The organism is Pseudomonas sp. LLC-1, from assembly GCF_002992185.1.
Lineage (GTDB): Bacteria > Pseudomonadota > Gammaproteobacteria > Pseudomonadales > Pseudomonadaceae > Aquipseudomonas > Aquipseudomonas monteilii.
Genome location: NZ_LUVY01000018.1, coordinates 54,242 through 111,912, shown reverse-complemented (window position 1 = coordinate 111,912; position 57,671 = coordinate 54,242). Strand labels below are relative to the sequence as shown.

The 57,671-nt window shown below is 61.4% G+C and carries 47 protein-coding genes (2 of these 47 running past the window's edge); 21 read left to right on the top strand and 26 right to left on the bottom strand.

All coding sequences use genetic code 11. The annotated features are described in order from the left end of the window. The 22 genes from A0O30_RS20465 to A0O30_RS20360 all read right to left on the bottom strand — a co-directional run. A protein-coding gene (locus A0O30_RS20465; RefSeq protein WP_105947759.1) for a FliH/SctL family protein crosses the window boundary here: on the bottom strand, nucleotides 1-448 show its 5' portion. Its footprint begins 269 nt before the window's first position; only the first 448 of its 717 coding nucleotides appear in the window; it begins with the start codon at nucleotides 446-448; the stop codon falls past the left edge of the window. Beyond that, the gene (locus A0O30_RS20460) at nucleotides 441-890 is read right to left on the bottom strand and encodes a hypothetical protein (protein ID WP_105947758.1); all 450 of its coding nucleotides are present in this window, start codon (nucleotides 888-890) and stop codon (nucleotides 441-443) included. Before A0O30_RS20460 ends, A0O30_RS20465 begins: the two co-directional genes overlap by 8 nt. A 4-nt stretch (nucleotides 891-894) precedes the next feature. Next, nucleotides 895-2,280: a flagellar basal-body MS-ring/collar protein FliF gene (gene fliF / locus A0O30_RS20455; RefSeq protein WP_105947757.1), complete on the bottom strand. Its 1,386-nt coding sequence runs from the start codon at nucleotides 2,278-2,280 to the stop codon at nucleotides 895-897. A 3-nt stretch (nucleotides 2,281-2,283) separates the two neighbouring features. Next, nucleotides 2,284-2,589, bottom strand: a complete 306-nt coding sequence (gene fliE / locus A0O30_RS20450; protein ID WP_105947756.1) for a flagellar hook-basal body complex protein FliE — start codon at nucleotides 2,587-2,589, stop codon at nucleotides 2,284-2,286. A 1-nt stretch (nucleotide 2,590) separates the two neighbouring features. After that, the gene (locus A0O30_RS20445) at nucleotides 2,591-2,986 is read right to left on the bottom strand and encodes a flagellar basal body rod protein FlgC (RefSeq protein ID WP_105947755.1); all 396 of its coding nucleotides are present in this window, start codon (nucleotides 2,984-2,986) and stop codon (nucleotides 2,591-2,593) included. 2 nt (nucleotides 2,987-2,988) lie between these two features. After that, nucleotides 2,989-3,366, bottom strand: coding sequence for a flagellar biosynthesis protein FlgB (locus A0O30_RS20440; RefSeq protein WP_105947754.1), 378 nt, complete (start codon nucleotides 3,364-3,366; stop codon nucleotides 2,989-2,991). A gap of 9 nt (nucleotides 3,367-3,375) precedes the next feature. After that, nucleotides 3,376-4,485: a flagellar basal body P-ring protein FlgI gene (locus A0O30_RS20435; RefSeq protein WP_105947753.1), complete on the bottom strand. Its 1,110-nt coding sequence runs from the start codon at nucleotides 4,483-4,485 to the stop codon at nucleotides 3,376-3,378. Beyond that, nucleotides 4,482-5,060: a flagellar basal body L-ring protein FlgH gene (locus A0O30_RS20430; RefSeq protein WP_105947752.1), complete on the bottom strand. Its 579-nt coding sequence runs from the start codon at nucleotides 5,058-5,060 to the stop codon at nucleotides 4,482-4,484. The genes A0O30_RS20435 and A0O30_RS20430 overlap by 4 nt, the downstream gene beginning before the upstream one ends. Next, nucleotides 5,047-5,697, bottom strand: coding sequence for a flagellar basal body P-ring formation chaperone FlgA (flgA, locus tag A0O30_RS20425; RefSeq protein WP_256589733.1), 651 nt, complete (start codon nucleotides 5,695-5,697; stop codon nucleotides 5,047-5,049). The genes A0O30_RS20430 and flgA overlap by 14 nt, the downstream gene beginning before the upstream one ends. A 33-nt stretch (nucleotides 5,698-5,730) precedes the next feature. Beyond that, nucleotides 5,731-6,504, bottom strand: a complete 774-nt coding sequence (locus A0O30_RS20420; protein WP_105947751.1) for a flagellar hook-basal body protein — start codon at nucleotides 6,502-6,504, stop codon at nucleotides 5,731-5,733. Between the two features lie 10 nt (nucleotides 6,505-6,514). Continuing rightward, the gene (locus A0O30_RS20415) at nucleotides 6,515-7,225 is read right to left on the bottom strand and encodes a flagellar hook-basal body protein (RefSeq protein WP_105947750.1); all 711 of its coding nucleotides are present in this window, start codon (nucleotides 7,223-7,225) and stop codon (nucleotides 6,515-6,517) included. Beyond that, nucleotides 7,222-9,309: a flagellar biosynthesis protein FlhA gene (locus A0O30_RS20410; RefSeq protein ID WP_105947749.1), complete on the bottom strand. Its 2,088-nt coding sequence runs from the start codon at nucleotides 9,307-9,309 to the stop codon at nucleotides 7,222-7,224. Before A0O30_RS20410 ends, A0O30_RS20415 begins: the two co-directional genes overlap by 4 nt. Continuing rightward, nucleotides 9,306-10,385: a flagellar biosynthesis protein FlhB gene (locus A0O30_RS20405; protein WP_105947748.1), complete on the bottom strand. Its 1,080-nt coding sequence runs from the start codon at nucleotides 10,383-10,385 to the stop codon at nucleotides 9,306-9,308. Before A0O30_RS20405 ends, A0O30_RS20410 begins: the two co-directional genes overlap by 4 nt. Then, entirely contained in the window at nucleotides 10,382-11,125 is a 744-nt protein-coding gene (locus tag A0O30_RS20400; RefSeq protein ID WP_105947747.1) for a flagellar biosynthetic protein FliR, read from the bottom strand. Before A0O30_RS20400 ends, A0O30_RS20405 begins: the two co-directional genes overlap by 4 nt. A gap of 37 nt (nucleotides 11,126-11,162) precedes the next feature. Then, complete coding sequence (locus A0O30_RS20395; RefSeq protein WP_105947746.1) at nucleotides 11,163-11,426, bottom strand: flagellar biosynthetic protein FliQ; 264 nt, start codon at nucleotides 11,424-11,426, stop codon at nucleotides 11,163-11,165. Nucleotides 11,427-12,043: 617 nt separating this feature from the next. Then, nucleotides 12,044-14,260: a S8 family serine peptidase gene (locus A0O30_RS20390; RefSeq protein ID WP_158261458.1), complete on the bottom strand. Its 2,217-nt coding sequence runs from the start codon at nucleotides 14,258-14,260 to the stop codon at nucleotides 12,044-12,046. Nucleotides 14,261-14,289: 29 nt separating this feature from the next. Continuing rightward, nucleotides 14,290-17,103, bottom strand: coding sequence for an amidohydrolase family protein (locus tag A0O30_RS20385; RefSeq protein ID WP_105947744.1), 2,814 nt, complete (start codon nucleotides 17,101-17,103; stop codon nucleotides 14,290-14,292). A 1-nt stretch (nucleotide 17,104) separates the two neighbouring features. After that, entirely contained in the window at nucleotides 17,105-18,322 is a 1,218-nt protein-coding gene (locus tag A0O30_RS20380; RefSeq protein ID WP_105947743.1) for a hypothetical protein, read from the bottom strand. A gap of 16 nt (nucleotides 18,323-18,338) precedes the next feature. Next, complete coding sequence (locus A0O30_RS20375) at nucleotides 18,339-19,928, bottom strand: glycerophosphodiester phosphodiesterase family protein (RefSeq protein WP_105947742.1); 1,590 nt, start codon at nucleotides 19,926-19,928, stop codon at nucleotides 18,339-18,341. Continuing rightward, on the bottom strand, nucleotides 19,925-21,580 hold the full coding sequence (locus A0O30_RS20370; RefSeq protein WP_105947741.1) for a GMC oxidoreductase: 1,656 nt from the start codon (nucleotides 21,578-21,580) through the stop codon (nucleotides 19,925-19,927). Before A0O30_RS20370 ends, A0O30_RS20375 begins: the two co-directional genes overlap by 4 nt. Beyond that, nucleotides 21,577-22,059, bottom strand: a complete 483-nt coding sequence (locus A0O30_RS20365) for a gluconate 2-dehydrogenase subunit 3 family protein (protein WP_105947740.1) — start codon at nucleotides 22,057-22,059, stop codon at nucleotides 21,577-21,579. Before A0O30_RS20365 ends, A0O30_RS20370 begins: the two co-directional genes overlap by 4 nt. Next, nucleotides 22,056-23,063 (bottom strand): HAD-IA family hydrolase, encoded by a 1,008-nt coding sequence (locus A0O30_RS20360; protein ID WP_105947739.1) that lies wholly within the window; start codon nucleotides 23,061-23,063, stop codon nucleotides 22,056-22,058. The genes A0O30_RS20365 and A0O30_RS20360 overlap by 4 nt, the downstream gene beginning before the upstream one ends. A gap of 1,268 nt (nucleotides 23,064-24,331) precedes the next feature. Between A0O30_RS20360 and A0O30_RS20345 the strand changes: the two genes are divergently transcribed. Genes A0O30_RS20345 through A0O30_RS27725 form a run of 4 tightly spaced genes read left to right on the top strand, consistent with a single transcriptional unit; the run spans nucleotide 24,332 to nucleotide 31,668 of the window. Beyond that, nucleotides 24,332-26,362: a M28 family metallopeptidase gene (locus tag A0O30_RS20345; RefSeq protein WP_218274923.1), complete on the top strand. Its 2,031-nt coding sequence runs from the start codon at nucleotides 24,332-24,334 to the stop codon at nucleotides 26,360-26,362. A gap of 25 nt (nucleotides 26,363-26,387) precedes the next feature. Continuing rightward, nucleotides 26,388-28,433, top strand: coding sequence for a M36 family metallopeptidase (locus A0O30_RS20340; RefSeq protein WP_105947735.1), 2,046 nt, complete (start codon nucleotides 26,388-26,390; stop codon nucleotides 28,431-28,433). A 3-nt stretch (nucleotides 28,434-28,436) separates the two neighbouring features. Then, nucleotides 28,437-30,653, top strand: a complete 2,217-nt coding sequence (locus tag A0O30_RS20335; protein WP_105947734.1) for a pyridoxal-dependent decarboxylase — start codon at nucleotides 28,437-28,439, stop codon at nucleotides 30,651-30,653. A 13-nt stretch (nucleotides 30,654-30,666) separates the two neighbouring features. Further along, nucleotides 30,667-31,668: a hypothetical protein gene (locus A0O30_RS27725; protein ID WP_146256320.1), complete on the top strand. Its 1,002-nt coding sequence runs from the start codon at nucleotides 30,667-30,669 to the stop codon at nucleotides 31,666-31,668. 177 nt (nucleotides 31,669-31,845) lie between these two features. Here A0O30_RS27725 and A0O30_RS20320 read toward each other — a convergent pair whose 3' ends face one another. Continuing rightward, entirely contained in the window at nucleotides 31,846-32,682 is an 837-nt protein-coding gene (locus A0O30_RS20320) for a hypothetical protein (protein ID WP_105947731.1), read from the bottom strand. A 668-nt stretch (nucleotides 32,683-33,350) separates the two neighbouring features. Next, nucleotides 33,351-34,292 (bottom strand): LysR family transcriptional regulator, encoded by a 942-nt coding sequence (locus A0O30_RS20310; protein WP_105947729.1) that lies wholly within the window; start codon nucleotides 34,290-34,292, stop codon nucleotides 33,351-33,353. Between the two features lie 206 nt (nucleotides 34,293-34,498). Between A0O30_RS20310 and A0O30_RS20305 the strand changes: the two genes are divergently transcribed. From A0O30_RS20305 to A0O30_RS20290, 3 genes are all read left to right on the top strand, one after another. Then, nucleotides 34,499-35,521, top strand: a complete 1,023-nt coding sequence (locus A0O30_RS20305; RefSeq protein WP_105947728.1) for a zinc-dependent alcohol dehydrogenase family protein — start codon at nucleotides 34,499-34,501, stop codon at nucleotides 35,519-35,521. Nucleotides 35,522-36,037: 516 nt separating this feature from the next. Beyond that, entirely contained in the window at nucleotides 36,038-37,417 is a 1,380-nt protein-coding gene (locus tag A0O30_RS20295; protein WP_105947727.1) for a hypothetical protein, read from the top strand. Then, on the top strand, nucleotides 37,417-38,769 hold the full coding sequence (locus A0O30_RS20290) for a GntR family transcriptional regulator (RefSeq protein WP_105947726.1): 1,353 nt from the start codon (nucleotides 37,417-37,419) through the stop codon (nucleotides 38,767-38,769). Before A0O30_RS20295 ends, A0O30_RS20290 begins: the two co-directional genes overlap by 1 nt. Nucleotides 38,770-38,833: 64 nt before the next feature. Here A0O30_RS20290 and A0O30_RS20285 read toward each other — a convergent pair whose 3' ends face one another. Both A0O30_RS20285 and A0O30_RS20280 read right to left on the bottom strand, forming a co-directional pair. Next, the gene (locus A0O30_RS20285) at nucleotides 38,834-40,135 is read right to left on the bottom strand and encodes an MFS transporter (RefSeq protein WP_105947725.1); all 1,302 of its coding nucleotides are present in this window, start codon (nucleotides 40,133-40,135) and stop codon (nucleotides 38,834-38,836) included. Nucleotides 40,136-40,201: 66 nt separating this feature from the next. Beyond that, nucleotides 40,202-41,515 carry an L-fuconate dehydratase gene (locus A0O30_RS20280; RefSeq protein ID WP_105947724.1) on the bottom strand — a complete coding sequence of 438 codons (1,314 nt, stop codon included), beginning with the start codon at nucleotides 41,513-41,515 and terminating at the stop codon, nucleotides 40,202-40,204. Nucleotides 41,516-41,616: 101 nt separating this feature from the next. Between A0O30_RS20280 and A0O30_RS20275 the strand changes: the two genes are divergently transcribed. The 14 genes from A0O30_RS20275 to ureE all read left to right on the top strand — a co-directional run. Further along, nucleotides 41,617-42,564, top strand: coding sequence for a LysR family transcriptional regulator (locus tag A0O30_RS20275; protein WP_105947723.1), 948 nt, complete (start codon nucleotides 41,617-41,619; stop codon nucleotides 42,562-42,564). Between the two features lie 28 nt (nucleotides 42,565-42,592). After that, complete coding sequence (locus A0O30_RS20270) at nucleotides 42,593-43,546, top strand: LysR family transcriptional regulator (protein WP_105947722.1); 954 nt, start codon at nucleotides 42,593-42,595, stop codon at nucleotides 43,544-43,546. A gap of 185 nt (nucleotides 43,547-43,731) precedes the next feature. Continuing rightward, nucleotides 43,732-45,273, top strand: a complete 1,542-nt coding sequence (locus A0O30_RS20265; protein ID WP_105947721.1) for a UxaA family hydrolase — start codon at nucleotides 43,732-43,734, stop codon at nucleotides 45,271-45,273. A gap of 35 nt (nucleotides 45,274-45,308) precedes the next feature. Further along, on the top strand, nucleotides 45,309-46,367 hold the full coding sequence (locus tag A0O30_RS20260) for an Ldh family oxidoreductase (RefSeq protein WP_105947720.1): 1,059 nt from the start codon (nucleotides 45,309-45,311) through the stop codon (nucleotides 46,365-46,367). Then, on the top strand, nucleotides 46,364-47,608 hold the full coding sequence (locus A0O30_RS20255; protein ID WP_371921632.1) for a fumarylacetoacetate hydrolase family protein: 1,245 nt from the start codon (nucleotides 46,364-46,366) through the stop codon (nucleotides 47,606-47,608). The genes A0O30_RS20260 and A0O30_RS20255 overlap by 4 nt, the downstream gene beginning before the upstream one ends. A gap of 99 nt (nucleotides 47,609-47,707) precedes the next feature. Continuing rightward, nucleotides 47,708-49,009: an MFS transporter gene (locus A0O30_RS20250; protein ID WP_233444377.1), complete on the top strand. Its 1,302-nt coding sequence runs from the start codon at nucleotides 47,708-47,710 to the stop codon at nucleotides 49,007-49,009. 73 nt (nucleotides 49,010-49,082) lie between these two features. Next, nucleotides 49,083-50,732: a VRR-NUC domain-containing protein gene (locus A0O30_RS20245; RefSeq protein ID WP_105947877.1), complete on the top strand. Its 1,650-nt coding sequence runs from the start codon at nucleotides 49,083-49,085 to the stop codon at nucleotides 50,730-50,732. After that, the gene (locus A0O30_RS20240; RefSeq protein ID WP_105947718.1) at nucleotides 50,729-52,987 is read left to right on the top strand and encodes an ATP-dependent DNA helicase; all 2,259 of its coding nucleotides are present in this window, start codon (nucleotides 50,729-50,731) and stop codon (nucleotides 52,985-52,987) included. Before A0O30_RS20245 ends, A0O30_RS20240 begins: the two co-directional genes overlap by 4 nt. 226 nt (nucleotides 52,988-53,213) lie before the next feature. After that, nucleotides 53,214-54,128, top strand: a complete 915-nt coding sequence (gene xerC, locus A0O30_RS20235) for a tyrosine recombinase XerC (protein ID WP_016714157.1) — start codon at nucleotides 53,214-53,216, stop codon at nucleotides 54,126-54,128. A gap of 279 nt (nucleotides 54,129-54,407) precedes the next feature. Next, nucleotides 54,408-55,241: an urease accessory protein UreD gene (locus A0O30_RS20230; RefSeq protein ID WP_105947717.1), complete on the top strand. Its 834-nt coding sequence runs from the start codon at nucleotides 54,408-54,410 to the stop codon at nucleotides 55,239-55,241. Between the two features lie 9 nt (nucleotides 55,242-55,250). Beyond that, entirely contained in the window at nucleotides 55,251-55,553 is a 303-nt protein-coding gene (locus A0O30_RS20225; RefSeq protein WP_003253929.1) for an urease subunit gamma, read from the top strand. 19 nt (nucleotides 55,554-55,572) lie between these two features. Then, the gene (locus tag A0O30_RS20220) at nucleotides 55,573-55,890 is read left to right on the top strand and encodes an urease subunit beta (protein ID WP_014591286.1); all 318 of its coding nucleotides are present in this window, start codon (nucleotides 55,573-55,575) and stop codon (nucleotides 55,888-55,890) included. Next, nucleotides 55,887-57,590: an urease subunit alpha gene (gene ureC / locus A0O30_RS20215; RefSeq protein WP_060498966.1), complete on the top strand. Its 1,704-nt coding sequence runs from the start codon at nucleotides 55,887-55,889 to the stop codon at nucleotides 57,588-57,590. The genes A0O30_RS20220 and ureC overlap by 4 nt, the downstream gene beginning before the upstream one ends. A gap of 10 nt (nucleotides 57,591-57,600) precedes the next feature. Further along, a protein-coding gene (gene ureE / locus A0O30_RS20210) for an urease accessory protein UreE (protein ID WP_016714153.1) crosses the window boundary here: on the top strand, nucleotides 57,601-57,671 show its beginning. It continues 427 nt past the right edge of the window; only the first 71 of its 498 coding nucleotides appear in the window; it begins with the start codon at nucleotides 57,601-57,603; its stop codon lies off the right edge, out of view.

The window sequence follows — 57,671 nt, the reverse complement described above, 5'->3', positions numbered from 1 at the left end:
ACCCGTTGTCAGCCTGCTGGCCGAGCAGGCGTGTCGCCACGGCCAGGCCCAGGCGCGCGACCACTGGCTCCATGGCCTGGAGCAAGGTTTCCCGTTGATGCTGCAGGGCGTGGGTCAGGTCGGCCAGTTGCCGGCTCTGCTGAGCCAGCGATGAGTCGAGGGTAGCTTGCTTTTCCAACCACTCCCGGCTCTGGCGTTGCTGGCTCTGTGCAAGGGCCTTGGCACCTTCCTCACGGGCTGCTGCCAGGCCCCGCTGACGGGCCTGCTCCTCCAGCTGCGCCAGTTCGGCGGCAAAGGCTTGGCGCAGGCCGGCGAGGGTCTGCCCAGGGTTTTCCTCTACCTGCGCTTGGAGCAACTCCGTTGTATGTGGTCCGGGCAGGCGACGGCCGGCGCCGCGCTGGCCAGGTTGGCGCAGGATGGTGCCGACCCGAGGTTCATGCTCAGTCATGGGTGGGCCCCTTGGCTTGCAGATACTGGCTGACGCAACGGGCCAGCGCCGGCGGCACCGGTTGGGTGGCGAAGGCCGTGTCCCAGCGGCGCACGGCCGCAACGTCGGGCAGGGTCTCGATCAGCTTGCGGCGCTTATCCTTGCTGTGCAGTTGCAGGACCAGCGCGGCCCACAGCGGATGTTCGGCGCGGGTCAGCAGCGTCAGCCAGGCCTGGTTGTCACTGTCGAGCACAGGTCGCATGGCGCCCTGGCTGGCGACCTCACTCATCACTGCATTGACCACCGATGGATCGCTGGCCAGGCCCAAGGTTTCGATTTCCTGCAACAGCTCGTTGACCCGACGGGCCTCATCGCCAGCGAGCTGGGCGAGGATCCAGTCGCGGTCCTCGGCATGGATGCAGGCCAGGCGGATTGCCAATTTACGCAAGGGAGACGGATTCATGGGCTTAACGGACCTCTGCCAGCCAGCGGCGCAGGTCGACCAGTAATTGCTCTCGCTCCACCGAAGACAGGCGCGGCTGAGCCACTGCCAGAGAACGACGAGCGCGCTTGCGTGCACTCAGCCACAGGCTCAGCAACAGCACGGAAAGCATGCCGGTACCGGCCGAGACGGCCCAACGCAGCCAGGGCGTTTCCGCCTGGGTGACGATGGCAGGCTCGCTGTCCACTACGACGGCAGGGGTAGTCTGTACCGCAGGCGTGACGGCGGCAGGCGGTGCAGTGGCGGCCGGCGAACGCGGCAGATAGGCGATTGCCAACTGATCACCGCGCGTCATGTCCAGGCCCAGGGTGGCCTCCAGTAGATTGCGCATTTGCTTCAAGCCGGCTTCGCTCTGCGGCGCGGCCAATACCACACCGGCGCTGATCCGCTCGATGCGCCCAGCGGCATGCTCGATCTCCGCGCGCTCCTTACCCACCATGAAGTCGCTTTCCCGGGTGCTCTGGCGGCGCTTGCTGTCGCTGCTACCACTGCTGCTTTCACTGGAGGTGACTTCCCGCGAGCGTTGCAGCGTATCCTCGCCGCCGCCCATGGGCAGCTCGCGTACCGACTTGACCCGGTCGAAGTTCAATTGCACGCGCACCGAGACCTCGGCGGCGTTATATCCCAGGGAGCGGGTAAGCAGGGTTTCCGCCTTGTGCTGCAGGTCCTGTTCGAGCTGGACGGTGATGCGCAAGTGCTCCGGTTGCACAGCGCTGCCGTCGTCGTTGCTGAGCAACTGGCCGTTTTCGTTCAGCACGACCACGCGCTCGGCACTCATGCCTTCCACCGCCGAGGCTACCAATTGCTGAATGCCGCGCACGCGTTGGCTATCGAGCACGGCGTCGGGGCGCAGCCGCACAACCACCGAGGCCTTGGCCGGCTCTTCGGCCTGGCGGTACAGGCCGCCTTTCTTGAAGGTCAGGTGGACCCGGGCGTGCTGCACTTCGGCGGTGCCCATCATGGTTCGCGCAAGTTCGCCTTCCAGGGCACGCTGGTAATTGATCTTCTGGCTGAACTCGGACATGCCGTAGTCGGCCTGGTCGAACAGCTCGAAGCCGACGCTGCCACGGCCCGGCACACCAGCGTCGGCCAGGTGCATGCGGGCAGCCGCTACGGTTTCATCGGGCACTTCAATCACGCCTTCGCGGATCCGGTAGGGCAATTGCCATTGGCCAAGGGTGGCAAGGATAGCTGCCTGATTGGCTTCACCGGCATCCTTGTACAGAGCCTCCCAGGTCGACCGGGTCAGCCACCAGAGCGCTGCACCGAAGAGCAGGACGATGACCGCCAGGCCGGCGAAGAACAGCCCGGAACGGCCGGCGAATGGAGAAGACGGGGTGGTATTTTCCATGATTCAGATCTGCAACCGGGTCAGTTCCTGGTAGGCATCTACCAGACGGTTTCGTACTTCCACGGCCAATTGCAGGGACAACTTCGCCTGCTCCATGGCCATGACCAGTTCATGGGGCGAGACATTCTCGCCCACGGCATAGGCCGAGAGCAGCTCGCTGGCCTGGCCGGCCTGTTCACTCAGGGCGGTGGCTCCGGACTTGAGCAGGCCGGTGAAATCGCTGGCGGCGCTCTGGGCACTGGCGCCCAAAGGCGCAACGGGAGCGCCGGCTTCTGGTAGCCACTCGATGGGGTTGATCGCGCTGGTCATGTCACTTTCCGATTTCGAAGGCTTTCAGGTTCATCGCCCGCAGGGTGTTGTAGGCGCGGATATTGGCTTCATAGGCACGGGTCGCCGAGACCAGCGTGGCCATCTCCATGGCCGGCTCCAGGCGCGGGTAATGGACCATGCCGTCGCGGTCGGCCAGGGGGTGGTCGGGGTCCTGTTCGACCCGCGTGTCGTTGCCCGCCTGGGCCTGCACCGCGGGTGCGCCGAGGCCAATCTGCTCGGCGAACAGTGTCGGTGGTGTGACCCGCAGCAACGGCGAGGCCTCGCCGGGACGGATGGCCACGTTGGCGATCGCCAGGTTATAGCCGGCCACTTCGGCGCGGGTGCGCTCGTAGGCCAGGCTGCCGCGAATCACTTCATTGATATTGTCCAGAGGCATGCTCAACGTCCCCCCTTGATCGCCAGCTGCATCAGGCCGAACTGGCGCGACACACCTTCGGCCAGGGCCTGGTAGCGGCCGCTGGCGGCGGACATTTCAGCCACTTCGCTGTCCAGCGCCAGCGGGGTGCTGGTGGGGATGTCGCGCAAATAGACGTCGAGGTCCTGGCGGGCCAGGGCTTCGAGGTTCTGTGCAAACAGATTGTCGTCATGCCGGCTGCCGCGCGCGGCGGCAAGGGCCCCGGCGACATCGACGCGCATGGCCGGTGCGCCGGGCACGTTGACCATGGCAATGTTTCGCGCCGCCGTCCGGGCGCGCAGTTGTTCGAGATTCATGGCAAGACGCACGGCGTCCACTGCCAGGCCCATATCCGCTGACATCTGGATTCCTTATTGAATGATCAGCTCGGCATGCAACGCGCCGGCCTGCTTGATGGCTTGCAATACAGTGATGATCTCGCGGGTGCTCAGCTTGATCCGGTTCAGCGCCTGGACCAGGTCGCCGACCTTGGCGCCCTCGGCCAGTTGCACCGGCGGGTACTGTGCTTCGTGTACATCGATTTCGGTATCCGGGACCACCACGCTGCTGACGTTGGCTCCCGGACGGATCAGCGCCACCGGCTGCGAGACCTGGTATTTGGTGCTGATCACCACGTTCAGGTTGCCCTGGGAAATGTTGACTTCTCCGATGCGGACATTGGCCCCGGCGACTACCGTGCCGGTGCGCTCGTTGACCACGACCCGTGCTGCATAGTCCGGGTTGACCGAAAGGTTTTCGATGCGAGAAATCAGGCGCGGCAGGGTGGTTCCGGGCAGCACCGGGATCTCAACCCTGGCTGCATGGGCCACACGCACGCCGGACAGCCTACCCTGAGTGGTGAGGGTGTCGGCGATGCGTTGGGCGGTGGTGTAGTCCGGGTCGTTGAGGACCAGCACCAGGTTGCTCGGCGTGCCGTCTTGCTCGCTGAAGGCCGAGCGCTCGATGCTTGCGCCACGGGGAATGCGACCCACCGTAGGGTGGTTCTTCTGCACCGAGTTGGCATTCGCCTCGAAGGCAAAGCCGCCCACCGACACCGGGCCCTGGGCCAGGGCGTAGAGCTTTTCATCCGGGCCGTACAGCGGCGTCATCAGCAGGGTGCCACCGAGCAGGCTGCGCGAGTCGCCCAGGGACGATACCTCGACATCGATCTTGTCCCCGGTCTCGGCGAACGAGCGGAGGGTACCGGTGATCATTACCGCCGCGGTGTTGCGGGCGTTCAGGTCACTGTCGGCGACGTTGACGTTGAAGTTTTTCAGTGTGTTGACCAGCGCCTGGCGGGTCGCCCGGTTGCGCTCGCTGTCGCCGCTGCCGGCCAGGCCTACCACCAGGCCATAGCCGATCACCGAGTAGTCGCGCACCCCCTGGATCCTCGTGAGTTCCTTGATGCGCACTTCGGCCTGGGCCTGACTGGCAGTCACGCCCAGGAGCAAGGCAGCGACCAGCGCCGTTATCGATTTCATAGGATGCGCAACCATTTCAGGACCCGAAATACGATGTTCTGCTTCTGCGAATCGGCCACCACACCGTCGCCGAGGATGTCGATCTGCGCATCCGCCAGGCGATAGGAAAAGACCGTGTTGTTGTAATTGATGTCATCCGGACGGACCAGGCCGCTGATGCGGATCTGCTGCTTCTCGTCGTTGACCGTGACCATCTGCTCGCCGCTGACCCGCAACAGGCCTTCGGGCAGCTTGTCGATGATGCGCACCGAGACATTGGTGCGCACCTGGCCGCTGCGGCGGGTCTGGCCGGCGCCGCTGGTATCGCCCTGCAGGCCGAGGGAGGCCTTGCTCGAATGGCTGTTTACCCCGGTAGTGCCGGAGATGCTGGTCGAGCTATCGGCGCCGGTACCGGCGGCGCTTTGCGCATTGGTCGACTCGACCACCAGCACGGTGAGCATTTCACCGATATGGTAGCCACGGCGGTCGCCGGTCAGTGCTCGGTAGCCGTCCGGATCAATCAGGCTCTGGGCGTCGGCCAGCAGCGGCAGGCACAGCCATGCCAGGCCGCAGGTTACGGCTTTAATGTTCCACATGTACCTCTCCTTTTCCGCTGACCACCGCCATCAGGCTCGACTCGGCCCCGTCCACCAACACCGGTACCCGGTCGCCCAGCAGGCCTTGGCGCATGACCTTGCCCTGTGTCTGCAAACGCAGGCCCGGAGCCTGTACCACCACATCGACCACGGCATTGCGCTGCACCAGCGGCTCGGGCTGGACCTGGCGCTTGAGCACCGGCGCGCCGGCGCGGGTGGCCTGGTTCAGCCAGAGACCGTCGATCTGCTGCGCCAGGTCGTCGGGACGCAACTGCAGGGCAGCGACGTCGATGCGCTCGCGACGCGGCTCGGCGTCGGCCAGGGCCTGTTCGGCGCGCCCGGCGCGGCCGTACACCCAGGCGTCGTGCCAGGCTCGGGCTTTGAACCAGAGGGTTTGAGTCTGGGCCGGACCGCCGTCGCAGGGCACACCTTTGAGCTCCACGGCCAGGCGGCTTCGCAGGCTCTGCCCGAGTAGTCGTACGCTGGGTGCAACCAATGCCGGCAGTGCACCGATCGGCGTCAGTTCCAGTTGTACGCCGTCGAGCGCCAAGCCTTCGCGGGCCTGGATATCAATGCGTTCCAGCAGGCGTTGTTCGCCGTCTGTGTCGCAGGCCCAGGTGGGCGGGCTCAAAAGCATTGCAAGCAGGACCAATTGCCGCGGTGTCATGGTTCAGCGCCGCAGATTGTTGATGGTTTCCAGGATCTGGTCGCTGGCCTGCAGCAACCGTGCGTTCATCTGGTAGGCACGCTGGGCCAGGACCAGGCTGGACATCTCGTCGATCAGGTTGACGTTGGACATCTCTACATAGCCTTGCAGCAGTGAGCCCAGCCCATCGCGGCCGGGCTCGGCATACAGTGCCTCCCCGCTGGCAGCGGTAGGGCGGTACAGGCCGTCGCTGAGTCTGGCCAGGCTGCCGGCACTGGCGAAGCGTGCCAGTTGTACCTGGCCGATGGTGATGACTTCGCCGGTCTCGGTGAGGGTCGCCTGGACTTGGCCGGCCTGGTCGATCACCAGCTTGCTGGCATCCGGTGGCACGCGCAGGTCGGATGTCAGCACTTGGCCGCTGCTCAGGGCAAGCTGGCCGTTGCTGTCGAGGTGGAAGCGCCCGGCGCGGGTGTAGGCCACTTCACCGGTGGGCAGGGCCACTTCGAAGAAGCCATCGCCCTGGATCGCCAGGTCCAGCTCGTTGCCACTCTGACGCAGGGTGCCGAGGCTGAACACCTGCATTGGCTGGGCTGCCTGGATACCCGCGCCGGTGGTAAGGATCTCGCCGTTCGCGCCCGTTTCGTCGCGCACCACAACTTCCCGCACCCGGTCGTGGAACTCGACCTGGCTGCGTTTGTAGCCTAGGGTCTGCATATTGGCGACGTTACTGGAGATGGTGTCGATCCAGTTCTGGTTCGCGGTGAGACCGGAGCTGGCGATGCTCAATGCGTCGATCATGTCTTGCTTCTCAATCCTTGCCCAATTGGTTGATGCCGGTATCGAGCAGGCTGTCGTACGCCGAGAGGGCGCGCTGCATGCTTTCCACATGGCGGGAGATTTCCATGATTTTCACCATGTCATTGCCCAGGTCGACGTTGGAGCGCTCCTGCACCCCTTGGTGAACCACGTAATCTTGTGCCGGGGTCAGGCGCCCGACGTATTGGTACAGCCCTCCGCCGAGGGAGGTGAGGCGTGCCAGGTCGTTGACCCGGAACAGGTCCAGGCGCGTCACCGGCTGGTCGTCGATCAACACCTCGCCACGGCTGTCGATCTTGAGCACGCCGTTGTCCACCTGCAGCGGGCTGCCATTGCCGAGCACGCGAAGGCCACTGGCGTTGACCAGGTAGCCGGCGCTGTCGACATGGAAGCGGCCGTCACGGGTCAGGAGGGTGCCCTGCACATCCTGCACGGCGAACCAGGCGTCGCCGGTCAAGGCCAGGTCGGTGGCGGTGCCGGTCTGCTGCAGGGCGCCGCCTTGCAGGTTGAAGCTGGTGAGGCTTTCGATGGCCTCCAGGTCATGGCTGGTGCCGGTACCCAGGTCTGCTGGGGCGAGCACGCTGAAGGTGCGGCTGGCGCGGTAGCCGGGTGTGTTGGCGTTGGCGATGTTCTGCGAAACCCCCTTGAGGCTGTCGATGTCACGCTGGATCACGCCGGCCAGTTGCAGGATGAGGTCGCTCATTGGGTCTCCTGGCGAGGGAAGTCGGTCAGTTCGATCATGCCGGCAGAGACCACCCGAGCATGTTGGCCGACCTCATTGACCGAAAGCACGGCCAAGTGTGGTACCGCGCGGGCGACGAAGGCACGCAGCACGCGGCGCAAGGGGGCGGCGCACAGCAACACAGGCTGTTTGTTGGCACTGAGCTGTCGCTCGGCCTCGCGCGCCAGGTTGCCTACGAATTGCTCCAGCTCCCGCGCCGGCAGCAGTGCGCCCTGCAGGCCATCGCGGGGGCGAGCGGCGGTGAGCATGTGGCCTTCCAGTTGCGGGGCGAGGGTCAGCACGTTGAGTTCGCCGTTCTTGTCCAGCAAGCGCTCGTACAGCGCTGCGCCCAGGCGTTCACGGACCTTCTCGGCGAGGTCTTCGGCGTTCTTCTGGGTGCGACCGACGTCCACCAGTACTTCGAGGATGGTTTCCAGATTGCGGATGGGGACTTGCTCGCGCAGCAACAGTTGCAGTACGCGCTGGATGTCCGAATAGCTCAGCACCTGCGGGATCAGCTCGTCGACCAGGCTGCCCAAGGCGTCGCGTTTCTTCGCCACCAGGCGCTCGGTTTCAGCCCGGGTGAGAAAATCTGGGGCATAGCGGCGGGCCAGTTCCGAGAGGTGGGTGAGAAGCACCGTGTCCGGCTCCACCAGGGTATGCCCGGCAATGCGTGCCTGGTTACGCTGCGCCGGGTCGATCCATAGAGCTGCAAGGCCATAGGTAGGTTCGCGGGTGGCTTGACCTTCGAGAACCAGGGTGGCGTTGCCCGGATTGATCGCCAACAGCTTGTCGAAAGCCAGCTCGCCATTGGCGATGGCCGCGCCCTGGATGCAAACCTGATAGCTGCCAGGGCCGAGTTTCTTTTCCAGGTGTGCGTGAAGTTGCGGCAGGGCGAAACCGTAGTCGCGGGCAAACTGCTTGCGCAGATTTTCAATGCGCAGGCGCAGGGTGCTACTGCCCGACAGCGCATGGCTGGCGAGGTCGGCACTCAGGCGCAGCTCGAAAGGCTGGCTGATCATCAAGGCATAGATATCTTCGCCGTTGCTGTCCTCGGCCTCGCTCTCGACACTGCGGCCTTCGCTGCCGGTCTCGTCCATGATCCGGCGTTGCTTGCGCCAGGCGAACCAGGCGGCAGCGGAGAATACCAGGCACAGCAGCAGCAGCGGCAGCACCGGTAGGCCCGGCATCATCATCAGGAACAAGGTAACCAGAGCCACCACCAGCAGCATCTTCGGATAGGCCGAAACCTGGCGGCCCAGCTCCTGACCAAGGCGTGCGTCGGTGGCGGCGCGGGTAATGATGATACCGGCGCCCACGGCAATGATCAGCGACGGGATCTGGGTGACGATGCCGTCACCTACGGTCAGCAACGTGTAGTGGTGCAGGGCATCACCCCAGCTCATGCCTTTTTGCAGCAGGCCCACCGAGAGGCCGCCGATGATATTGATGGCGATGATGATGATCCCCGCCACTGCATCGCCCTTGACGAACTTCGAGGCCCCGTCCATCGCCCCGTAGAAGTTCGATTCTCGCTCCAGCTGGGCGCGGCGCTTCTTCGCTTCATCCTGATCGATCAGGCCCATGTTGAGGTCGGCGTCGATGCTCATCTGCTTGCCTGGCAGCGAGTCAAGGGTAAAGCGCGCGGCCACTTCGGCGACCCGCTGCGCACCGCTGGTGACCACCACGTACTGCACCACCACGAGGATCAGGAACACCACAAAGCCGATCACATAATTACCGCCTACTACATGGCTGCCAATGGCGCCAATGACTTTGCCAGCATCGCCATCGGTGAGGATCAGGCGGGTCGCGGCGATGTTCAACGAGAGGCGAAACAGGGTGGTCATCAGCAGCAGTGACGGAAAGGTGGAAAAGCTCAGCGGCTTGTCAGTGTCGAAGGTCACCAGCAGGACCAGCAGTGCGACGGCGAAGTTGGTCAAAAGCAGCAGGTCGAGCAGCACCGTAGGAATCGGGGTGAACAGCACCAGCAGGATGCCGATCACTGCGATCGCCAGCAGCAGGTCGCTGCCTTCTGTCATGAATCGGGACCAGAGTGCTTTCATGGGGTGATGACCTTGTTGCCGGGCAGCGAAATGATCCAGCGGTACACCTGGGCCACTTCAGTCTGCGTAATCTCGGGAATGGCCGCATCAAGCCGGGCCAGGGCGTGCAGGCTGCGAGCAAGGGCGGGGCGACGCAGCACTGGCACGTGGTGCTTGCGTGCCAGGCCGCGTATACGTCGGGCCAGCAAGCCTCGGCCCATGGCCACGACCACCGGTGCGCGCATGCTTTGCGGACGGTATTGCAGAGCGACGGCGTATCGGGTCGGGTTGACGACAATCACATCGGCGTCCTTCACCTTGCCCAGTGCAGCGGCCTTCTGCAGCAGCTCCTGCTGGGATTGGCGGCGGCGCGAACGGATCTCTGGGTCACCTTCGCGGCGACGGTGTTCGTCCCTGACCTCGCGGCGGCTCATGCGCATCTGACGGGCGAAGTCGCGACGCGAGTACCAGATGTCGAAGAGCATCGCTGCCGCCATCACCATCAGGGCAGCAAAGCCCACCTGCAGCAAAAGGCCGTGGATGGCCAGCGGCAGCGCCAGCGGCGCAAGGGCGGCCAGGTCGAGCAGACCTGGCAGCAGGCCGCGGAACAGGTAGTACAGGACCAAGGTGAACAGCATGCCTTTGGCCAGGACTTTGAATAGTTCAACCAGCATGCGTCGGGAGAACACACGCTTGAGCCCGCGAACCGGGTGCAGGCGCTTGAAGTCGGGTTTGATCGGGGCTAGGGAAAACACCGGGCCATTGAAGACCAGGTTGGTCAGAATCGCCACCAGCACCAGTGTCCCCAGTAGCGGCATCAGCGCATCAAGCACCTGGCGTAAGCTGTGGCTACCCTGGGCGGTCAGGTTGCCCCACGCCGTGCCGAGGCCGGCGGCGTTGCCCAGCCACCAATGACTGTGAGCGGCAAGCACGCCGCACAGCTCGCGGACGCTGGCCGAGAGTATCAGCAGGAAACTCAGCAACATCGTGAACGAGAGCAGTTCCGGACTGCGTGCGACCTGGCCTTGCTTGCGCGCCTCGTCGAGCTTGAAAGGCGTGGCCTGTTCGCTTTTTTCCTGCTGGTCGCCGCCACTCATGCGCTCGCTCCAGGGACGAAGGCAAAGCGTAGTGCCTGCTCGAGCAATTGGGGCATGCGTTGAACGATCATTGGCAGAGCCAGCATGACCAGGAGCATGCCCATGCCTAACTTCACCGGCAGGGCCAGGAAGTACACGTTGGCCTGGGGCATGGAGCGCGACAGGAAGGCGAAGGCAGCATCGATCAGCCATAGGCCGACGATCACCGGGCTGACCAGCATGAAGGCAAGCAGGAATTGGCGGGTCAGGATGCCGGTCAGCGAAATATCGAGCAAGCCCGCCGATACCGAGCCGGGTGGCACAGCGGCGAGCAGGGCGCTGAACACCCGCAACAGGTCATGGTGCAGGTCGAGATTGACGAACAGCACGGCCAGGGTCAGGGTCAACAGTTCCGAGACCATCCCGCTCATACCGGTGGTACCCGGATCGAAGACCCCGGCGGCATTCAGGCCGACCTGGGTGTCAATCAGCTTGCCGGCCAGGTCCAGCGCGGCATGGGCAGCATGGAAGGCAAAGGCCATGACCACACCCAGCAGCAATTCGCCCGCCAGCATCGGCACGGTGACCCGTGGCACCGGTCCTGTCGAGAGTGGGCTGGCGATCACCGCTGCCAGGGCTAGGCCCAGGAGCACTCGAATGGTTAATGGAATGCGTGCAAAAAACAGGATCGGTGAGGCCACCATCAGCGGCAGCAGCCGGACGGAAAGCAGCAGTGCATTGACGAAGAAGGTGCTCGACACGATTTAGCAACGTCCATATTGCTTGGGAAGGCGTAGCCTATAGGGTGGCGGCGCGGGTGATGGCGCTCAGGGCGAATTGTTTGAGCAGGCTCAGCATCCAACCACCGAAGACCAGCAGCATGATCACACTGACGATCAGCTTGGGGACGAAAGTCAGGGTCATTTCTTGGATCTGTGTGGCGACTTGGAGAATGCTGATAAGCAGGCCGACGATCAGCACCGCCAGTAGCAACGGCGCGGCCACCATGGCAGCGGTCAGCAGCGCCTCCCTGAGCGCTTGTAAAACGAGGTCCTGCGTCATTGCTAACCTTTGCACGATCGGTGGCCGCGAGTGGTGTGCGGCTGAGGCTATAGCCAGTTATGGCTTAGTGCCATTATTCTGCGGCCGGCATGCTATAAAAATTGCGGCAGTCATGCAAGGGGATGCACGGCTTTTCATTGGGTCTTGACGTCCTTGATACGTGGCCTTCAGCACAACTGCCTTTCAAATCACCGTGCTTGCCACTGCGGGTTTTCGGGGCGCTCCAGAAAGCTCTTACAGACTATCCGGATCCCCGAAGAACATTTGGACAGGGCTCTGGGGCGGCATTTTTGCTTGATGGAAGCAGAAATGTACCCCCAGAAATACCCTTCGATACCCTCATCAGAATGCGCGATCGAGATCGGCGATTTCTGACAGCTGTCGAGGTGGCTTACACTGGACTTCAGTGTACCTCCGTGGGGGAGCGGCCGAGCGTGGAGTGGCACCCAAGACAAAGATTCCTACCTGGCTGCGTCTTGGCAAGACCACGTCATAAGGGTTTTCCCTAGTGTGGTGTTTCAGAAATACGCTGAAAATTACCTGCCCAGATCTCGTGCCGCATGAGCGACTGAAGCAAGGCCGTACAAGGAACTGTCTGTATCAAAGCTAGTGGTGGCTTAGGTAAATGCAGGATTGATATCGCCTGTGACGACGATGGCGAAGCCTTGTGGTCCAAACAGCGTGTTCTGAGCAGTTACCTGTATAACGTAGACGCCCGCAGACGCGTCGAAGCTTACCTGTTCGACGTTGTTAGTGCGGTCAAATTTTTGCCAGTCTACCCGCGATAGGTGTTCGTTACCCGAGCGCGGCATCCTTGTGGAATCAATCACGATGAGGTCCAGATTGTGCTGTAGTCCGTGTGCCGGTGGATCTGTCCAAGCCAGTGTCACCGACAGCCGCGAGTCCGAGCGGCAAGTCACTCGACGCCGCCAGACTGCTTGCTCGGGCTGGTCGGCCTTTAGCGCTTTCTCATCGTTATTCAATATATCCTCGAAAGCCATGTCAAAACCGTTTTGGGGGAACACACGGTCAAGGTCAAGCAGGCCAAACCCTTGATGGAAGTTCGGACGCCCTACGGTCTCATCAATCACTGAATCCCTCTCTAGCCATTGGCAGCCGTTGATCAAGGCTGCCTTCAAAAGTGCAGCTGAGGGTGCGGGTATGCCGCGTTTCTCTACGAACCAGCGGCGTAGTAGGGCAGCGCTGGCCGATACAGCTGGTGCCGCCATGCTAGTTCCGCTCATGTAGCAGTATTTGTCGCCAAGACCTGGATACGGGTAGGTCGGCAACGACGCGGCGCTGCGAGCAGAGACGACCGCAGTACCCGGCGCTACAAGGTCGGGTTTTATCCGGCTTTCGTCCGTAGGCCCTCGACTGGAGAATGCCGCCAGTACGTCTGGTACGCCGCAGATTGGCTCATCGGCCACTTTAGGGAAGGGGAAACGGCCGGCCCAGTCGCGCCACCTCATACCTTCGAAGGTGCCATCTGGACGTGGTGAGCACGAGGCTCCGACTGAGAGCGCGTTCTTGGCCGTTGCCGGTGATTGCAACGAGTTGAAGGCAATACGGCCCAGCCCACTATCTTCCCCTGACTGCTGCCCGGCGTTACCCGCGGCAATAACAATGAGGAAGTCCGGGTGCTCATGGACGAACTGGTCCACTTCGTAGGCGTCGATCGTGTAGAGACCGGCTGCCAGTGCCCCCCACGAATTGTTGTGGATGCGGACGCCTTTGTCATAGGCTTCTTGGAACAGATCGTTCAGGTCGACCGGGATACCGCTCAACCGACCGTTCGCGTCAGCGAGCACTTGCACAAACAGCTCTGCCGCCGGCGCTATCCCGAGGATTTGGTGGCCGGACGCGGAACCGTCGCCCGCAATGATACCGCACACATGTGTACCGTGGCCGGCCGGATCGTCCCCGATGGCGTCGTGTGCCAGGGGCACCACGTCCTTGATGCGCATACCGAAATCAGGGTGTGTACGGTCGACGCCAGTGTCCGCAACGCCAATGAGTTCACCCTTGCCCAAGGTCGGGCCTGGCGCGGCGGCGTCGGCCGCTGGGGCGTGCAGCCCCGCACGGACGAACTGTGTGTCGACGGTGGGATAGTGGAAACGTTCCACCACCGAGATTTGCCGCACTCTGCCCAGAGTGTCTTTTACCACTCCTTCAGCAGCCCCATCCGCGAGCCAGAGGCGGGCGCGGTTGCGACCCACCTCTACCCGCGCAACTCTCGTATCGGCTTTCAGGGTTTCCACCACTTGCTGTAGGTCGCGATTATCGTGACATTTGATGTCGAAGATGACCTCTTCCTGCGGCTGGTCCGGACCCACCACTCCGATTTCCTCCACGACTCGCAGCCGCCGAAGCGTCTGCTCAGAGGAGAAAGGCACAATCCGGCGTAGCTCAGGCCGGAGCACTAGGTCCGCCCTTTGATCCTCCGTCAGCTTTACCTTGTAGGCGAACTCGGGAACATAACTGCCAAGCGCCACACCGCCGGCTTCAATCTCGGCCTGGAGCTGATCACTTAGCGGACCGTAGAACTGGACGATGTAGTATTCAAGGCTTTCCTTCGCGAGATTCCGATATAACACGGGCTCCTCGGCGCCAAGCGCTTCGGACGGCTGTGTGGTAGTCGGCTCGGGTTCCAGCCAGCCGATCTTCAATTCATGGTCCGCGCTAGGGAGGACCTCGACAATCTGGCCCAGGCGCTCAAGCTCCTTGATGTCGGAGTCTTCGAGCTGACCGAGCCGGTACGCGCCCTGCCGCTGGAATTGTCCGTGCCGGAGGAGAGCAGCCTCGATGGCCTTCACGCCCGAGCCGCTAGTCGCCATGACTCTAACCGGAACCGTAACCATATCGTCTACCCTCGCAGGCTGTAGTATTGCGAGACTCCGTCTTCATCGGTCAAGAAGTCGGGCAGGTGTGCAAATGTCGCTAATTGGCTGAAGTATCCCGGATCGTCCACGATGGTCAGTGCGTCGAGTTTAATCGACGCCACTGGCGTCACCTCTGCCAAAGCTGTGAACTGGTCGTCGGCCTGCAGGTCGAGCTCGATCTCGGCGGGTTCGCCGGCCAGGGGAGAGAATGCCGCCCGGGACCGAGCGCGTTGGATATCTGACATCTCGTCCGCGAGGGTCGACCGCGCGAAATCGAGCGTGATGTTGTTCAGCGGCGATGTTGGGTGGTTCAGGTTGAGCCGCTTGGCGCGTCCGCCCACCGTAGCTGCCTCGCCCGCTGCGGGCGAGACGCCAGCAGCATTCATCAGGTCCGCGTCGCCGTACCGCGCATGTCCGGCCACTACGACTAGGCGCACGCTAGCCTCGGTCGCAGCCACCAGCGAGCTATACGGATCCCCGCCCTTGTCGTCCACGACCAGCAGGTCGGCGTAGCGGCCTGCTGCTAGCACGCCTAACTTTTCGCCCCAGCCTGCCGCCTGCGCGGCCTTCACAGTGACGCCCTCGGCGATAGCGCGATCAGTCAGGCGGACACCCTGCGCATTGGCTAAGCGCCGAGCGACCTTCATTTCCAGGAGGATATTGCGGCTTCCGGACGGCGTCCAATCGCTTCCTAGCGACAGAGAGACGCCCGAGGCCAGTGCGGCCTCAAGGTCCAGGGTTTGGCCGTAGAGGAGCAGGTTACTTAACGGCGACCAGACCACCTTGGCGCCGACTGCGGCCAGCCGGTCGAAGTCCGGGCGTTTAAGACCTACGCAGTGGATCGCCAGCATCTTTTCCGAGAACAGATCGTGCGCCTCGAGCAGCTCGAACTGGCGGTGCGCTTTCGCATCCGCTCCCTCCGCGAGGTGGAAGAAGAATGGCGCTCCTGAGTTGATTAACTTGCGGAAGTCATCGATGTCCTCGGGCTGGTCGAGCAAATCTCCGACGCGGTGAAGGGCGGCCTTCAGATGAGGATCGCCTGTCACCTCGAAGTTGCGCACAATGCCACGATAGAGCGATGACCCGCCGAAGCGGCTGTGCATGCCCTGGCCAGAAGTCACACCCCCCATCAGCAGCTTGGCTTCGACGTAGCGGACGATCGGTTTGATGAGATCCTTGCGCTCTTTCGCCAGGATGGTCATTGGGATCGAGATGAAGCGCCGGTAGTCGGTGAGACTTTGCCACTGCGAGCGGTTGTCGAAGCGCCGGTTGGCGTTCCATAGTGGCAGGATGTTATAGGCAAGGTGGTTATGTAGATCGAGCAGGCCGGGAAAGAGCACCCCTGCGGTCTCGATCTTTGCCGCAGCTTCGAAGCCCGGGGGGGGCGGGGCCTTGCGATCCTGCACTACCACGATCAGTCCAGCCTTCAGGTACACCGCGCCTTCCTGGATTGGATCGCCCTCCATCGGCACGACTTTGCCGAAGAGGATCAAGGGTGGCGCTGATGGTGCTGCGGCATCGAGCGCTTTGAAATCCTGGCCAGTCTGCGGCGGCGCCATGAAGTCAGCCAGCAGTCGCTCTTGGGTTGCTCGTTCGATCAGCGGATCGGGTGGTACGGCCGCAGCCGCTTCCAGCGGTCCCACAGCAGCCGCCTCGAGGGGGCGCAGTTCGGTGCGATAGTCACAGGGGCCGACCCTGTAGAGTTCGTTAGTGCAAAACACACATCCGCCCCGCGGGCGCTCTAGTCGTCCGGTCTCCGGGCGCAAGCGGATTCGGCCCGTGGCCACTTCCTGACGAAGCTGTTCGATCGTCTTGGGTAGTGCCACTTTGAACTGTGCCGGGTTAGCCGAGGCATGTGGCATAAATAGCACGCGGGCGTCAAGAACCGTGCCGTCGGCCAGACAGCCGTATTCCAGTCGGATTTCCCGCTGAGACAGTTCGTCAAGGTCTTCGTCGGGGCTCGGTGCGCCCTCGGGGCGGAAGTGCGTTTTGAGCGCGGTGATGAACGGCCGCGCGGTGGTGGCGCTGAATACCAGAATCACTGCGGGCAGGCTCTGGAAGAGCTGTCGCAGGAAGTGGGTACGTCCATAGAAACACTCGGCGACGATTCCCTGTTCGCGTTTGCTCCCCATCAGTGGCAGGTCCGGCGCCTGCGGATTAGGTCGTGAGGTCCAGCGCGCGGATGGGCACGCCACCATGTTGGCGTAGCTCAGATCCTCGCCGACCGCGAGTTTGCCGGTCGGCCAGCCTTCGGCTTCGGCTAAGCCGTCGAGCAGCGATTGGTAGGCTAGATACATTGTAACCGGATGTAGCTCGACCGGGATTTCAGTACCTTCGGGCATTAGCGGCTCCGCTACATCTGGCCCATCGTGGCGTCCGGCTAGAGCCGCCAGGTAAGCCGCCTCTGGCATGCGCAGCTTGGCTGTCGAGCGATAGCGAAAGTAGTGGGCGTACTGGAGATAGTCCTCGAAGTACGGATTGAGTGCGTTGTGATCCCACCAACTGGGCAGGTTGGGATTGATACCGACGCACATGATTGGCGCCTTGCGGCAGCCCGAAAGCACCTCGGGCAGTAGTGGCCGCTTGCCGCGGTACACCGCTTGCTGGGTTACGCCGGGCGCGGGTGGTGGGCCCGATTTCGCATAGTCGAAACTATGGTGTAGCCCCCACTCGGCGAAGTGACTGCAGGGATGTGGTGCAGATCCCGAGTCATAGGTTCGGCGCAGTCCCTGGCAGGGCATCACGTCCAAGATAAGTTCCACTTCGGTGGGAAGCGTGCGGACTTCGATCTTGTCCATTTCAGGCCACCATTGCCCAAACGGCAATAGCGCTGTTAACGCTCGTCCAGTAGCCGTAGGTCTCGTAATACCAGACAGCCCAGTGCGCCTGCATGTTCAGTGCGCGGCGCATTGCTGGATCGGCCTGCTGGCCGTCGGGTAGACTACCATTTATCTGCGGATCGGAGGCGTTGCGTATCACCAGCCAGTCGGGCGCGTGCTCTTTGGCGTCGCGCAGTTCCTTCACCACCATTCCCAGGACTGCATCGCCCATCTCAACCCCACAGCCCTGAAGTTGAAGATTGTTGGTCGAGGTTCCGAACTCGAAGAAGTCGGTAGTCAGGATGGGGTGGAAAGCCGGAAAATCCCGGCCGTCCAACCGCAGCTTCGGCTTGTTCTCATGGCCGTCAACTAACGCTTCCTGACCCCGGGGGTACTTGGTGCTAGGTGGCCCGAACGCCGGCTCCTCAAGCTTCTTGGCGTTTTTTTCCAGCAAAGTTGCCGCAAAGTCCAGTCGAGAGGTCGGCAGATTTTGGTTTGACGTGTACTCGGCGTGAGCAAACGCCTCGTTGGCAAACTCTTGCGAGAGCCTGAACTTTGCTCCCCGGGTGATCATTACGTCGCCAAGTCCATGGGGCTCCCAGTTTTTCCCACCGATTGCAGCTTGCCCCGTTGGCGGAAATGTCGCGCCCGCCGTGCCGACGGTGATGACGAGCGACGGCTCCACTTCCTTGATTATTTGGCGTAAAAGGTCCGCCACTGGTAGCGTTGCTTTACCGGGCGCCTTGCGTTTGCCGTCCTGATTGAGGTGAAGTTCGGACTTGAAGAGCAGCAGTGATTTGCCCGCGATTTCGGTTAGGTAGTACGAACCTAGCCGCTTCGCCACGTGGGCCGGCGCGCCATCGCGGATCAGATCCTTCTCTAAATAGTCACTCTCAAACTTGTGTGCATAGCGGTACCAGCTGTTGCGGCCGATGCCGGGTGTCAGTACGTCGGCTAGGGCTTCGACCTCTGCGACCGTCCACGTCACCACCAGCACGTGGGCATTGGGTAGTGGGGATGTACGGTCTGGTTCCGGTGTGATCGCCTTGGGTTGGGGGGCCAGGCCCGGAGGCCAAGGCAATCCAAGGTCCCGCAGGGCTGCCTTCGTCGTCGCCGGATCCAGGCGCGGGCCCAGGTCCTCCGCCGTCAGACCATAGTCGATTTTTTGGCGTTCAAAGTCGGGTTCGATGAAAGGCATAGGCGCTCCGGCTACGTTAAGGGAAACGACTGACCTTCAGGTTCTTGAACAAAAACCGATTGGCCAGGATTGGCATGTATCTATCTGGGTCGTCCTCGCGCTCTTGGCGCCAGCGCTTGCCAGCGCAGCGCAGAAAGACCGTGGGGTTCATCGACTCGTTGCGGATTGCGCCCACTGCGACCCAGTCGAACGGCCCCAAAGGGCTGCCATTCGCGTCGACACCTTCGCGGTAGTAAGCCGTGAATACTGACCCACGACGCTCCAGGCGCAATCTTGCTCCGCGGGGAGAATGACCGTCGCCCACCGGCTTGCCGTACTGATTACTGTCGTACTCGACACCGAGGTTCCAATTGATGCGGTAGCCGTCGTCCTCATCATGCTCGACGCCCACGTAGGGTGGAGCACCATGGGGGTCGTAGAAGCTGTCCTTCTGACGGAAGGTTGTCGCGGGCTTCTCCTGATGGGCACCAGGGTCCACATTCGTGGCAGCCATCTCAAGCGTCGTGGCCTGGCCTACGGCCTCGACGTGATAGTGCGTCTCGGCGACGAAATCGCCCCGGATCCCAATCACAGTGCCGAGGCCACCACCGGAGTAGTATGGCCAGTCCTTGGCGGTATACATCAGACCGTTCTCGAGGTGCTGAAGCCGAGCCTCCTCGGCCGTGGTCGGTGCGGCAGGGAGCGCATCGTCGTAGGGTGAGATGTCAATGTGGACGCCATTTTCCTGCCAAATCCGCGCGAAACGGTTGGCCTTGGCATAGCCTAGAGCGATCTGGGTAGTGTCGACCTGAGTTCCAGCGAACTGAGTGTCCAGGTGGGTCAGACCGCCGTGGCGCACGCCCGTCTCCTGGGGTGAGTCAGTGAGTGCCCCCCAAATCCAGGCGTGCTCAGCAAGTTTCAACCAGTCGCTTGCCGACAGAGTCGGTACCGAGGGCTGAACCAGCACGCCGAGACGACCGCCGTGCTCGAATGCCACTTTGAATGCTTGCGCGCGAGTGGTCAGTCCGCCGTCAACATCAAACAAGTCGTCGAGGGATGTGACTGAACCGTCCACAATGCCGTTCAAGTAAGCGGTCTCATCGGCGAAGGTCATTACCCGCACTTCGGGCGCGAGCGCCCGCGCTTTGGCCGCAAGTACTGCTGTTTCAAAGCACAGCACTACTCGATCCAGGACGCGGTGCAGGGTGAGCAGGTTGATGACCTCGCCGATCATACCGTCAGCCGCCCCCACCGGCGGCAGCGGCGAGATTACGAGGTCCAAATCGAGCGGTAACTCGGTCAGCACTGAATGGAGGGTAGCGATTCGAAGTTTGCGACCGATGACGGTCGGGTCGTAGTAGTGGAAGTTTGGCGACGCCAGAGGACGAAAGGTCTCCGACATGTCCAGTGCTAGCAGGTCCTCCAGGGTCGACGTCGAAACTTTCACCGTTGTTCCTGTCAGGCGCGAGAGGTCGTCATCGGCCGCCAAAACCAGCTGGCCATCCAGTGTGCAGCGCACCTCGATGGCCAAGCCATCTGCGCCGGCAGTATAGGCGCTCAGAAGCGCAACCAAGCTGTTCTCTGGCGCATGCCGGGCGGCCCCCCGGCGGGCGATCAAGCGCGTCATGGCCCCGGAACCGACTGGCAGACGCGAATCGCATTGGCAATCTGCGTGAGCGTTGGATTCGACGCTCCAGCCGTTGGCATGAAGGCGCAGTCAAGTACGTAGAGACCCTTCACGTCGTGAGATTGGCAGTCAGCGTCCAGGACACTGGTCTGAGGGTCGGTGCCAGCACGCAGCGTACCGTGATTGTGTCCGTAGCCATCATTAGCAAATTTCTGAGGGTCAAACTTGCGCAGCTCTCCGCCCGCATCGACCATGATCGTGATCACCCGTTCCAGGCAGTACTTGCTGATCTCCAGGTCGTATGGGTGGTGCTTGTAGAAGACTCTCGCCATTGGCACGCCCCAAGGGTCGACGGCTTCTGGATCCAACTCAACGCGATTGGATTCCATCGACATGGTCTCGCCAGTAAACGAGAACTGCACACCGCCCTGATCGCGAAGTTCGACCAGACGGTTCACGAGGTCGGCGCCCCAGAGGTCGCCAGTGAGCTTTCCAGCACCGCCCGTGCGCGAGATACACTTGATCGGGGGCGCGACAGTCATCGGGTCGTAGATCGAAAACTTCCCGCCCTTGGTTAAATCAGGCCGCTTCGGATCGCGGATGACATAGAGGTCACGCAGCTGCAGGCTACCCAGCGATGTCTTAGGCTGGAAGATGCCCTCCGGCCCCTCGTTCCATGCAGGCTGCCCGGGGAAGGTCAGTTCGGCCGTGCCCTTTGTATGGTAGGTCAAGAACTTGCCGACGTTGGGATTGGGCACCTTTGATAAAAGGAAGAGTCGTGCCGATTCAATCGCCTGGATCGACACGAAGACACGTGACGCCTTGATGATCTGTCGCGCGCCTTTAGGTTCGGTGATGTACTCAACGCCCACGACCTTTCCCTCTTCGTGGACGATGCTCGTCACGTAATGCCCTGTACGAAGCTCGCATCGGCCGGTTCGCAGCGCGCGAGCGAGCACGGTGTTGGTACTGCTTGAGCGGTCGTTAACTGCGCATCCGAATCCCTGGCAGAAGCCGCAGAATGGGCAAGCAGGGCGGCCATCGAATGTCCGTGAGTTAATACCGCGCGGGCTCAGGTAGGGATTCATACCAGCCTTTGCAAAGGCCTCGATTAGGAAAGGCGTCGATCCGTGCTGCCGGATCGGTGGCATTGGGTAGTCATAGCCGGCCCGCGTTGGCTCCTGCGCGGGGCTCTGGTTGGTTCGGCCCGAAACCGCCCACTCCCATTCGGCCATCTCGAAATACGGATGCCAGTCTCTGTACCGCCATGGCCAGTCCGGCATTGAAACGTCTGCAGGTTTCTGTGGCATCACGCTCGAGAGGGTGAAGTCCTCCTCGGTGTATCGGGGCAGGTTCGCTTCCCAGAGCATAGTGGAGCCACCCACCATGTTCCCGATCCACCAACGCTCGACCAGGCGCGATTTGGTCGGATCGGCGGCGTCGACACAGATTTGGCCGTCCTCGATCGATGGGGTTAACGCCTTGTGCTCGCTGAAGTGAATCTCGTCGAAGGGCAGGAACTCGTCGGAGTAGCGCCAGTCGCCTTTCTCAAGCATCAGGACGTTCCAGCCGCGTTTGGTCAAAATCCGTGCGGCGGTGCCGCCACCGGCGCCGCTGCCAACGATGATAGCGTCATAGGTCTGGCTCATCATGCGTCCTCCGCCGCCGGCAGTAATGGGTAGCCGATCGCCTGCCACATTCTGGCTCCGTGGTTGCCGCCCCAGCGGGGATCGCCGAAACACCCCTGGTAGCAATGTCGGAGCAGTGTTTTAAACCAGGCTTTCTGGTCGTCCGCGGCGATGCCGGGTAGACCGCTGGCCTGCAGTCCGGTCAACAGAAAGTCGACCTGGGCCTGCGTAAGTCCTGTGAGCGGACGCCCGAACTGGCTCAGGGCGTAAGCGTCGAGGCCTGCCAATGCAGTCGGGTAGAGCACCCGCCAGGTCGGTGTCTCCCGGTAGACGTCGGGCGTACGCCCCAGTAGCCGGCTAACGAAGTTGGCTGCGCCAACCTCACTTGCCGACGGAATCCTGCGGCGTACGTCACCAGGTAGCAATCGGTCCATGAGTACCGCGAGCTGTGCAAGTTGTACCGGCGTCAGCCCTTCGGCCTGCGAAGTCTGTGTCCAGCTCATAGCCCCAGCTCCTTTTCTAGCATGGCGATCAGATTGATGTAGAGCGTGATGTCCGGCGGCCCGATACGGCCGATCAGGTCCGCCATGAGCGCGTCGTCTTGATCGCTCAGACGGTCGCCGATCTTCTTGAAGAGGATGTCGTCTTCGTATTTGCCGTGTGTCTTGTAGAGGTTCGCGAAAGCGCCCAGCAGGGCCGAGAACTCGGAGGTAGCCGCCCGATTGCCCATGCAGATGCGCCGGTAGGCAGCGCTCATCGCCCGGAAGTAGGCCCTCCCTTGGTCGTGATCGACCAAGGTGCCGGCTAGGTCGGCGGGATCAACCCCACACATTAACGCGAATGGGAAAAGCACCTCTTCTTCTTTTCGGTGGTGGTAGGTGTCTACAAAGTTGTTGGTGAGCCAGACGATTAAGCCCATGGGCCGCAGCAGTGTGCGCACCTCATCGGTCGGCTCGTGGGCGTCCAGCTTCTCTTTCAACCTGACCGCGCTCAGCACGATTCGCTTGGCAATTAGGTGGTCCTCCTCCAGAAGTACTTCGCTCAGTCGGCCGCTGGATGTGCCCGAGATCTGGCCGACGGCGAGCGGTTTCTGGAGGAACTCTCGCCCCGGCGGGAATGGTTTTAGCACTGCGCCCATACCGGCCGCCTGTGCGCCGACGACCTCGGACAGATTCTCGCCAATGAAGATGCATTCATCTGTGCGCAGCCTCATCTTCGCGGCGGCGAACAGGTATATCGCAGGATCCGGTTTGTCCGCCTTGGCGTCGTGGTTGGTCACGAAACCATCGGGATCGATGAACTCGTCGATGCCGGCATCCTTGATCATCTGCAAGCCTGATTCGGTCGAGACGTCGCTGGGTAGGTTGGTGATTAGCCCGACACGCAAGCCCATGGCTTTGAGACTCTTGAGCATATCTACGCTCGTGGGTCTGTACAGGACCAGGTGGCCTTTGTAATCGACGATACCGAGCGTATCGCGGATGTCGCAGAATACGGCCTTAGCCATCGCGCCCTCCTTTTTGTGGTGTCACCAGTTGATCTAGGTTTCGCCCAGCGCTACGAGTTACGTGTTCACTTCATCGAATGGGTTTGGGCCTGCTAGAAACCCTTGCGCGGCGGGATGCAGCAGACGTACTTCGTTTACTTGGACGCCCCCCGGGTTATCGTACCCTCCGGTGAAATAGAGGCTGACTTTCCGGTGCGCGACTGGGCAAGCTTTTGCATGAGTCGGCGGAGACTAGAGGGCATCTTTTTCGATGCCGGAGGCCAAGTCTGGAGGTCGCCTTGATCAAACGAGCGGCCAGTCGTGCGAGCAGTGCGAAAATAAGGGGCTTGGCCGACGAGAACGCACCTATCCTCTTCCGGCGCCAGGCCATCGAACGCGTGGAACACGTGGGCGTCAGCTCTGGCGTCCCGTAGCAGTCTTGCACGCTGTGCTGTGAATACAGGCTCTGGCCCTAACGTTAGTGAGGGGGGCACGATAACAGCCACCGGTTCGGCTGAGCCTAGTGCGCTGCGCCAGGACAACGGGAGGTCCAGTTGCCAGTTGGTGGAGAACAGAACCAGTGCATCACGTAAGTTCATTGTTCGTTTACCTTCCCACCGAGTACCTCTACATCAAAAAGCCGGTGGTGGGATCCACTGACCCTAAGAGGACGAACCTGACGCAAACATGGTGCGCCTTGAGGCAGATGACCATGATCTTGATCATGTATAGCACCGTCATTTGGAAATACAAATCAAAGCGATGGTGGTGCGTGCTATGCGTGATTTTTGAAACTCCCGGAATACTGGTTATAAAAATTATCTCGATGCTTAGCCTGGTCTCGCCAAGCTTGAAAAGCAGGGGCTATTTATGGGTTGCAATTTTAGATGTCCTTGCTAATTAAATTTAGACCGCTTTCTAATATTGTTTATTTTGTTTTCATCTAAAAGATTAACATCTCTACGTCCTGGAAGGGGAAGGTTGTAAGCTAGAATTAGTTATGGTTGTCATCAGTGTTTTGAGTCTGTTAATCGCTGGAACGTTGCTGCTGGGGTAGCCTAACTTGACGTGAGCAGATTGGAGGCACTATCGCCGATGGCACGTTCATCCGTGCGCCTAGTTGAACCAGGAGCAGGGTTGGCTAGCGCGATCCAGAGAGGACGCTCCAGCGTTATCTGCATTGACATCGAACACATTGCGCCCCCCTGTATTTAGCTTGCACCTAAAGGGACCTGTGCTATACCCCAAAGGTGTGTCCAATGTAACGCTGAGCGCATCCATGATTATGGATGTTCAGAGTATTCCTTGGTCAGTTTATTTGTGGGTTGGGCTGGACTGTTAAATTTTTGAGTCACACGGTGAGTATAGGTTCAGCTTCACGGAGAGAGATCGATATGGCGATTCTTTTTTTCGATATTGGAGCAACCATCGCCGACGTAAAAGTCGATGCTGAGGGATCGTTTACCTTCATTTCTCGAGCACGCATCTTTGAGGTACTCGATGGACTCGCAGATGTGCGCCGCAAAGGCGTAATTTCCAATGTCGGAGTGGGGGATGCGGTTTGCGAGCGTGCAACGGCTGCTCTTGCAGAGAAATTTGGGGCCTACTTCGACGACCCACTGCTTGTTCACTGGGGTTCAAAGAACAATCCAAATATTTTTGAAGACGCTGTCGCGAGCACAAACGCCGCTGCGGCCGAATGCGTTTTCATAGGCGAGAGTCCCGATGAGCGAATGCTCGCGCGTGAAGCAGGGTTACGTACTGCCCCGCACCCTGTTTTTGCGCGTGCTGCAGTTGAAAATCGTCTTGTGTTCTGGCTGCGGATTGACATCTCGGAGGGCCGTAGCCTTGCCGAACTTGAGGTGATAGCCAATGCCAATGAGGTGGTGCCTGTGCACGTCCCATCGGCACGTCTCGTATTGGCGATGGCGACCGCATATGGTGTAAGTGCGCTAGAGCAACATGGTTTCACGGTCGATCTAAGAAGTACCGTTGAAGATACCTCGGCCTATCTGATACGTGATGACCGAGTGGTTATTGCGTCTGCGCCTTCCTTCGACGCCGGTCTAAAAGACCAAGCTGCCAAGGCGCGCATACACGCGGAGGCTACGTTTGCCTACATCTCTAACGAATTGGAGGGGTTTACCGCAACGGTCACATCGCTGGGCCCGGGGCCTGGTGGAGTATACGTCGCCGTCGCAGCTGGCACGCCTATTGAAGAGTTGCATATTCCGGGCGCGAAGCACGGACATACCGAGCGACTGCTGCCAGACCCCGCGCTGTTGTCGCGCCCCGGTGAGGCCCAGGCTTTGGAATTAGTCAATGGATTTGCGCCAGGCGAGCCTTCCGATATGACGCTCGAAGCGGTGAGGATGTCGATCACCTCTGCGGTGATCCGCGCACATGTTGCACGTCTTTCAGGTGCTGACCCACTCGAGTACGGTAAGCCGTACAGGGTACGCAGTCGTGACGTCGGTAGCGAGGACAATATGCTTGTCGTCGACGCACTCGTCAGGCGATTCCGTGAACTAGGCTTGGCCGTGCAACATCAGGAGTTTTCATTCCGTGGCAAGCGTCTCGCGAACGTAGAGGCCGAGTACTCCGTCATCGACTCGGATACTGTTGTACTGATCACTGCGCATCTCGACTCGACTGCGGCCGAAGGTGAGTATTTCGATTCGAACGGAGTTCCCCGTCGCTACGATCCGGCGATAGACCCCGCCCCCGGTGCCGATGATGACGCAAGTGGCGTAGCTGCAGTCCTGGCTGCAGCCGAGTGTCTGAGTATGATCCTTAACGCCGGGCGCAAGCCGGCACGCACGATACGCTTTGTCCTATTCAATGCTGAGGAGCAGGGCTTGGTCGGCAGCAAGGTGTACGCGCGTGCGGCGGCTGGGGCCGGTGACCGGATTGCTGCCGTGCTGCAGATGGACATGATTGGAGGCTACCAAGGCGGGGCGCACAAGGTCGAAATTCATGCGGGCTCGGCCATCGAAGGTGCAGTGGTCAGGGCCTCGAACATGCTTGGTGACATTGTCGCGGTGTCGGTCAAAGCGTTAGCTCCGAGCTTCGAGATCGAGAGGATTACAGGTCCGGCGGACCCAGCGGCTGGCCGCAGCGACCATGCGAGCTTTCACGAACGCGGATGGGCAGCCGTGGCCGTTTCTGAAAATTTTTTTGCCGACACAGCACCAGCCAGCGGTTCCCGGCAGTACCACCGCCCAGGCGACACTCTAAACGACTTGGACCACAACACTGACTACGCCGCCGAGATCGCGCGTGCTGTTGCGACGACTGCCCTGACGCTCGTAGGCCTTTGACCCATTTTCACCGAAGGAATGCGTAATGAGCCAGACGATAGTTGACAAACGAAGCCTTCATTACGACCGTCTGAATGCAACGGGAGGTTCTGATCGCTTTCTCAACACTTTGGAAGCTGTCTCGGGAGATGTAGGACATACCGTCAAGGCGGGTCCAGAACCCGGAAACGTCAATATTTTTACCGGTCACCTCAATGATCTACGGCCTGAGCGCGCTGTCTCGCCTTTTCCGGCTTCTCGGCTCATCACAAATGGGGAGTTGATTGCAAACGCCAAAAGCTATCTTCGCTCCGTTTCAAGCTCGATCGGGTTTGAGCTGGGGGTGCCTGTAGAGTTTGAGGCGGACCCAAAGGTCCCGACGACCTCTGAAAGGATGCGTATCGTGAGTCTCCAGCAGACGCTTAATGGAATTGAGATATGGGGCATGGAGCCGAAGGTGTGGTTCAAGCCAGACGGCGCCGTAGATCGTGTTTCAGGTGACACGCTGTCGCTTGAGTCGAGCCTGCCAACCGAGGCGGCAGTCGAACCGGAAGTCGCATTACTGGTTGCTGCCACCGAGGCGGCAAAAACAAGAACCAAAACCGACGATCTGGGACAAACATCCAACCTACCACCGCTCGATCTCTCTCAGTGGACACCCGTCCGGATGGGCCAAAGCCCCCGCGCCTCGAAGACAACGGCCTTTGACAACGGACCGTTTGAGGACATCGCGGCTGCTTCGCTTTGCTACCTCCCCATGGGTGACCATACCAGGCTTACTTGGCGCTTCGTGATCGCCCGTGAATTCCACCTTGCCCAATACCTGATTTTCGTCGCGGCCGACGCGAAGGCGGATCCCAATGACCCCGAGATCCTCTATGCACGGGATCTAACCAGCGAGGCGATCGGTGGCAAGGTCTTCATGCATAACCCAGATGAAGGGCAGTTTACGCGAGTTAACTTTCCGCTTGCTGCCGAGGTCTACCCGATTCCCAGCCACTCAGTTGGCGACCTTATTGATTTCCCGCTTCCTTGGACTGAAGTCCTTAACGGGAGTATCACGACTGAGGGCAACAATGTGCGCGCCCAAAACGGCGCAACCCGACTGCCGTTGAAAATTATCGCCAACGGAGACGGGGGTGAATTCGACGAGGCCGTCGACACGCCAAGCCAGTACATCACGAATATTTTCTTCTTCTGCAATTACATGCATGACTTCTTTCTGCTGCTCGGCTTCACGGAGGAGTCTGGGAACTTTCAGGCCACCAACGTCATGAGTAAGGGTAAAGGTGGGGACCCCGTTCTCGCCTTCGCACATCCACAGGCGGTCTACGGCACGGCCAACATGGCAACGCGCGCCGATGGAATGTTTGCGGTGATGAACATGGGAATAGTTGTGGCTACGGGACGCCACACGGCAAATGATGCAGATGTTGTGTTCCACGAGTTCGTCCATGGCGTTACTAATCGTCTGGTAGGTGGATTGCGTGACGCCATGGGACTAAGCGAGGACCAATCCGTTGCGATGGGGGAGGGCTGGGGCGACTTCTTCGCTCTGACAATCATCAACTTCGCACGGCAAGATGAACGCGTTGTGACTGGGAGCTATGTGACGAAAAGAGAGCAGGGGATCCGACAGCGACCCTACGACACAAATTATCCTGGCACCTTCGGTGACATCGGTAAGGGTGAAGGAGAGGTGTCAGGCCCTGGCAATGACAATCTCAGCTACCAGGAAGTCCACGCCGTCGGCGAAATTTGGTGCGCGGCCTTGATGCAACTGACCCGTGTTATTGTCATTGCCCTCGGCAACAAGCCGCGCGGCTACCAAGTCACATGGCAAGCGGTCGTCGACGGTCTCAAGCTGACGCCGAAGAATCCCTCATTCCTTGTCGCACGCAATGCAATTCTCCGTTCCTTCGCGGCAATGAAAGGCAGTCGTTTGTCCCCGGTCGAATACGAAAACGTTCAACATGCGGCTTGGCAAGCCTTCGCGAGGTTTGGGATGGGCTTCGATGCCAGTTGCCCAAACGCGAGCTTCGTCGGGTGTCGGGGGGGAATCCAACTGCCCCCGGACGGGTGGGAGGACTAAGCGATGCCAGGCACCGAAGGTACACCCAGTCTGCGGATTTTATCGGGTCGCGGCGTCGAAGAGTTCCGATCGTTTGCTATGTTCGCCGGAAAGGGCAGTCGCGCGGTCGAGGCTTGGTTCCTCGGGCCGCGCGGCGAGAACGCCGAGTTGTTTGAGCGCCTGGTTGTCGAAGCCGTGCGCGACCAAGTCTATTGGCGCCGGAACTTTCATCCTGAGGATCCATCCCACATCACCGAGGCGATCAAGCGATCACCGGAATATCTTGACGGCCTCAGTTGTCTTGAAGAGGGATACTCCGGTCTGCTCGCGTTCCTCAAGAAGTCGGTGCCATTTTTCTCTATGCGTTACCAGGGACACATGAACTGGGAGACAACGCTCCCCGGCATCCTCGGCTACTTTGCTGCGATGCTCTACAACCCAAATAACGTCGCATTCGAAGGGTCAACAGCGACGACAATTCTAGAAGGGCTAGTAGGGGACGATCTGTGCCGTATGCTCGGCTATAAAGTTCCGGGGCCCGATGGCGGTGTTCCTGGGGACCTCATGCCTCCTTGGGGCCATATCACCTGTGATGGTACGGTAGCCAACATTGAAGCGGTCTGGGCAGCGCGCAACCTTAAGTTCTATCCACTGGCACTGCGCGCTGCGCTGGCTGAGGATGGGCGTCTGGCTTCCGCCCGCCAAAAACTGACAGTCACCCCGGCCGGATGCGAGACGCCATTACCGCTACTTAGCCTTGACGATTGGCAGGTGCTCAACCTTAACGTGGACGAAATACTTGGTCTGCCGAGCGCCGTCGCAACTGCCCTGGAGTTAGACGAACTTGAGGGTACGCGACTCGTCTCGGACGCAGTGGCTCCCTACTCGTTACAGACGCTCGGCTACCAAGGGTTTAGCGAAAGACTGGCCATTGGCATTAAGAGTCCGGTTATCTTTGTTCCAGGCACCAAGCATTACTCGTTCTCCAAAGCGGCCGCGCTTGTTGGTATTGGCTCGGCTCATTTATCTGATGTGTGCGTCGATGCCGACGCGCGCCTTGATGTCGCCGACTTACGAGCGAAACTAGTCAAGTTCTCAAACGAACGGCGCCCCGTGCTAATGGTCGTCGCGGTCCTCGGATCAACCGAGGAGAGCTCGGTCGACCCGCTTGCTGCAGTGCTCGCCTTGCGCGACGAACTCCGAATGTCGCATGGTATTGACTTCTCCGTGCATGTTGACGGCGCCTTTGGTGGATACCATGCGTCGGTCGAGCGCTCGGACTTCGACATGCCTACGCCCGCCGCAAGTTTCGATATGGGGGCACCGCTACAGCACTCGGGGCTTTCCGATTACTGCAAGGTACAATATAGCGTGCTCGGTCAAGCAGACTCAATCACCGTGGACCCGCACAAGTCGGGGTACATCCCGTATCCGGCAGGAGCGCTTTGCTACCGTAATTCTCGCATGCGTAGCCTAGTTACTTTTTCCGCGCCAGTTGTCTATCACGGCGAGGCGGAGCCGACGGTCGGTATCTACGGCGTTGAGGGGTCGAAGCCGGGCGCCGCAGTTTCAGCGGTATATCTCAGTCATCGCGTGATTCGACCTTCGAAAAGTGGGTATGGACTCATTATTGGTCGAGCGCTCTACAGTTGTAAGCGGCTATACGCTCGCCTGCTTGAGATCGGTCGTGACGACTTGTTCTACGCTGTACCGTTGCCACGTCTGCCGGCCTCGCTTCCCGGGGAGGATGAGCGGGCGAAAACAGCATACTTATTACAGCACCTGAGTCGTCCGAGTGGCCCCCCCCCTGATGACTTTGACAACCATCTACGTACGGTTGGTCCAGACCTGAACATCCTGGCTTACGCGTTCAACTTTCGACTCCCATCGGGCGAGCCGAACACAAGTTTACATCTTGCCAACCTCTTCAACGAAGCGATGTACCACGAGCTCAGCCTTAAGCCTTTCGAGGACATCTATGGCCAAGATATGATCGTGAGTACGACCAACTTCGAACGCAAAGCTTATGGCCAAGCCTTTTTCGATGACTATACAGCTCGACTCGGTACAAGTGATGTGTTGGGAATCGACCACATTACTGTCCTTCGATCGGTCGTAATGGACCCTTGGGTCACGGAGACTGGCGTTGACGTCGCAACGACAGACTTCCTGGACACCCTCGAGACTGCGCTCAGGCGAGCAGCGACGGCCGCATACGGTTTGCTAAACCGGACAACCTAATTGGGGGGCTGACATGCCTTCGAACCGCAAGTTTGCTCTCTATTTCCCTTGGGACAAACTAGATGAGGCTAGTAGGCCACTTGATGAGCTCAATAATCGTTTTCCTGCGCTTTACGAGGTGCGTCGTGTTGCTTGGCCAATGCTGCAACACCTAAAAGGCGGCGACCAAGGTATCGCCGGATTCCTCGACCGTGTCGTGCTAAGCGATTTCACCGTATTTCTGCAGGTCGTCGCAGAGGAGACTGGCGTCGAGCCAACGGTCATCGCTGGTCGCGAGCTTGATGGAACAGTCCATTCCCTTCGTGAGGTGCTCGCCGGCAATCCGCACACAATCGTTATTGTAAGCATCGACCACTTCAGAGCCCAGCGTTTGCCGAGCACGGAGGACATCGCAGTGCTCCGTGCTTTCCTGGCGTGCCCAGAGAAGATGCTTATTGTTTGTCCGCATCACTGCGTTGGCGGCGAGGAGCGCGACGAAGTTGAATGCTACGAGGGCGAGACCTTGCGGCGGCAAGTGGAGGAGCATCGGCACCATGCTGACTCGCTTGTGCCCGGCATACAGCGGCTCGGTGGGTACGCGCGTTCATTACTAAACGCGTTGGAACTTCCCGTCGAGAACCTCTATGGACTGCGACCGGCTGTCGGTCCAGATGGGCAGCCAGCGTCGCTTGAGGTGGCTAGGGAGCTCGATTTGGAGCGGTTCCTCGGTGGCGGTCGGAGCCTCGCGGTGGAAAACTTCAATGCGCACCCGCATTTGCCGCACCTTCAGCCAGTCGGCCGTGGTGTAGCGGCGTATCGTGTGCTTGCACGCCAGCTCATAAGCCTCGAGGCCGACCCTCATCCCTTTGTCACCGAAGGCAATACGCATTTCAATGCGTTGCTATGGGCGCCGCCGTTTGGCAAGCGTCGCGGGCACGTTCTGGTCTGCGACGCAACGATATGGAGCGCCGCGTTCATGGGGGTCGATAGTCTTATGAAGTTCTGGCGTAACCTTGCCGCCAGGCCTGTAATTTAACAGATTACTGCACGCTCTTCCTTGAAAGGCTGTGGCGTGAAAAAACGTCCGAAGTCTATTCGTAGGTGAGGTCGACCTGACAATTTTATTGCAACTGCTGGCTGTACGATTTTATCTTGAGCGTTGACCCTCGCCCTTTGCTCGCTGCGTCCCCGGAAGGCGTTAAACCAATCTAGATCAATTATCTTTTAGCCAGATCTCCAGACGATTGGCCGGAAGATTGGGGTATGCCATTTCCAAGCTGATAATTTTGAAATTCATACTAAATTTATCGTTCAATTCTTTAGCTAGTCGACTCGCCAGTGTTTTCTGAGCGTCCTTGTAGATACGGATCTGGTCGTATTTAGGTACATTAGATACGCCTTCTTTTCCGGGTGCACTCGCCCCTATTTCATCGCTGGCAATGAAACTTCGTATCTTCTCGGCATTATCCTTGCTTGAGGGGTTGTCTGAGCTATATTGTATGTAAACTGTCAGGCCGTAGAAACCTTCAGCGTTGGCTGCTTGAATTTGACTGCTCGGAGTTGTTTTTTCAAGTGAGCTATAGGATGTGTCTCGTAGCGGCTTGTCTCCTGTAACACTAGCGGTTTGCTCTGAACTCCCAATTTCAGTTCGGCAAACTCGGGCAAATTCTTGGCTGGCCGAGATCGCCAATTCGTTATAAGACTCCCTTATGCCTTCAGCAAATATCTCAAACTTTCGACAGTTTCTCTTGTCGTTAAATTTATCCCAGCTCTCGGTATAAAGCTTTAGAGCTTCAAATTGAGCATGCTGCCTACTCTCTTGTTTTTCCTGGTCGATTTTATTCCATAGTTGGTAAGTTGTGACTGATACTGCTGCGATGCCGATGATAGCTGATACGGTTGTTGCGCATGCAGATATTTGCTCTAGAGGGCTTCTCTTTTTCGTGGCTGACCTTGCGGCAAGATTAAAGTTTGCCCAGTCTTTGTGGCTATCAAAATCAGCTGGCTTGTCTTTCAGTAACTCTCTTATTTTCTCGTTTTCCTGGTTCATCGCTGGAAACCTAGAGAGTGGTGTTTTCACGTTTTTTGGTTGACATGCAAAGGGTGCTCTGAATCACCAAGCGACGAGTGCCGCGCGTGCAGGGTAACAGTTGATATGATAGCCCTGCAGTAAATTAGATTTATAATATTTCGGGGGGAATATTTTTATAGTTATTTCAATTTGGTATTAATTGAGTTGCAATATAGATTCGTCGCTTGGTCAGGTTAGGCGCTCGCCCATGTTACTATGGCGTCTGGCCTTAAGCTCTGTACGAAAAGAGATGTCGCAAACACTGCATGGAACAAACCTGAGAGACCTTAGCTGCATGACTAGACGCTCATGGCATCCAATGACCTGAGGCTTGACGTTTTCCAGGGGTCTGTTTGCTTTCGGGTCTTTATCGGGATTCTATTCGGCAGTATGCTGGTAAGCTCTAGCATCGACTGTATCGGTTGTGATCCAATGCTCAGTGTTCCTATCTGTTTTTTAGTCATCGCTACAGTGCTGCATTTTCTCGAATTGGCTGACGAAGTTAAGCTCAGCTATCGGAGCGACCAGGCATGCCGGCGATGACAACAGCGTTTTTAGTGGAGTTTGTCTCGGGTCGATAGCGGCAACTCACGGGATCGGCAGACTTTAACGCAAGTTACCTCTCATGAAGCAAGTGAGTCAAAGGCTCATGATGTAGAAAGATTCTCGGGCGTGTCAAAAATGTCAGCGCTTCCGAAAAACATCTGGATCCTCGACCGTAACCACCGCTCCGCCGGGTCGTTATCCTGCGCTCCACGCCAAGCCATGTGCAGCTCGAAACTGCGCACGGGTATCGGCAAGTCCTCGGCACGCAAACCACCCGCCGCCGTCAGTGCATCGGCCGTGTAGTCCGGCACCGTTGCCACGATATCCGTGCCTGCCAGCAAGCTCCCCAGCCCGTTGAACTGCGGCACCGCCAGCACCACATGGCGCTTGCGACCAATTTCTTCCAACGCTTCGTCGATAAACCCGGAAAGGTCCCCGGCAAACGACACCAGCGCATGCGGGCGCGCACAGAAGTCGTCCAGGGTGATGCTGCCGGGCACGCTGTCGGCCCGCAGCAGTTTCGGCATGCTGCGGCGCAGTACTTTGCGCTTGGCGTTGGCCGGCAGTTCGCTGGTGTAGCTGACGCCCACCGAAATCTCGCCCGAAGCCAGCAACGTAGGCATCAGCAGGTAATTGACCCGCCGCACCACCAGCACGATACCAGGCGCTTCTGCGCGAATGCGCTTGAGCAACTGTGGCAGCAGGGCGAACTCGGCGTCGTCCGACAGGCCGATGCGGAAGACGGCATTGCTGGTGGCGGGGTCGAATTCGGCCGCGCGGCTGACCGCCGTGGAAATGGAGTCCAGCGCCGGCGACAGTAGGGCGAAGATCTCGTGGGCCCGCGCCGAGGGCTCCATGCTGCGCCCGGTGCGCACGAACAGCGGGTCGTCGAACAGGTTGCGCAGGCGCGACAGAGCCGCGCTGATGGCCGGTTGGCCGAGGAACAGTTTTTCCGCGGCACGGGTCACGCTGCGCTCGTGCATCAGCGTTTCGAACACGATCAGCAGGTTGAGGTCTACGCGACGCAGGTCGTTTCGATTCATCGGTGCGCTTCGCCTAAAGTGGGGCAGGGGTGAATCTTAAGGCCAAAGGCTGTTACCCTGCACGGGTTTAGGGGGACCAATTGCAGGGAAAGTGAGGTGCCCAATCGATGACAAGCATGTCGACTATTAATGACCGCTGATGGTCTAACCGGTAAAGCCCGGATAGAGTCAGTGGTAATTAGAGGTTCACAAAGGCGAGGTATGCGATGTCCCGCATGATCCGTTTCCACAAGTTCGGCGCTGCCGATGTGCTCCGTTGCGAGGAGCAGGCCGAACCGTCACCCGCTGCCGACGAGGTTCAGATCCGCGTCCAGGCGGTTGGCGTCAGCTGGTATGACGTGCTTTGGCGCCAGAACCTGGCGCCGTCCCAGGCACGCCTGCCTGCGGGGATCGGCCACGAAATGGCCGGGGTGGTGACGGCGGTCGGTGAAGGGGTAGAAGACATTGCCGTCGGTGATCGGGTTGCCAGCTTCCCGGCTACCAGTGCCAACGACCACCCGGTGTATGGTGATGTCATCGTGCTGCCGCGTTCAGCCATTACCCGCTATCCGGATGTACTCACCCCGATCGAGGCCAGCGTGCATTATACGCCGCTGCTGATCGCCTATTTCGCCTACGTCGACCTGGCGCGGGCCAAGGCCGGGCAGACTGCGCTGGTCACCGATGCCAGCCATTGCGCCGGCCCTGCCTTCGTGCAGCTGGGCAAGGCATTGGGGCTGAAAGTGTTTGCGGCCACCAAGGAAGCGGAGCAGCGTGAGTACCTGCTGGGCCTGGGCGCCGACAAAGTGATTGTCACCGAAGAGCAGGACTTGCTGCTGCAGGTTGGCAAGTATACCGATGGCCGCGGCGTGGACATGGTTCTCGATGGCATGGGCGGCCCGCAGATGTCGCTGCTGGGCGACGTGCTGGCACCGCGTGGCAGCCTGGTGCTGTATGGCCTGCAAGGCGGCAATCAAACGCCGTTCCCGGCGTGCGCGGCTTTCCAGAAGAACATCCAGTTCTATGTGCATTGCATTGGCAACTTCACCGGCAAGCCAGAACTTGGCATCAGCCAGGACCAGGTGGCCTTGCAGCGCGCCTTGCGCGACATCAACCAGTTCACCGCCGACCAGTTGCTGACACCGCAGATCATCAAGGTGTATCCGTTCGAGCAGGTGGTAGAGGCGCATCGCTACATGGACCAATGCCCGTGCGGCGGGCGGGTGGTGCTGGACATGGCACAACACTGACGGTTGCATGCGTTACTGGAAAACCCGGGCGAGTCCCGGGTTTTTTTGTGTCTGCGGGATGGGGTTGAAACATTAAAAATAGGAACGTTCCTACAATTGAATGTGACAAGTACTACATCTAAGTGGGGTGGTTTTTAATTGTCGGAAATATTCCGCCAAATAATCTGGCTTGAACGCATTCGCCATGCGCTTCAATGTGCGTTCGTACTTCTGGTGAATGGTTTTTTTGCCGCAATCTGTATCTTCAATTCGCTCTGCATCCCTCGATAATGGCCCGGTAGTAGTTTGCGCAAGGAGCGTGAAATGAGCATGGCTATGCCCAGGCCAGGGCAATGTGCGTTAGCGATAGGTCATCGTGGCGGAGGGCTTTTCTCGATGGCTTGGCGACAGTGAAGGGTTACGTCATTACTTCTATTCGATTGTAGGAAATTTCTTCTGGGTAAGTTTGGCGCAGGTTCAAGCTCAATACAGTGGGCTCGGCATGTGTCGGCTGAATGAAGTGGGTGAGGTGATTTCGTGACAGCTATTCACGACCAGGCAATGCATTACGTCTACGAACAAGTGCTCGAACGCTTGTTGAGCCACATGTCACAGGCGCAGCGTGCTTCCCTGCAGTTGCTGATACAGCGGCTGCTGGTTGCGGCGGGCGGGCTCGAGTACATCGGTACCTTCCGCTTGCAGGTGTTGCAGGGCGGCGATCGCCACAGTGCCAGGCTGTTGGCGATGCTGCGTGCCGCACAATTGAGTATTGCCCTGCGTGCGCCGGTAACCTTCCAGCTGCGGGTGCTGGTGGTCAGCTTGCCGGTTGCGGACAGCGCCAGGCTGGACGCGCATGAGCGCAGCTTCAGCGCACTGTTCATGCAGGATGACCCGCGGGTGCAGCTGCAGATGATCGAGGGTGGCGCAGTGGTGCCGTTTCGCCGCCAGCCCTCGGCCAGGCCCGAGCGTTGGGCACTGGCGAAAGACGCCTTGTTGATGTTCGGCCACTTGGTCGACGCGAGGCCTGAAGCCTTGCTGGGTAGCCGTCTGCACCTGGAGCTGGCGGGGGCCATAGGCTTTGCGTTGCAGGCACAGGCACCTGCCGATGCATTGGTCACCGCCATACCCGGTGCCCAGCGGCGCCGATACCTGGCATGGGCCCGGCGTAGCCTGCGCCTGTCCGGCGAGCGCGGCCCGTATGCGATGCACCAGTGCCTGGCGGTGCTGGCCCAAGGTCTGGGCCGGTTGCATGGGGTTGTCGGGGGCGCCCCCACTAGCCAGCCGGCATTGGGCGACGCAGCAGAAAGGGAGATGGTGCGGCTGATTGCCCTCGATGACCTGCTACCGTACGTGGTCGAAGCACAGCCGCTTGATAGCATGCTGGGTTGTAGCATCGAGAACGCCCCGGATGCCTGGCCACTGTCGGCATTCGTCGATCCGCAAGCCGCGGCACAGTTGCATGAACTGCGTGCACGCAGCCTGGATCCTCAGTCCAGCCGCCCCGCGTTGCGCCTGGCCGGGCAGTCGGGCGGTAGCAAGCAACACGAAATGCATCAGTCGCAACTCGGCAAAACCTACGGCATCAATCAGACGCAGCTGGTGTGCTTGCTATTCAGCCCTTTTGCCCGGCAAGGGAAGAACCTCGAACGTTTCCTGCAATGCCGGCATGCCGACATGTTGGTGGCGTTGCCGTATCTACACCGGGCGTTGCAGGGCAAACCCTGCCCAGATGCGGTGAAAGCCTGGCTGGTGAACACCAGTGGCCTGCCGCTGGTGCAGTTGCGGGCGATTTATAGCGGGCAATTGCCGCTGACCGCCTGGCGCCTGCTGAACAACCTGGCCCGCCGCGACGTGCACTTGAGGTTGATGCCTCGGCAGGCGTCGGGGCTGAGGCGCGGTTTTGCGGGGTTGTCCTGATGGGGCGAGTGGCCCCCGGCGAGTTCGCGTATCGCCAGGTATATCGCTACCTGGAAGCCTTGATCGATCAGGCGGCAAGCGGTGGCCCATGCCGCTTGCCGTCACTGCGCACACTGTCGAGACGGCTGCGGGTGTCGTTGGCAACCGTGCAGAGCGCCTACAGCCTGCTGGAAGAGGAGGGCCGCGTACGCTGCTTGCCGAGGTCGGGTTATTACGTACAACACGCCGGCAAAGTGCAAGCGGTGACCACGCCCTGCCTGCCACCCCCCGTGCAACCGCTGCTGGAGCGTGCCCTGTTTGGCCACGAACGGCGTTTCGCCCGCCAGCGTGATCGCAGCGCCGAGCCTTGGGGGGCACTTGGCAGCACCCGCCTGCGCAGTGCGTTGGCAGAACGCTATACCCGTTCTTCCAGCCAGTACTGGTGTCGCGATGATGTGCAACTGGCGCCTGATGTGCCGGCGTTGCTGGAGACGCTGCTGGCGGCGCTGGCCTTGCAGGGCGGTACCGTGCTGGTGCATTCGCCCTGTTGCCGGCAAGTGCTGCGCGCCCTGACGCGTGCAGGCATGCGTGTGCTGGAGGTGCCACCGGATGCCCGGGGTAATCCGGACCTGCACACTCTGGCCACGCTGCTGGGGAGCGAGCCTGTAAAGATGCTGGTCATGCCATCGTGCCTGGGCATGCCGCAAGGGCGGCTGGTTTCACCGTACTATCAGCAACAGCTTGGCCTGTTGCTAGGCCAACACCCTGTTTGGCTGCTGGAAAACGACCTGGACAGTGAGCTCTGTTACAACGGGCCCCCCAAAAAGCGCCTGCGTGACTGGGTCGACCCGCACAGGCTGCTGGTGATGGGCACGTTCGAGCCTGCGGTAGGGGCCGAAGCACCGTATGCCTATTTGTTGAGCAAAGACGCCGTGCTGGCCAAGGCATTCGTCGAACGTGCGTTTCGGCTTGCGCCACTGCGTCTGCAAGCGCTTGCGCACATGCTCGGCAAGGGGGAAATGGACGTACAACTGGTACACCTGCGCACAGACCTGCAAAGGCGCACTCACGGCCTGGCGCATGTGCTTGAGCTGCAATTTGGCCAACAGGTGAGGTTTGAGATGCCGCAAGGTGGGCACATGCTGTGGGTTTGCTTTCGCCAGCCGCTGGTATGGGAGCGTGTTGCCGCAGCTTTGGCAGGTTCAGCGTTGCATGCGCTGCCGGGCGCGCAGTTCTGCGTGCAGGGGCGTTACCCGCAATACCTGGCGTTGATGTGGCCGGGCGGGCTGCCGGACGACCTGCACCAAGCGGCGGAGCGTTTGGCGCAAGCGCTGGAGCAAGGCTGTCGGCGCCGTGCCCGCTTCTCACATTGAAATCGAAGTGCCTGCAAGTGCAGCACAGGGCTGCGCTTGCAGGCGGTGCAAGCGTGCGTGTTGCTCAGTGTTGTTCCTGCCCTTGGCGCAGGCGGGTGCTGACCAGTGCCGCCACTACCAGCAACGCAGCAATGATCCACAAACCATTGCGGGTGCTGCCGGTGGTCTGCTCGATGAGCCCCATTACCGAAGGCCCGACGAAGCCGCCAAACAGGCCACAGGTGGTAACGAAGGCCAGGCCGGCCGCCAGCGCATTGCCGCTCAGGCGGCTGGAGGGGAAGACGAAGATGATCGATTGCACCACGAACAGCATCAGCGCCGTCAGGGAGAACCCGATCAGGCCAAGGAACGAGTTGGCCAGCGAGGCCAGCAGCAGCCCGGTCGCCATGGTCAGCAGGCCGAAGAACAGCAAGGTGCGGCAGCGGCGTGGTGAGGTGGCCAGGCGTGGGAACGTGGCGGCGCCGATGGCGGCGGCAACCCAAGGTACCGCGGTCAGCAGGCCAACCTGGAAAGGCGATAGCGCAGCGTATGTGCCGATGATGCCCGGCAAGAAGAAAATCACCGTGTAGATGGTGATCTGGTGCACGAAGTACACCACGATCGCCAGCCAGATCTGCCGGTCGCGGAACATCTGCCCCAACTTGCTTTGCTGTGGCGCACCAGCCCGCTCCGCAGCCAGGCGGCGTTCGATATCCTTGGCATCGGCAGCCGACAGCCAGGGCGCCGATGCGGGGCCGTCCGGCAGCTTCTTCCACACCACGAAGGCCAAGGCCACGGCGGGCAGGCCCTCGAGCACGAACAGCCATTGCCAGCCATGCCAGCCAAGTACGCCGTCCATTTCCAGCAGGGCACCGCCCAGTGGCCCGCTAAGGATATTGGCCAGGCACACGCCCAGCAGGAAATACCCCGTGGCACGGGCGCGCTGTTCGCGGTCGAACCAGTAGGTCAGGTACAACATGACACCCGGGAACAGGCCCGCTTCGGCTACGCCCAGCAACAGGCGCATGATGTAGAACGAGGTTTCACCCTGGACGAAGGCCATGCCCGCCGAAAGCAGACCCCACGTAATCATGATGCGGGTGATCCAGAAGCGCGCGCCCACCCGATGCATGATCAGGTTGCTGGGCACTTCGGCCAGCGCATAGGTGAGGAAGAACAGGCCGGCACCCAGGCCGTACGCCGCTGCCGACAGGCCCAGGTCGATGCCCATGCTGGCTTTCGCCAGGGCGATGTTGGTGCGGTCAAGAAAGCTCATCACATAGACGACGATGAGCAGTGGCATCAATTTGCGCAACAGCAGGCCGTTCAGGCGCTGCTCAGTGGTGGCGGCAGGGGCCGAAGCCGCTGCACGGGTGAGGGTTGTCATTGTTTTTTTCCCCGTGAAATGTGCTGGTGACGTGCCGCGTAACCGCGACACGCCAAGGTCTGTGGGTCAGGAGCGGTTGATGTCGAGCCACACGGCGCCGTTGGGGTACTGGTAGCGCTCCAGGGTTTCGGCGTGCATTTCGATGCTGTAGCCCGGGCGTTGTGGCGGCATGTAGCGCCCGCGGCGGATCACCACCGGGTCGATGAAGTGCTCGTGCAGGTGGTCGACGTACTCCAGCACCCGGTTGTGCAGCGAGGCAGACACTGCGATGTAGTCGAACAGGGCGATGTTCTGCACATATTCGCACAGCCCGACGCCACCACCGTGCGGGCACACCGGTACGTCGTACTTGGCCGCCATCAGCAGCACGATCAGCACCTCGTTCAGGCCGCCCAGGCGGGCAGCGTCCAGCTGGCAGAAGTCCAGCGCACCGGCTTGGAACATTTGCTTGAACATGACGCGGTTGTGGCAATGTTCACCGGTAGCCACGCCAATTGGCGCGATGCGTTGGCGAATGGTGGCGTGGCCGAGAATGTCGTCCGGGCTGGTCGGCTCTTCGATCCACAGCGGTTCGAAGGCGGCCAGGCGGCGCATGTTGGTGATCGACTCCTCGACCCCCCACACTTGGTTGGCATCCATCATCAGGGTGCGCTCCCAGCCGATTTCGTCGCGCAGGATACTGGCGCGGCGGATGTCTTCTTCCAGGTCGGCACCGATCTTCTGCTTGATGTGGGTCCAGCCATCTTCCACGGCCTCGCGGGCCAGTTTGCGCATTTTCTCTTCGCTGTAGCCCAACCAGCCTGGCGCGGTGGTGTAGCCGGGGTAGCCTTCACGCAGCATCTGTGCCTCGCGCTGGGCTTTGCCTGGCGCCTGGCGTCGCAGCAGGGCAATGGCTTCTTCGGGGGTGAGCACGTCGGTGACATAGCTGAAGTCCAGGCAGCGCACCAGCTGCTCCGGTGTCATGTCGGCCAGCAGTTTCCATACGGGCTTGCCTTCGTGCTTGGCCCACAGGTCCCACACGGCGTTGATGATGGCGGCCGTGGCCAGGTGGATCACGCCCTTTTCCGGGCCCAGCCAGCGCAGTTGACTGTCGCTGACGGTAAAGCGGTGCCAGAAGCCGCCCATGTCGGCGGTGATTTCATCGAGGGTGAGGCCAACGATCAAGGGCGCCAGTGACTGCACCGCGGCCGCGCATATCTCGTTGCCGCGGCCGATGGTGAACGTCAGGCCGTGGCCTTCGAGGGCCTCGGCGTCGGTGTGCAGCACCACATAGGCCGCAGAATAGTCGGGGGCGCTGTTCATGGCGTCTGAGCCATCCAGCGACAGTGAAGTGGGGAAACGGATGTCGCGTACGCTGAGGTGGGTAATACGAATGCTCATGGTCGGCTCTTGTTCTGTTCAAGCACTGGGAGCGCTGACTGTAGGTTGTCGAGCGATACAGGCATAATCGCCAAATCTTAACCAGCGATACCGGATTCGATATGTCTCGCTTGCTGCCCGATAACGCCCAGGCGCCTGCCAGCCTTGGCGCACTGAAAATCTCCAGCCGGCAGATCACGCTGCTCAATGCCTTGGGCGAGTTTGGCAACCTGCGCCGCGCTGCGGCAGCGATGCACACCACGCAACCGGCGGCCAGCCTGTTGCTGCAGCAACTGGAGGAGCGTCTTGGCGTACGTTTGTTCGAGCGTTTGCCAAGGGGCATGCAAGCAACGCTGTACGGCGAGGTAATGATCCGCTACGCACAGAACGCGTTGCATGAGTTCGAACATGCCCAGGCGCAAATCGCCGAGCTGGCGCGCGGGGCCTTGGGCCTGGTGCGGGTGGGTAGCGTCATGGGGCCGGTGCCGGGCGTGCTGACCAAGGCGATACTGGCTTACAAGCACGACCACCCCAAGGTACGCATCGCCCTGGAAGTGGGTACCAGCGATACCTTGCTGCCCGCCTTGCTGCGCGGTGACTTCGACATGGTGGTGGGGCGCCTGCCAGACCAGAGCGACAGCCAGGCGCTGAACATCGAGCTGTTCGAAGGCGGTGAGCAGATGCGCGTGATTGCCCGCGCAGGCCACCCCTTGGCCAGCGCCACCGGGTTGCAGCTGGCCGACCTGGTGAGCCTGACCTGGATCCTGCATCCCATCGGCAGCCCGATGCGCCGCCGTGTCGAAAGCGCACTGCAGGCCGGCGGCATGGTGCAGTCGCTGGACATCGTCGAAACCGCCTCGATCCTGGCGACCACGGCCATGCTTGAAGCCTCTGAAATGATTGCGGTGGTGCCCAACGACGTGGCCGAGCATTATGCCCGCTATGGCATGGTCGCCATCCTGCCGGTGGAACTGCCGCTGGCCATGGCCAACCTCGGTGTACTCACCTTGCGTTCACGGCCCCACTCGGTTGCCCTCGATACCTTGCTGCGCTACTTGCGGGCGCAATGACCTTCACCCTGCATGAGGCCCTGCGTCTATGCCGCCGGACATGACCCATTCCAGCTTTTGCAATTGGATTCGCTACAAGCACCTGGTGCTGATCGATACCCTGGCGCGCACGCGCAACATGCACGCAACCGCCACCCGCATGAACCTTAGCCAGCCGGCCCTGAGCAAGATGCTGCGCGACCTTGAGGAGCAGTTCGGCTTTGCCCTGTTCGAGCGCCTGCCGCGCAGCATGCCACCTACCGAACTGGGCGAATACGTAGTGCGTTACGCACAGGGTGCGCTGGCCGAGTCGCAGCAGTTCGTCGACCAGGTCAACCGCCTGCGCAACGGCGGGCACGGCTTTATTCGGGTTGGCGGTATCTTTGCCGCGACTGCATTGGTTCTGCCGCAGGCCATCGCCGCCATCAAGGCGCGCAGCCCGTTACTGTCGATTGAGGTGGTGGAGCACTCCAGCGATCACCTGCTGGCCATGCTTGAGCAGAACAAGCTGGACATCATGATCGGCCGCTTTACTGAGGAGCGCTTCAGCCAGCTGTTCGACTTCCAGCCCCTGGAGCCCGAACCTTTCAGCCTGGTAGTGAACAGCGAGCACCCGCTCAACCAGCTCGACAGCACACCCCTTGAAGCGCTAGGCGACTGGCCGTGGGTGCTGTACCCGGTCGGTACGCCGATCCGCAACCGCCTGGAGCAAGCGTTCCGGGTGGCCGGTATTGCCACGCCTGCCGACAGCGTCGAGACCATCTCCATGCCGATGTTCCTGCAGCTGCTGCAATCGGCACCGATGATTGCCATGTTGCCGCGCTCGATGGTTGCCGCACAGCTGGCCAGCGGGCAATTCAAGGAGCTGCGCAGCCCCTTGCATGTACCTGCGCTGGAGTATGGCGTGGTCACCCGTAAGGATGAACCGCTGAGCGCTTCGGCCCGGGCGTTTGTCGAGATCCTGCTGGAGGGCGCACAGCGTCGCAGGGCCGTGCAGAGGTAGCCCCGGGGGCCGTGTGGCGCCGCCCTCATGGCCTCTCAGGTGATTGATGATCAGGTGCTGAAATCCGCTTGCGATAACGCCAGGTTATCGCTTGATCGGATCATCTCATTGGGAATGCCACGCAAGGCTTCTTAAAGTGGCCACAGCCATAACAAGAAGTCAGCCGCACCGCCCTGAGAGGTCCCATGCAACTGATTGCCAAATCCGGTGACCCTGCCGTCATCCGCTTAAACCCGCTGGACAATGTACTGATCGCCCGTCAGCCGCTGCCGCAAGGCCTGCGCCTGGAGGCCGAGGCGATTACCGTGCGCCAGCCTATCCCCTCGGGCCACAAGCTCGCCACGGTTCGTGTGGAGCAGGGCCAGCCGCTGCGCCGGTATGGCCAGATCATCGGTTTTGCATCGCAGGCCATCGACGCCGGCGACCATGTGCATGTGCATAACGTCCAGATGGGTGATTTTGCCCGCGACTATGCCTTCGGTGTCGACACCCGCAGCCTGCCGGGCAGCGCAGCGCAGTTCCAGGGCATCGTGCGCGCCGATGGCCGGGTCGCCACCCGCAACTACATCGGTATTCTCACATCGGTGAACTGCTCGGCAACGGTGGCCCGGGCGGTGGCCGACCATTTCCGCCGCGACATCCACCCCGAAGCGCTTGCCGACTACCCGAACATCGACGGTGTGGTGGCCCTGACCCACGGTGCCGGCTGCGCCGTGGACCCCAGCGGCGAAGCCCTTGGCCTGCTGCGCCGAACCCTGGCCGGGTACGCCGTGCATCCCAACTTCGCTGCCGTGCTGATCATCGGCCTGGGCTGCGAAACCAACCAGATCGAAAGCCTGCTGGAAACCCAGGGCCTGCAGGCCAGCGCACAGTTGCGTGCCTTCACGATCCAGGGCATCGGTGGCACCTCGAAAACCATCGCGGCGGGCATCGAGCAGGTTCGCAGCCTGCTGGCCGAGGCCAACCAGGTGAGGCGCCAACCGGTCAGCGCACAGCATCTGGTAGTCGGCCTGCAATGCGGCGGCTCCGATGGCTACTCGGGGATTACCGCCAACCCCGCACTGGGCAATGCGGTTGACCGCTTGGTGGCGGCCGGTGGTACCGCGATCCTTTCCGAAACCCCGGAAATCTACGGCGCCGAGCACTTGCTGACGCGCCGCGCGGTCAGCCGTGAGGTGGGGGAGAAGCTGGTGGCGCGCATTCGCTGGTGGGAAGACTACTGCCAGCGCATGAACGCCGAACTGAACAACAACCCTTCGGCCGGTAACAAGGCAGGCGGGCTGACCACCATCCTCGAAAAATCCCTCGGTGCGGTGGCCAAGGCGGGTTCCAGCAACCTGGTCGACGTGTATCAGTATGCCGAAGCCGTGCGCGCACAAGGCCTGGTGTTCATGGACACCCCCGGCTACGACCCGGTCTCGGCCACCGGCCAGGTGGCTGGCGGGGCCAACCTGATCGCGTTCACTACCGGTCGAGGCTCGGCATACGGCTGTGCCCCGGCGCCGTCGATCAAGTTGGCCACCAACAACCGGGTGTTCGAGCACCAGCAAGAAGACATGGACGTCAATTGCGGTGGCATTGCCGATGGCTCCACCAGCATCGAGGAGCGGGGTGCGTACATCTTCGAGCAGATGCTGCGCATTGCCTCCGGGGCGCGCAGCAAAAGCGAACAGCACGGCTATGGGCAGAACGAATTCGTGCCCTGGCAGATTGGCGCCGTGACCTGATCGTCCGCTCCCGTCCCTTTTTTGAGGCAACCGTAATGACTCAAATCACACGTTACAACGTGCAAGCGCTCACCGCCTTTGTCGAGCAACTGTTCGTAAAGGCCGGTGCCGATAGCGAAGTCGCCCAGGTGGTCACCCGGGTGCTGCTCGAAGGCGAACTGCTTGGGCACCGTACCCATGGCCTGAACCTGGTCAGCCGTTACATCGATGGCATGCTCAGCGGGCAGGTCAAGGCCCGCGCACAGGCGCTGGAGCAGGTGTCGGACAGTGGTATTTCCAGCGTGTTCGATGGCCACTATGTACTGGGGCCGTACTGCGTCAGCCGTGCACTGGACTGCGCAGCCAAAGGTGCGGCGGCGCAGGGCATCGGTATCGCCGTGGTGCGCCGGGCTTCGCACATAGGTTGCCTGGCCGCCTACCTGAAGCCCTATACCGACCAAGGCCTGGTGGCCATGGTCTACTCGTCGGACCCGTCTGTGGCGCTGGTCTGCGCCCATGGCGGCATCGACCCCGTATACACCCCCAACCCGATTGCTGCCGGTATACCGACCCAGGGCGAGCCGATACTGCTGGACGTCAGCATGTCCACGGTCACCCTCGGGTTGGTGGGCCAATGCCGCGATGCCGGCAGCCGCCTGCCGCACCCGGTGCTGGTGAGCAACGACGGGCAACTGAGTGACGACCCGCGCGATTTCTTCACCACCCCGCCAGGCAGCATCCTGCCTTTGGGGGGGCAGGCCTTTGGTCACAAAGGCTTCGCCTTGGCGCTGCTGGTCGAAGCCCTGACCTCGGGCCTGGCCGGTCATGGACGCAAGGACGAACCCACCCAGTGGGGCGCCTCGGCCACTGCCGTGGTCATTGACCCGCGCTTCTTCGGCGGCCTGGAGGCGTTCATCCACGAAACCAGCTTCCTTGGCAGCCTGATCCTGGCAAGCCGCCCGCTCGATCCCGAGCGCCCGGTACGCCTGCCCGGGCAGGCCGGCCTTGCCCTGCGTCGTCAGGCACTGGCGCAGGGCGTGAGCCTGTCGCCACAGTTGATGGCCGACCTCGACCGCCTGGCCGGGCTGCTGGAACTGCCGACATTTTCCCAATGATGCACAGTAAGGGTACACAGATGACTGATGATCGATCGAACACCCATCAACCGCTACCGCTAAGTTGTGATGCCAGCGTGTTCGACAGTGGCAGTTGGGTAGGGCGCGTCTGGTTGCCGGAACAGGGGCCGGCGGTGGTGCGGGTGAAGGCTGGCGCCGTCTACGATATCAGCACCCATGTGGCGACGGTCTCGGCGCTGCTTGAAGTGGATGACCCGGCCGCTTACCTGCGTGCCTTGCCGTTGGCCGAGCCGCTCATTGCGCTACCGGCGTTGCTGGCCAACAGCGACCCCGCCCGGCGCGACCCGCGCCAGCCATGGCTGTTGGCACCCATCGACCTGCAGGCGGTGAAGGCCGCTGGTGTGACCTTTGCCACCAGCCTGCTGGAGCGTGTGGTTGAAGAGCAGGCCAAGGGCGACCCGGCCAAGGCCGATGCGATCCGTGACACCTTGGCCAGCCGCATTGGCGCCGACCTTTCGCAGATCGTGCCGGGTTCAGCCCAGGCCGAAGCGCTGCGCAAGGTGCTGGTGGAGCAGGGCCTGTGGTCGCAATACCTGGAAGTGGGCATTGGCCCGGATGCCGAAGTGTTCACCAAGGCCCAGCCGCTGTCGGCGGTTGGCCATGGCGCGGACATCGGCATCCACCCCAAGTCCAGCTGGAACAACCCGGAGCCGGAAGTGGTGCTGGCGGTGTCGAGCGATGGCAGTATCAAGGGCGCCATGCTCGGCAACGACGTCAACCTGCGCGACTTTGAAGGGCGTAGTGCCTTGCTGCTGTCCAAAGCCAAGGACAACAACGCCTCCACTGCATTGGGGCCGCTGCTGCGGCTGTTTGACGAAAGCTTCGGGCTGGACGACGTCCGCGCTGCCGACGTGGACCTGCGGGTCGAAGGTGAAGACGGTTTCGTCCTGTCGGGGCGCAGCTCCATGCGCCAGATCAGCCGCGACCCGCAAGACCTGGTGCAGCAGACGCTTAACGAAAACCATCAATACCCAGACGGCCTGGTGCTGTTCCTTGGCACCCTGTTCGCGCCCAAGCAGGACCGCGACCAGCCGGGTAACGGCTTTACCCACAAGCCGGGCGATGTGGTGAGCATCAGCAACCCGCAACTGGGTACCCTGTGCAACCGCGTGACCACCAGCGACCTGGCCCCGCAATGGGCGTTCGGCCTGCGCGCGCTGATCGACAACCTCGGCCGGCGTGGCCTGCTGGAGGTTGCAGCCACTGCACGCAGGCCCTGAACGACACGCTGCGCCAGGGAGGGGCGCAGCATCAACGAGGGATCGCCAAAGCGCTGACAGCGCGGCAACAATAATAATAAAGGTCGACACATGAACCCTATGAAGAAGTACCAGCGCATCACCGTCGTGTTCCTGCTGCTGATCGGCATCGTCAACTACCTGGACCGTAGTGCGCTGTCGATCGCCAACACCTCCATCCAGAAAGACATGATGATCAGCCCTTCGCAGATGGGCATCCTGTTGTCGGCGTTTTCCATCGCCTATGCCTTTGCCCAACTGCCGATGGGCATGATCATCGACCGCCTGGGCAGCAAGATCGCCCTCGGTGCCTCGTTGCTGGGCTGGTCGGTTGCCCAGGCCGCGTTCGGCATGGTCAACAGTTTTGCCGGTTTCATGGGCCTGCGGGTATTGCTGGGGATTGGCGAGGCGCCGATGTTCCCGTCGGCAGCCAAGGCCTTGTCGGAGTGGTTCGATGCCAACGAGCGCGGCACGCCAACCGGCGTGGTGTGGTCGTCGACCTGTCTTGGCCCCTGCCTGGCACCGCCGTTGCTGACGCTGTTCATGGTCAACTTCGGCTGGCGCGGCATGTTCATCATTACCGGCGTGATCGGCGTGGTACTGGCGGTGTGCTGGCTGAGCTTCTACAAAAGCAAGGCGCGATACCTGGCCGAGCTGGCTGCCGAAGGCAAGCCGCTGCCGGGTGAGCACCAGGCGCCCGCGCCCTCGGTGCACGCGCCGAAGCCATCTTACTTCGCCGGCTGGCTCGACCTGTTCAAGCACCGCAGCACCTGGGGGGCGGTGCTGGGCTTCATGGGTGTGATCTACATGCTGTGGCTGCACCTGACCTGGTTGCCGGGTTACTTCGAGCGTGAGCACGGCCTGGACCTGTACAAGACCGCCTGGGTGGTGTCGCTGGCCTACGGTTTTGGCGCGGCAGGCACCATCGTTGCCGGCCGCTTCTGCGACTGGTTGGTAAAGCGTGGCATGAGTGTGCTGGGCAGCCGCAAGTTCAGTGTCATCACCGGCCTGGTGCTGGCAGCACTGTTCACCTTGCCGCTGTCGTTCGTCACCGGCCTGACCGGCTGCATCATCCTGTTGTGCCTGGCGCTGTTCAGCATCAACATGGCCAGCGCAACGGCCTGGATGATCGTCAACACCATCGTCGACAGCCAGCGCGTGGCCTCGTTCGGTTCGATCCAGAACTTCGGCGGTTACATCGCCGGCTCTGTCGCGCCGATCGTGACCGGCTTCAGCATTCAGTATTCGGGCTCGTTCACCACGGCGTTCATGATCAGTGCGGTGGTGGCGCTGTGCTCGGCGGTGGCTTACTTCCTGCTGCTGCAGGCGCCGCTTGGCAGCGTGAAGGCCGAGGCGGGGGACATGGTCACCGCGACGGAGTGACCCACGGTACTTGCCAGGCGTGCTGGTCTGTATGTATAACCAGTGGTTGTTCCAGCCGCCTGACTCTGTACTTGTGATCGCTCATTCCGTCGACGACCCGTTCTACTACCTGCACAATTTCCGCCAGGTGCTGCTGTGGGTAGAACAGCGCTACCAGGACCTGCTCGATGAACAGGAGCTGGCGTTCATCCAGGCCTTCAACCATCTGGAGGCGCCAGCTCAGGCCTTGATGGTGCGCATGGTCATGCGCAAGGGCGAGTTGTTTCGCAGCGACCGGCTGGACTACGTCGAAATCGGCGATACCGCGCTGGCGCTGCAGCCGTTGCAGGCGCTCGGCTGGGTACGCGAGCCCGAGCAACTGGCGCTGGAGCAACTGTTCGCCTTGCTGCGCAAAGACGAGCTGGCCCGTTGCTTCGCCCCGCAATTGAGCCGCCCCCGCGCCGCCAAGCAGGACCTGCTGGCACAGCTGCAACCCTTGGAACTGGCTGCCCGGCCACTGAGTGAATGGTTCCCTGACAGCGAGGTACGCATTGTCCAGTGGTGCCTGCAGCCCCTGTGCGACCGCATGCGCCTGCTGTTCTTCGGCAACCTGTATCAGGACTGGTCTGACTTCGTCCTCGCTGACCTTGGCTTGCTACGCTACGAGAAGGTGCCGTTCACCACTGACTCTCGTGCGTTGCAGCAACGCGCCGAGGTGGACGTAGCCATGGCGCTGCACCAGTGCGCCGAGCGACTGGAGCAGGGCGGCGACCCGCTGCCCATCCTCGCGGCCTTGCAGGGCCTGCACAGCGACAACCCCTGGCTGGCCCGGCGCCATGCGCGGCTGCAATTCGCCCTGGGCCAACACTGCGAGCGCCTGGCTGAATGGGACCTGGCCATGGCCGTGTATGCGCAGTGCAACCATGCCCAGGCGCGTATCCGCCAGGTGCGGGTGCTGGAGCGCAGCGAACAGTGGCCCCAGGCCCACGCATTGGCGTTGCAGCTGGCTGCGGCACCTGCCAATGCACTGGAAGTGCAGGCGCTGGAGCGCATGCTGCCGCGCCTGGCGCGAAAACTCGGCGGCCCGCCACAGCGGCGCCAGCGGGTTGCGCCACTGGAGCTGATCGAACTCGAACTGCCCCGCGAGCACGCAGCACTCGGCGTGGAGGAAGCCGTGCGCCAGCATCTGGCACAAGCGGGAGGCCAGGCACACTACGTAGAGAACACGCTGTTCAACAGCCTGTTTGGCCTGTTGTGCTGGGAGGCCATCTTCGCGCCGGTGCCCGGCGCGTTCTTCAACCCGTTCCAGGCAGGGCCGCAAGACCTGCACGACAGCGACTTCCAGCAACGGCGCAGTGCGCTGTTCGATCACTGCCTCGGTCGGCTCGACGATGGCAGCCATCGCCAGGCGATTCTCGACTGCTACAAGGCCAAGCAGGGTTTGCAGTCGCCATTCGTGTTCTGGTCCATGCTCAGCGAGCAACTGCTGGAACAGGCCTTGGCTTGCCTGCCGGCGGCCCAATTGAAGCAGTGCTTCCTGCGCCTGTTGCAGGACATTCGCAGCAACCGTGCCGGCATGCCCGACCTGATCCAGTTCTGGCCCGAGCAGGGCCGTTATCGCATGGTCGAGGTCAAGGGCCCCGGTGACCGCCTGCAGGATAACCAACTGCGCTGGCTGGAATTCTGCCGGCAACACGGGCTGCCGGTCGCGGTGTGCCATGTACGCTGGAGCGAGACACCTTGAGCTATAGCGTGGCGGTGCGCGCCTTGTGCGAGTTCAGCGCCAAGGTGGGTGACCTGGACCTGCGCTTTACCCCGTCGCCCACCGCTCAAGAGGGCATTGAAGGGCACCAGCGGGTAGTAGCACGGCGTGCTGCCGGCTACGAGTCGGAAATTACCCTCGAAGGCCAGTTCGAAACCCTCAAGGTGCGCGGCCGTGCCGACGGTTATGACCCGGCCAGCAATCGCCTGGAAGAGATCAAGACACACCGTGGCGACCTGGCGCGCCAGCCGGCCAACCACCGGCAGTTGCACTGGGCGCAGGCCAAGGTCTATGGCTGGCTGATGTGTCAGGCACGTCAACTGCCAGCCATCGAGGTGGCGTTGGTGTACCTGGACGTAGACAGCGATGGGCAGACGCTGTTCAGTGAGCATTACACGGCGACTGAACTGCGGGCCTTCTTTGAAACCCAGTGTCAGCGCTTTCTGGGTTGGGCTCAATGCCAGCAACGACGTCTGGCCGAACGCGACCAGGGCCTTCAGGCACTGAGCTTTCCCTACCCACAGTTCCGCCAGGGCCAACGGCAACTGGCCGAAACCTTGTACAAGGCGGTGAGTACCGGCCGTTGCCTGATGGCCCAGGCCAGCACCGGCATTGGCAAGACCCTCGGTACCTTGTTCCCGCTGCTCAAGGCCATGGTGCCGCAGCAGCTGGACAAACTGTTCTTTCTTACGGCCAAGACGCCGGGCCGGGCGCTGGCGCTGGATGCCATGCGCCAGATTACCGATGCAACGCCGCAGCCCGCGTTGCGCACACTGGAGCTGATCGCCCGCGACAAAGCCTGCGAGCACCCGGACAAGGCCTGTCATGGCGAGTCCTGCCCATTGGCGGCGGGCTTCTACGACCGCTTGCCGGCGGCGCGCGAAGCGGCGGCAGCATTGCCGTTGCTCGACCGCGCCAACCTGCGCGAAGTGGCCTTGGCACATCAGGTATGCCCGTACTACCTGGGCCAGGAGATGGCCCGCTGGGTCGACGTGCTGGTCGCCGACTACAACTACTACTTCGATGCGCATGCGCTGCTGTACAGCCTTGCCCAGCTCAACCAGTGGCGCGTTGCCGTGCTGGTGGACGAGGCGCACAACCTGGTCGAGCGTGGGCGCGGCATGTACAGCGCCAGCCTCGACCAGGGCCAGTTGCTGGCGTTGCGCCAGAGCAAACCACCCGGGCTTGGCAGTGCGCTGGACCGGCTGAACCGCCAATGGAACGCACTGTACAAAGAGCAGCGTGCGCCGTACCAGGCCAGCGAGTCGTTGCCCGAAGGCTTGCTGCGTGCCTTGCAGCAATGCATCGGGCTGATTCAGGATCAGATGAACCAGGCGCCCGCGCACATGGACCCGCAGGTGTTGCAGTTCTTCTACCACGCCTTGCAATTCACCCGGGTGGCCGAGCTGTTCGACGAGCACTTCCTGTTCGACATCAGCCAGCGCCAGGGCCCACGCAAGCGCCGGCTGGCCACGCTGTGCCTGCGCAATGTCACCCCCGCGCGCCTGCTGGCCCCGCGCATGCAGGCGGCGCGTAGCGTGACGCTGTTTTCCGCCACATTGAGCCCGCGGCATTTCTACAGCGACCTGCTGGGCATGCCAGCCGACACCGCCTGGCTGGAAGTGGCTGCGCCGTTTCGTGCAGAGCAACTTGAGGTGCGGATTGCCAGCCAGGTGTCTACCCGTTACCAGCAGCGTCACGCCTCTCTGGCGCCAATCGTCGAGCTGATTGCCCGGCAGTATGAGCGGATGCCGGGCAACTACCTGGCGTTCTTCAGCAGTTTCGAATACCTGCAGCAGGTGGCAGGGCTGTTGGCAGAGCAGCATGCGAAGATTCCGCAATGGGCTCAGGAACCGGGCATGGACGAAGCGGCCCGTCAGGCATTTCTCGATCGTTTTGTCAGCGACGGGCAGGGCATCGGCTTCGCCGTACTGGGCGGTGCTTTCGGTGAGGGGGTGGATTTACCGGGCACGCGGCTGATCGGCGCGTTTGTCGCCACCCTCGGCCTGCCGCAGGTCAACCCGGTCAACGAGCAGTTCAAGCAGCGCCTTGGGCGGCAGTTTGGTGCGGGGTTCGATTACGCCTATCTCTACCCGGGGGTGCGCAAGGTGATCCAGGCGGCGGGCCGGGTTATCCGAGGTGACCAGGACCGTGGCGTACTGGTGCTGATTGATGAGCGCTTCGCCGAGCCCCGGGTGCAGCAGATGTTCCCAGCGTGGTGGCCGACGGCCATTTAGTTGGCTGGCAGGCTTGGCGCCGTACGGGCGGCCCTCGACGCTGTAAATGGGTTAAGATCTGGCCCGTTCAGCTATAAAATCCCTGAATATCAAGATGATGGCACTGCTTCGGGTTCGAATGGCGTGCGCTTGAAACGTCATTGGCCCTTGTTCATCAATCGTTTCGACTTGCTTCAGATGCTGGCCGGCTCAATGCCGACCGCCGCTTTGCTACAGGATTCACGTTTTGTCCGATCTCTCCAACAATCCGCTGCTGCAGTACATGGCCCGCCTGGCCCCATCCAGCCAGCAAACCATGCGCTACATCCTTCAGGACGCCGCCGACCGGCTGGGCTTTGTCGACTGCAACATCGTCGATGTGCCTTGGCATCGGCTCGAACCCGGCCATGTGATTGCGCTGGTGGCTGCCCTGCGTGCCGACGGATATGCCCCCAACAGCTCGTCGCTGTACGTCAACGCGATTCGCGGGGTGATGAACGAGGCCTGGCGCCAGGGCCTGATCGATCATGAGCAGCTGTTGCGCATTCGCGAGGTCAAGCCGGCCACTGGCACCCGCCTGCCACCCGGGCGCAACTTGCGGCGCAGCCTGATTCGCGAGCTGATGGACGTGTGCGCGGCCGACCCTCGGCCGCAGGGCGTACGCGATGCCGCGATCATTGCCTTGCTGTACGGTACCGGCATGCGCAAGTCGGAGTCGGTCGACATCGACCTGAACCAGGTCGATTTCGAGGCACGCAGCCTGCAGGTGGTGGGCAAGGGCAACCACCAACTGGTCAAGTATGCCCCGCCGTGGGCATTCGAGAAGTTGCAGGCCTGGCTCGACCTGCGCCGCCAGGACCTGCCTGCCGGTGCTGAGGATGACCCGTTCCTGTTCAACCGCATCCGCCGTGGCAGCCACATTACCCGGGCGCGCATTACCAAACATGCCATCTACTACATCGCCCGCCAGCGCGGTGCGCAGGTGGGGGTTAAGATCATGCCGCATGACTTCCGCCGGGCATTCATTACCCGGGTGATCGAAGAGCATGACCTGTCGATTGCGCAGAAGCTGGCACACCATGCCAATATCCAGACCACGGCCATCTATGACCGGCGCGATGACAACGAACGCCGCCGTGCGGTGGACCGCTTCGACTACTGAGTCTTGATGTATTCGGGGCCGCTTTGCAGCCCCGATTGCATTTCTGCTGGCACCGAAACAGGGCCAGTGCGCGCCCCCGCTTTGTGCGCCATTCCCCCGTATGCCCTGTGCCAGAGCGGCTTTGAGAAAAGTTTCATCTGCCTTCACCTGCGAAGTTGGCCCGCAAACTGCTATATCCAGCCTGCGAATTTGATCGAGTGGTCAGGCCGTGCGCGCTAGCAGCCGCCCGCGCCGGACCCTCTAAACGGCCAGCAGGCCACGGATTTCAGGGGCCGCAGGATGTCGCTCGCGGAGCAGATCGAACAACAACAAGACGATGCAGGCTGGAGCGCCCACCTGCAGTTGCGCTTTGTCAGGCGCGACGACGTGACCCGCCTTGGTGCGTGGCGCCATTTCGGACCTCTTTTGGTGCAGCGGCCTTTTTATCCTGAAGGTGCGCCGTGCCATGTCTATGTGTTGCACCCGCCGGGTGGCATCGTCGCCGGCGACCGCCTGGAACTGGATATCCACCTGGAACCTGGCAGCCACGCGCTGCTGACCATGCCCGGCGCCAGCAAGTTCTACCGCAGCATCGGCCCCACCGCACGGCTGACCCAGCGTTTTCGGCTGGCGGCGGGCAGCACCCTGGAATGGCTGCCGCAAGACAGCATCTTCTTCTCCGGCGCCCGCGCCAGCCTCGACAGCCGTTTCACCCTCGAACCCGGGGCGCGGCTGCTGGCCTGGGAAACCTTGTGCCTCGGGCGCCCGGTCATGAGCGAGCGTTTCGAGCAGGGCAGGCTGGACAGCCGCTTGCACATTGAACTGCCCGACGAAGTCGGCCTGCACGAACGCCTGCGCATCGAAGGCGGGCACCTGGACAAGCTCGGCGGCCACCCGCTGCTCGCCACGTTCTGTGCGGCACCGGCCGACCAGGCGGTGCTGGAGCAAGTTCGTCCGCTGCTGGATGAACTGGCCACCCCGGCCGGCGCGACCCTGCTGGGTTCGTTGCTGGTCATCCGTGTGCTCGACCACGACAACCAACACCTGCAACGCACCCTGCAACGCCTGTGGCATGTGCTGCGCCCGGCCGTCCTTGGCCTGCCAGCTTGCCCACCACGCATTTGGGCCACCTGAGAGAGCGCCATGGAGCTGACCCCGAGAGAGAAAGACAAACTGCTGCTGTTCACCGCTGCCTTGCTGGCGGAACGGCGCCTGGCCCGTGGCCTGAAGCTGAACTACCCGGAAGCGGTGGCGCTGATCAGCGCCGCCGTGCTCGAAGGCGCACGCGATGGCCGCACCGTGGCCGAGTTGATGAGCCTGGGGCGCGAAGTGCTGACCCGCGAGCAGGTGATGCCCGGCATTGCCGAAATGCTCCACGACGTGCAGGTCGAAGCGACCTTCCCGGATGGCACCAAGCTGGTGACCGTGCATGACCCCATCGTCTGAACCTGCCAAGGAGCCCCGCATGATCCCAGGTGAAATCCAGGTCGCTGCTGGCGACATCGAACTGAACAGTGGCCGGGAAACCGTCAGCGTCAGCGTGGCCAACCACGGTGACCGGCCGGTGCAGGTCGGCTCGCATTACCACTTCTACGAAGTCAACGACGCGTTGGTGTTCGACAGAGCGCCCACCCTGGGCTTTCGTCTGGACATTCCGGCCGGTACTGCCGTGCGTTTCGAGCCAGGCCAGGCGCGCACCGTGCAATTGGTGGCCTACGCCGGCAAGCGTGAGGTCTACGGCTTCCAGGGCAAGGTGATGGGTGCACTGGAGGGCAGGGTATGAGCCGTATTTCCCGCCAGGCCTATGCCGACATGTTCGGCCCCACGGTGGGCGACCGCGTGCGGCTGGCCGACACGGCGCTGTGGGTTGAGGTAGAGAAGGACTTCACGATCTATGGCGAAGAAGTGAAGTTCGGCGGCGGCAAGGTGATCCGCGACGGCATGGGGCAGGGCCAGATGCTGGCCGCCGAAGCCATGGACCTGGTGCTGACCAATGCGCTGATCATCGACCACTGGGGCATCGTCAAGGCTGATATCGGCATCAAGCACGGGCGTATCGCGGTGATCGGCAAGGCCGGCAACCCCGATGTGCAGCCGGGCGTGAACGTACCGGTCGGGCCAGGTACCGAAGTGATCGCGGCCGAGGGCAAGATCGTCACCGCCGGCGGTGTGGACTCGCATATCCATTTCATCTGCCCGCAGCAGGTGGACGAGGCGCTGAACAGTGGCGTCACCACCTTCATCGGCGGCGGCACCGGGCCGGCCACCGGCACCAATGCCACCACCTGCACGCCCGGCCCCTGGTACCTGGCGCGCATGCTGCAGGCTGCCGACAGCCTGCCGATCAACATCGGTTTGCTGGGCAAGGGCAATGCCTCGCGGCCTGAAGCGCTGCGTGAGCAGATCGCTGCGGGCGCTGTCGGCCTGAAACTGCATGAAGACTGGGGCTCCACGCCCGCAGCCATCGACTGTTGCCTGGGCGTGGCCGAGGAAATGGACATCCAGGTGGCGATCCATACCGACACACTCAACGAATCCGGTTGCATCGAAGACACCCTGGCGGCCATCGGCGACCGCACCATTCACACCTTCCACACCGAAGGTGCCGGCGGTGGCCATGCGCCGGACATCATCCGTGCGGCGGGGCAGGCCAACGTGTTGCCTTCCTCGACCAACCCGACCCTGCCGTACACGGTCAACACCGTCGACGAGCACCTGGACATGCTGATGGTCTGCCACCACCTGGATCCAAGCATTGCCGAGGATGTGGCCTTTGCCGAATCACGCATCCGCCGCGAAACCATCGCGGCCGAGGACATTCTCCACGACATGGGCGCCTTTGCCATGACGTCGTCCGACTCCCAGGCGATGGGCCGGGTCGGGGAAGTGGTATTGCGTACCTGGCAGGTCGCGCACCAGATGAAGCTTCGCCGCGGGCCTCTGGCGCCCGACACCGCCTACAGCGACAACTTCCGGGTCAAGCGCTACATCGCCAAGTACACCATCAACCCGGCACTCACCCATGGCATCGGCCACGAAGTGGGCTCGGTGGAGGCGGGCAAGCTGGCCGACCTGGTGCTGTGGTCGCCGGCGTTCTTCGCGGTCAAGCCGGCGCTGGTGATCAAGGGCGGAATGATCGTCACCGCACCCATGGGCGATATCAACGGCTCCATCCCCACGCCGCAGCCGGTGCACTACCGGCCCATGTTCGGCGCCCTGGGCGCGGCGCGGCATGCCACGCGCATGACCTTCCTGCCCCAGGCGGCCATGGACCGCGGCCTGGCAGAAGAGCTGAACCTGCGCAGCCTGATAGGCGTGGTCAACGGCTGCCGCCGGGTGCGCAAGCCGGACATGGTCCACAACACCTTGCAGCCGCTGATCGAGGTCGATGCGCAAACCTACCAGGTGCGTGCCGATGGCGAGCTGCTGGTCTGCGAGCCGGCCAGCGAGTTGCCGCTGGCCCAGCGTTATTTCCTGTTTTGAAGGAGCACCGATGATTGTCTTGACCCGCCGCATCACCGAGCCCGGCACGCTCACCGAAACCGGCACTGTCACCCTGGATGT

What these genes read in the sequence shown, in the direction of transcription:
- A0O30_RS27725 (WP_146256320.1), top strand. Translation starts at nt 30,667, where the DNA reads ATGCCTTCGAACCGCAAGTTTGCTCTCTATTTCCCTTGGGACAAACTA.
- A0O30_RS20270 (WP_105947722.1), top strand. Translation starts at nt 42,593, where the DNA reads ATGCCGCCGGACATGACCCATTCCAGCTTTTGCAATTGGATTCGCTAC.
- A0O30_RS20340 (WP_105947735.1), top strand. Translation starts at nt 26,388, where the DNA reads ATGAGCCAGACGATAGTTGACAAACGAAGCCTTCATTACGACCGTCTG.
- A0O30_RS20305 (WP_105947728.1), top strand. Translation starts at nt 34,499, where the DNA reads ATGTCCCGCATGATCCGTTTCCACAAGTTCGGCGCTGCCGATGTGCTC.
- A0O30_RS20285 (WP_105947725.1), bottom strand. Translation starts at nt 40,135, where the DNA reads ATGACAACCCTCACCCGTGCAGCGGCTTCGGCCCCTGCCGCCACCACT.
- A0O30_RS20395 (WP_105947746.1), bottom strand. Translation starts at nt 11,426, where the DNA reads ATGACGCAGGACCTCGTTTTACAAGCGCTCAGGGAGGCGCTGCTGACC.
- A0O30_RS20365 (WP_105947740.1), bottom strand. Translation starts at nt 22,059, where the DNA reads ATGAGCTGGACACAGACTTCGCAGGCCGAAGGGCTGACGCCGGTACAA.
- A0O30_RS20375 (WP_105947742.1), bottom strand. Translation starts at nt 19,928, where the DNA reads ATGACGCGCTTGATCGCCCGCCGGGGGGCCGCCCGGCATGCGCCAGAG.
- A0O30_RS20250 (WP_233444377.1), top strand. Translation starts at nt 47,708, where the DNA reads ATGAAGAAGTACCAGCGCATCACCGTCGTGTTCCTGCTGCTGATCGGC.
- A0O30_RS20460 (WP_105947758.1), bottom strand. Translation starts at nt 890, where the DNA reads ATGAATCCGTCTCCCTTGCGTAAATTGGCAATCCGCCTGGCCTGCATC.
- A0O30_RS20380 (WP_105947743.1), bottom strand. Translation starts at nt 18,322, where the DNA reads ATGCCTTTCATCGAACCCGACTTTGAACGCCAAAAAATCGACTATGGT.
- ureC (WP_060498966.1), top strand. Translation starts at nt 55,887, where the DNA reads ATGAGCCGTATTTCCCGCCAGGCCTATGCCGACATGTTCGGCCCCACG.
- flgA (WP_256589733.1), bottom strand. Translation starts at nt 5,697, where the DNA reads ATGCTTTTGAGCCCGCCCACCTGGGCCTGCGACACAGACGGCGAACAA.
- A0O30_RS20410 (WP_105947749.1), bottom strand. Translation starts at nt 9,309, where the DNA reads ATGAAAGCACTCTGGTCCCGATTCATGACAGAAGGCAGCGACCTGCTG.
- A0O30_RS20225 (WP_003253929.1), top strand. Translation starts at nt 55,251, where the DNA reads ATGGAGCTGACCCCGAGAGAGAAAGACAAACTGCTGCTGTTCACCGCT.
- A0O30_RS20290 (WP_105947726.1), top strand. Translation starts at nt 37,417, where the DNA reads ATGGGGCGAGTGGCCCCCGGCGAGTTCGCGTATCGCCAGGTATATCGC.
- A0O30_RS20415 (WP_105947750.1), bottom strand. Translation starts at nt 7,225, where the DNA reads ATGAGCGACCTCATCCTGCAACTGGCCGGCGTGATCCAGCGTGACATC.
- A0O30_RS20440 (WP_105947754.1), bottom strand. Translation starts at nt 3,366, where the DNA reads ATGTCAGCGGATATGGGCCTGGCAGTGGACGCCGTGCGTCTTGCCATG.
- A0O30_RS20275 (WP_105947723.1), top strand. Translation starts at nt 41,617, where the DNA reads ATGTCTCGCTTGCTGCCCGATAACGCCCAGGCGCCTGCCAGCCTTGGC.
- A0O30_RS20265 (WP_105947721.1), top strand. Translation starts at nt 43,732, where the DNA reads ATGCAACTGATTGCCAAATCCGGTGACCCTGCCGTCATCCGCTTAAAC.
- A0O30_RS20345 (WP_218274923.1), top strand. Translation starts at nt 24,332, where the DNA reads ATGTTCAGAGTATTCCTTGGTCAGTTTATTTGTGGGTTGGGCTGGACT.
- A0O30_RS20230 (WP_105947717.1), top strand. Translation starts at nt 54,408, where the DNA reads ATGTCGCTCGCGGAGCAGATCGAACAACAACAAGACGATGCAGGCTGG.
- fliF (WP_105947757.1), bottom strand. Translation starts at nt 2,280, where the DNA reads ATGGAAAATACCACCCCGTCTTCTCCATTCGCCGGCCGTTCCGGGCTG.
- A0O30_RS20220 (WP_014591286.1), top strand. Translation starts at nt 55,573, where the DNA reads ATGATCCCAGGTGAAATCCAGGTCGCTGCTGGCGACATCGAACTGAAC.
- fliE (WP_105947756.1), bottom strand. Translation starts at nt 2,589, where the DNA reads ATGACCAGCGCGATCAACCCCATCGAGTGGCTACCAGAAGCCGGCGCT.
- A0O30_RS20280 (WP_105947724.1), bottom strand. Translation starts at nt 41,515, where the DNA reads ATGAGCATTCGTATTACCCACCTCAGCGTACGCGACATCCGTTTCCCC.
- A0O30_RS20320 (WP_105947731.1), bottom strand. Translation starts at nt 32,682, where the DNA reads ATGAACCAGGAAAACGAGAAAATAAGAGAGTTACTGAAAGACAAGCCA.
- A0O30_RS20430 (WP_105947752.1), bottom strand. Translation starts at nt 5,060, where the DNA reads ATGTGGAACATTAAAGCCGTAACCTGCGGCCTGGCATGGCTGTGCCTG.
- A0O30_RS20360 (WP_105947739.1), bottom strand. Translation starts at nt 23,063, where the DNA reads ATGGCTAAGGCCGTATTCTGCGACATCCGCGATACGCTCGGTATCGTC.
- A0O30_RS20255 (WP_371921632.1), top strand. Translation starts at nt 46,364, where the DNA reads ATGATGCACAGTAAGGGTACACAGATGACTGATGATCGATCGAACACC.
- A0O30_RS20370 (WP_105947741.1), bottom strand. Translation starts at nt 21,580, where the DNA reads ATGATGAGCCAGACCTATGACGCTATCATCGTTGGCAGCGGCGCCGGT.
- A0O30_RS20385 (WP_105947744.1), bottom strand. Translation starts at nt 17,103, where the DNA reads ATGGACAAGATCGAAGTCCGCACGCTTCCCACCGAAGTGGAACTTATC.
- A0O30_RS20445 (WP_105947755.1), bottom strand. Translation starts at nt 2,986, where the DNA reads ATGCCTCTGGACAATATCAATGAAGTGATTCGCGGCAGCCTGGCCTAC.
- A0O30_RS20405 (WP_105947748.1), bottom strand. Translation starts at nt 10,385, where the DNA reads ATGAGTGGCGGCGACCAGCAGGAAAAAAGCGAACAGGCCACGCCTTTC.
- A0O30_RS20390 (WP_158261458.1), bottom strand. Translation starts at nt 14,260, where the DNA reads ATGGCGACTAGCGGCTCGGGCGTGAAGGCCATCGAGGCTGCTCTCCTC.
- A0O30_RS20310 (WP_105947729.1), bottom strand. Translation starts at nt 34,292, where the DNA reads ATGAATCGAAACGACCTGCGTCGCGTAGACCTCAACCTGCTGATCGTG.
- A0O30_RS20335 (WP_105947734.1), top strand. Translation starts at nt 28,437, where the DNA reads ATGCCAGGCACCGAAGGTACACCCAGTCTGCGGATTTTATCGGGTCGC.
- A0O30_RS20435 (WP_105947753.1), bottom strand. Translation starts at nt 4,485, where the DNA reads ATGAAATCGATAACGGCGCTGGTCGCTGCCTTGCTCCTGGGCGTGACT.
- A0O30_RS20260 (WP_105947720.1), top strand. Translation starts at nt 45,309, where the DNA reads ATGACTCAAATCACACGTTACAACGTGCAAGCGCTCACCGCCTTTGTC.
- A0O30_RS20420 (WP_105947751.1), bottom strand. Translation starts at nt 6,504, where the DNA reads ATGATCGACGCATTGAGCATCGCCAGCTCCGGTCTCACCGCGAACCAG.